We start from the raw sequence: 55,790 nt of genomic DNA on the forward strand, positions 1-55,790 counted from the left end.
GCTCCTCAGTTGGAACATAGAGCTGCAAGTAACGATGTTTTTTGGAATGGTAACAGATATCACCGTATTCCTGAAGTTTTTTTGCATCCCGATTATAGTAAAGATAGATGATTAATCCCGATCGATTGACCTTTTCAAACATGATGAACCCTCTTTCTAAGAAATCTGCTCCTATTATATCAAAAAAAGCAAACCCCGTCGAGTTTGCTTTTTAGGTTGGTTAGCTCAAAGAGTTGTTGGCCATGATTTCATCAATAAAACCATACTCAAGTGTTTCTTGGGCACTCATCCAGTAATCACGTTCTGCGTCTACATGAATTTGCTCAACTGTTTTACCAGAGTTATCTGCAAGAATCTGCTCCAAAGTCTTACGAGTTTTAAGTAAGTGCTCTGCAGCGATTGCCATATCTGTCTGTTGGGTACCACCACCTGTACCACCCATTGGTTGGTGAATCATGTACTCTGCATTTGGAAGCATGAAACGTTTGCCTTTTGCGCCACTTGATGCAATGACAGTTCCCATGGATGCAGCCATCCCCATAACGATTGTTTGGACATCTGCCTTGATAAAGTTCATGGTATCAACGATTGCCAAACCAGCTGATACAGAACCACCCGGAGTATTTACATAAAGGTAAATATCTTTTGTACTATCTTGAGCATCCAAGAAGAGCAATTGAGCAATAACGGAGTTGGCCATGTTGTCTTCAACTGGTCCAGTCAACATGATGATACGATCTTTTAGTAGACGTGAGTAAATATCATATGAACGTTCTCCACGACTTGTTTGTTCAATAACTACAGGAATCATTCATTTCTCCTTTTAAGGTTAAATTTTCTTAGTCATACGACTCGATACAGAACTATTATATCTTTTTGGTCAAAAAAGGTCAAATTTTTGCTCTATTCTCTAAACAGAAACAAAAACTCAACCTCCTTTCAAGTCAAAAACGAACTTCTAGTTTCAATATTTACTTTGGAATTTTATTTAGTACCAAACAAGCGGTCTCCAGCATCTCCAAGACCTGGAACGATATAACCGTGTTCGTTCAAGCGTTCATCCAAGGCCGCAGTAAAAATTTCTACATCAGGGTGAGCTTCTTGGAGGGCTTTCACTCCTTCTGGAGCAGATACTAGGCAGACAAACTTGATATTTGAAGCGCCACGTTTTTTAAGCGAATCTACAGCCAAGATTGCTGAGCCACCTGTTGCAAGCATTGGGTCAACGACAAAGATTTGACGTTGGTCAATATCTTCAGGCAATTTCACTAAGTATTCAACTGGTTGAAGGGTTTCTTCATCACGGTACATACCGATGTGTCCAACTTTTGCTGCTGGAACCAGATTCAAGAGACCATCTACCATCCCGATACCTGCACGCAAAATTGAGACAATCGCCAATTTTTTACCAGCCAATTGTTTTTGAACGGTCTTTGTGATAGGTGTTTCAATTTCCACGTCTTCAAGTGGAAGATCACGAAGTACTTCATACCCCATCAACATTGCAATCTCATCTACTAGCTCACGAAAAGCTTTTGTGGAAGTGTCTGTACGACGCAAGATTGACAATTTGTGTTGAATAAGTGGATGATTAATGACTTCAATTTTTCCCATTTTCTGAGTTCCTTCTTTCAATTTATTCTTCTTATTATATCAAAAAACGGTTTAAAAAGCTTTCTAAACCATTTGTTTTAATTAATTTTTAAATCAAATCTGCCTCTTGAAGAGCTGTCTGAACAGTCTCTAATGGTAAATGGGTCAACTCGGTGCCTTTTTCGTGATAAAGGTACTGGGCATAGTCGTCCATACGATACTGATTGATATAAACTACACGTTTGCAACCGACTTGTAAGAGTTGTTTTGTACAGTTCAGACAAGGGAAATGGGTCACATAAGCTGTAAATCCTTTAGGAACCCCACGTTCGGCTCCTTGTAAGATTGCATTGACCTCAGCGTGAAGGGTTCGGACACAGTGGCCTTCAATGACTAAACATTCGTGATCGATACAGTGCTCTGTTCCTGATACGGAACCATTGTAGCCTGTTGAAATGACTTTATTATCCTTAACTAGGACAGCTCCCACCTTGGCACGTTTACAGGTCGAACGATTGGCAATTAGTAAGGCCTGGGCTGCAAAATACTCATCCCAAGCCAGTCTTTTTTCTGTCATAAGTCTTCTCCTTTTCCTCTATTTTTTGAAAAATGGCAAGCGTAAATCTGCAATCTTTTCAGCTGGAACCTTCATGCCATCCTTGATCCATTTGAGCAAAACCGATACGATGGCAGAACTCCAAAAGGAATGAAGGTAGCTGCTAACGCCTTTTGATTTTCCGTGGTATTTTTCCAGAAATTCCTGCATGGCTTGGACGAAAATCTTTTCCAAATGGTAGTCCAGAGCAAGTTGGATAACCTTGGCTTCTTTCTTGGCTGCTCTGAAAAGGTGAACCCAGACTAGATAAAGGTCGGTTTTGACATCGTAGTGGCTCAACTGTTCCATAATGTTATGGACACTGCGTTTAAAGACGCTTTCCAAAATCTCTTCTTTGGAATCATAGTTACGATAGAAGGCGGCACGAGAGACGCCCGCCCGCTTGACTAATTCTGAAATACTGATCTTTGCCAAGTCCTTTTTCTCTAGAAGTTGCAAAAGAGCCGTCTCGATTGCTTCTCTGGTTAAAAAATTGGATTCTTGATTTGATTTTCTGAGATTTTCAAGAGATTTTTCAGATATTCTACGTTCAGACATAACAATTTCTTTCTACTTGTAACAACAGACGGATGGTGCTTTTGTTTCAAGGGCTTTCATGATATAATTGTAAAAAAAGACAGAACCTTTGTCAATGTATAAGTGACAAAGATGGAGAATTTCTATGACTTGGAAGATTGTAGCTGACTCTGGTTGTGATTATCGTCAATTGGCAACTCCTGCTATTGATACGGAATTTGTTAGTGTTCCTTTAACCATTCAAGTAGCTGATCAGGTCTTTATCGATGATGCCAATCTTGACATTGACCACATGATGGAAACCATGTATGCGACTTCTGAGGCTTCAAAATCAGCTTGTCCTAGCCCTGATGATTACTTGCGAGCATTTGAAGGTGCTAAGCATATCTTTGTCGTTACCATTACTGGTACTCTTTCAGGTAGCCATAATAGTGCACAACTCGCTAAGAATATCTATCTTGAAGAACATCCTGACACTCAGATTCATGTGATCGATACATTGTCTGCAGGTGGTGAGGTTGACTTGATTGTTGAAAAAATCAATGAATTGATTGATCAAGGACTTTCTTTTGAAGAAATTGTTGAAGCTATTACGGCCTACCAAGAAAAAACAAAGTTGCTCTTTGTCCTCGCTAAGGTCGATAACTTGGTAAAAAATGGCCGTTTGAGTAAGCTGATTGGTACAGTCGTTGACCTTCTCAACATTCGTATGGTCGGGGAAGCAAGTGAAACTGGAACCTTAGAACTGCTCCAGAAAGCGCGTGGACCAAAAAAATCCCTTCAAGCAGCCTATGAAGAGCTCATCAAGGCTGGCTATGCTGGTGGTCGAATTGTCATGGCTCATCGCAGCAATGAAAAATTCTGTCAGCAATTGTCGGAACGCTTGCTGGAAACCTTCCCTCAAGCTGAAATTAAGATTCTTCCAACATCTGGTCTCTGCAGTTTCTATGCAGAAGATGGCGGTTTGTTGATGGGATATGAAATTAACTAAGATCATGAGCAACAAGAGATGCCAAGCATCTCTTGTTTTTTGTGGTACAATAGATTTATGAAACATTTTGATACTATTGTCATTGGTGGAGGGCCTGCTGGTATGATGGCTGCAATTTCCAGTAGCTTTTATGGTCAGAAACCCCTTCTCATCGAGAAAAATCGCAAACTTGGGAAAAAATTAGCTGGAACGGGCGGTGGTCGCTGCAATGTGACCAATAACGGAAGTTTAGATGACCTACTAGCTGGTATCCCTGGAAATGGACGCTTTCTATACAGTGTCTTTTCCCAGTTTGATAACCATGATATCATCAACTTTTTCACGGAAAACGGTGTTAAACTCAAGGTTGAAGACCACGGCCGCGTCTTTCCTGCCAGCGACAAGTCTCGGACCATTATCGAAGCCTTGGAAAAGAAAATCACTGAACTCGGCGGACAAGTTGCTACTCAAACGGAGATTGTTTCGGTTAAAAAGATAGACGACCAGTTTGTCCTCAAGTCCGCAGACCAAATCTTCACTTGCGATAAACTCATTGTCACAACTGGTGGAAAATCCTACCCTTCCACTGGTTCAACTGGTTTTGGTCACGAGATTGCCCGCCATTTTAAGCACACCATTACCGAGCTTGAAGCTGCTGAGAGTCCTTTGTTGACTGATTTTCCGCACAAAGCGCTTCAGGGGATTTCACTAGACGATGTGACCTTAAGCTATGGCAAGCATGTCATCACCCACGATCTACTCTTTACCCACTTTGGTCTATCTGGTCCAGCTGCTCTGCGTATATCTAGCTTTGTCAAGGGTGGGGAGGTTCTCTCTCTCGATGTCTTGCCTCAACTTTCTGAGAGTGACTTGGTTGCATTTCTAGAAGAAAATCGGGAAAAATCCTTGAAGAATGCTTTGAAAACTTTGCTTCCGGAACGCTTGGCTGAGTTTTTTGTACAAGGATTTCCTGAAAAAGTCAAACAGCTAACTGAAAAAGAACGCGAACAACTTCTCCAGTCCATCAAAACCCTCAAAATCCCTGTGACTGGCAAAATGTCTCTTGCCAAGTCCTTTGTCACCAAAGGCGGTGTCAGCCTTAAGGAAATCAATCCTAAAACCCTGGAAAGTAAGCTAGTTCCCGGCCTCCACTTTGCTGGCGAAGTCATGGATATCAATGCCCACACGGGTGGCTTTAACATCACTTCTGCCCTCTGCACCGGCTGGGTGGCAGGAAGTCTGCATTATGATTAAAGATTAAAGGTTGTGAAGAATGAACAGAAAAGAGGCAGTCGAATTTGTTAACATGTATATGATTCAAAACGGAGATAAGGTCCTGGTCCAAGACCGAGTTAGTCCCGACTGGCCTGGCATTACTTTTCCTGGTGGTCATGTTGAATGTGGCGAATCCTTTGTCGATGCTGTCATTCGTGAAGTGAAAGAAGAAACTGGTCTGACCATTTCCAAACCCCAACTCTGTGGTATCAAAAACTGGTACGATGACAAGGATTATCGTTATGTAGTCCTCTTTTACAAAACAGAACACTTTTCTGGTGAACTCCAGTCTTCAGACGAAGGGAAAGTTTGGTGGGAAGATTTTGACAATCTATCTCATCTAAAACTTGCAACCGATGATATGTCTGATATGCTTCGTGTTTTTTTAGAAGAAGATCTCAGTAAATTCTTTTACTACAAAGACGGTGACGACTGGCTTTATGATTTAAAGTAAAAAATAGGCTAGGAAATTCCTAGCCTATTTATTCTGCATTTGTCTGAACATAAGTCGCAATGACATCTGATGTGTACTGGGCTGTTCCAGCTCCAAATTTGTCAATGTTTTCCTTAAACTCTGGGTTATAGACGTAGCCTTTTCCGATATGGCCGAAGACCTCAATAGAGCAGTCAAATCCATAAGTACGAATAGCTTGCAAGAGTTTGGCTGCTTCTTCTTGGTTTTCGGCCGCTGTTGCAGGTAAACCAGCTTGAAGATTTTGTGCCAAAGTTTGAAAGACTTGGTTAAAGGCGGCCGTAGACTCATCTTCACGACCTTTTTGTCGCTCGAGGGCTTGATCCATGACTTCTTGCCCATATTTCTCTACCGCTTCTTGGTGGTATTTTTGGTTGTCTTGATAGCTAAATCCCGTGAATTTTTCCTCAATGGTCATTTTTCTTTCTCCTTTTTGTTCTTGAATGGTTTTTTGCAAGGTGGAAATCAAGGTATCCAGATGTTCCCTTTCTCGAGTCAAATAGTCCAACTGCCTGGTCAAATGAGGCAATAAATCTTTCCTTTCTTCCTTTAATAGCTCCGCTATTTTCTCTAAAGAAAAGCCTAGATATTTGTAGTAAAGAATGACCTGAAGGCGTTCCAAATCCTCTTGACTATAGGTTCGATAGCCGTTTTCCGACTTTAAAGGAACCAAAATTCCTATCTTATCGTAGTGATGCAGGGTCTTGACAGAGACGCCCGAAAGCTGCGCAGCTTCTTTTATATGGTACATGATTTCCTCCTTACATTGATAGTATAACCCCTCCCCTTAGGTCAGAGTCAAGCGTTTTTGAGAAAATTTTTTAACTTTTTTGAGAAAGGTGTGAAAACTTGAAAATGGTTTTCTTGACAGACCTTAGAAAACATGATAGGATAGTCCAGTCTATCAATCAAACAGTAGGCTCATAGAGAGCCATTGAGAGAAGGCTATTTGATAACTCAAGTAGCCTTTTCTTATTTAAAAAACGAGATTGGAATTTCAACTATGTCAGAAAAATCACAATGGGGTTCAAAACTAGGCTTTATTCTAGCATCTGCTGGTTCAGCCATCGGACTTGGAGCCGTTTGGAAGTTTCCCTACATGACTGCTGCTAATGGCGGTGGAGGCTTTTTACTGGTCTTTCTCATTTCCACTATTTTAATTGGTTTCCCGCTCCTGCTGGCTGAATTTGCCCTTGGCCGTAGTGCTGGCGTTTCCGCTATTAAAACCTTTGGAAAACTTGGCAAGAATAACAAGTACAACTTTATCGGTTGGATTGGTGCCTTTGCCCTCTTTATCCTTCTCTCCTTTTACAGTGTTATTGGAGGATGGATTCTAGTCTATCTGGGTATTGAGTTTGGGAAATTGTTCCAACTTGGTGGAACGGGTGATTATGCTCAGTTATTTACTTCAATCATTTCAAATCCAGCCATTGCTCTAGGAGCTCAAGCTGCCTTTATCTTATTGAATATCTTTATTGTATCACGTGGGGTTCAAAAAGGGATCGAAAGAGCTTCGAAAGTCATGATGCCCCTGCTCTTTATCATCTTTGTCGTGATCATCGGGCGCTCTCTCAGCTTGCCAAATGCTATGGAAGGGGTTCTTTACTTCCTAAAACCAGACTTTTCAAAACTAACCAGTGCTGGTCTCCTCTATGCTCTGGGACAATCTTTCTCTGCTCTCTCACTAGGGGTTACAGCCATGCTGACCTATGCTTCCTACTTAGACAAGAAAACCAATCTGGTCCAGTCAGGGATTTCCATCGTATCTATGAACATCTCGGTATCCATCATGGCAGGTCTAGCCATTTTCCCAGCCATGTCAGCCTTCAATATCCAGTCTGAAGGGGGACCAAGCCTGCTCTTTATCGTCTTGCCTCAACTCTTTGACAAGATGCCCTTTGGAACCATTTTCTACATCCTCTTCCTCTTGCTCTTCCTTTTTGCGACAGTCACTTCATCTGTCGTGATGCTGGAAATCAATGTGGGAAATATCACCAATCAGGACAACAGCAAGCGGGCTAAATGGAGTGCTATTTTAGGAATCTTGACCTTTGTCTTTGGGATACCTTCAGCCCTATCTTACGGAGTTATGGCGGATGTTCACATTTTTGGTAAAACCTTCTTTGACGCCATGGACTTCTTGGTTTCCAATCTTCTCATGCCATTTGGAGCTCTCTGCCTTTCACTTTTTACAGGCTATATCTTTAAAAAGGCTCTTGCTATGGAGGAACTCCATCTCGATGAAAGAGCCTGGAAACAAGGACTTTTCCAAGTCTGGCTCTTCCTCCTTCGTTTCGTCATTCCAATTATCATCATTGTGGTCTTTATCGCCCAATTTATGTAATCAAAAAGGACTTGAGTAGTGATACTCTTCGAAAATCAAATTCAAACCACGTCAACGCCGCCTTGCCGTACTCAAGTACAGCCTGCGGCTAGTTTCCTAGTTTGCTCTTTGATTTTCATTGAGTATGAACTCAGGCCCTTTCTTTTTTATGGATGACTAACAATCAATTCCAAATCTTGCCCTTCTAAAGTCCAAGCTTCGACATCACTAGGTAAGATAAAGTGGCTGCCTTTTTGGATTGGATAGTTTTTTCCGTCAACAGTAAGTTGACCTTGACCAGCCAAGACACTAAACAAGCTATAGTCAGCTGTCTTTTCAAAGTCAACTTTTCCAGTGATTTCCCATTTGTAAACTGCGAAGAAATCATTGGATACAAGGAGAGTGGAACGTAGATCATCTGCTTTGACAGTGGCAGGTCGGCTATTGGCAGGTTCTCCAATGTTTAAAACATCGATGGATTTTTCAAGGTGAAGTTCACGCAAGTTGCCATTGTCATCCTTACGGTCAAAGTCATAGACACGGTAGGTAGTGTCACTAGACTGCTGGGTTTCAAGAATCAAAATACCTGCACCGATAGCGTGCATGGTACCACTTGGCACATAGAAGAAATCTCCAGCCTTAACTGGCACTTTTGTCAGTAAGGCATCCCAGTTCTTGTCTTCGATTTGCTGGCGGAGTTCTTCTTTTGACTTGGCATTGTGACCATAGATAATCTCTGAACCTTCGTCTGCTGCGATGATATACCAGCATTCTGTTTTTCCAAGTTCGCCTTCATGCTCTAGTCCATAGGCATCGTCTGGGTGAACTTGGACGCTGAGCCAGTCATTGGCATCGAGAATTTTGGTCAACAGTGGAAATACAGGCTCTGGACGATTGCCAAACAATTCACGGTGTTCCGCATACAATGTGGCTAGGTCTGTTCCCTTAAAGCGCCCATTAGCCACCTTTGAAACCCCATTTGGGTGGGCTGAAATAGCCCAGTATTCGCCAATTTTTTCACTTGGAATGTCGTAGCCAAACTCATCACGTAGCTTGGTTCCTCCCCAGATTTTTTCTTGCATAACTGATTGTAAAAATAATGGTTCTGACATGTCGATCTCCTGTCTGATTTTTCTTCCCTCATTATAGCAAAAAAAGAGTTCGAATTGAACTCTTTTTCAGTTCTTATAAAGTAGGGAGAAGATTTTATAAAAATAGTAACGAAATAATCTTTTACTTGATGGAGGAACCCCTAAAGCAGCACTCAGAAAGCTCGCTGTCAACGGCTGTTTTCCTCAACTCTCATTAGACTTTCTTTACTTGAGAATCTATTTTTATGTACAAAAAAAGACTGAAACCAGTCTTATTTTTAAATCAAAGCTGTGATAGCCGTTACTAGACCAAAAACGATACCCGGTGCATTGGCAGCTGCGAGGGGAATATCTCTTTCCTTTTTGAAAAGACCGTAGTAAACCCAAAGACTACAGTTAATGGCTGCGACCAAGGGTTGGATGAAGTTTCCTTTTTGACCAGCCAGGTTGTTCATGATTTGTGGGAAGTAAGAGACATACATCATAACGGACATAAAGGTCGCTACCCAACCCAAAATTTTCATTTGTTTTTCAGACATTTTCAAAACTTCTTTCATTTTTATGAATCATATTTTATAATCTTTTTTCAAAACAATCAAGACTTTGAAGCTTTTGTTATGAAGATGTAAACTATCACAATCTTGTGATAAAGTCCTCTTCAGATTGAAGAAAAAGTCCATTTTGGTCAATTTTCTTCAATCAAAAGAACAATCTTTTTAATAGCTGACAAGGTTGAGCTACGTTCTGTTCATTTATATCCCCAAGTTCTACTTTACACCTAGTTAAAGATTGCACTCTCATAATTTATTAGAGTGGACCTATATTTATTTTAATTTCCCAGAAAATTTCACTTCATCAGGTGCCATGATATAACGATTAACAGCAACTTCTTCGCCACTTAAAATATAATAAAATCTTGGGCTATTCACTCCATGAGTTATAGCAATCTTATACAAAGATTTATTTAACGCCCTAATAACCGTTCTAAGTTCTTTTTCTGAATAAGAGTCATTGTTTTCAGTAAGAATAATTCTTATACCCGGAGTTACTGAAGTTTTTTCCATCTCAAGTAAACTATAGCCTGCCTCTGTATTCACAGTCTCAACTGAATCCTTTATAGCATCATAGTATTTTTCTAAGTCTATCTTTTTAGTTACAGATTGCTCAGATTTTGTTGACAAATCAGATGATGATTCTGGCGGAACTGATTGATTTGAGCTTAAAGAATCTTTGTCTTCCAGCTTAGCTTCAAGAGCCTTTAAGTATCTTTCACTATTCTTCTCTACAACCTCTACAAGAAATTTAGTTGTTTTTTCCCCCTCCAGTTGATTAGCAAGACTATTTGATACTTGTACTCTTATAAAAGAAAATTCTTTTATTTCAATTTCAGTAAAACCATCAATATACGGAGAAGTTCGCCATTCAGATCTTTTAGGAAGTTTTAAGGAAAACCGGTATTTTTGCCCTATTTTAGTTCTATCTTTAAGAAGATAATAATCTAGATTTTCCAATTCTTTATTTGTAGCATCAATTATGGCGTAATTGCTTGAGGCACTTGATGTAGAACTTTCCACAATAGTATTAGAAGAGACGACATCATCATTTGATACATGATTATCTTTTATTTTTGATAAAATGATAGCGGTAAGAATAATCATAATCAAAAAAAGGAGGGCTGTAATTATAAACAGTTTCTCTTTAGACACTAAATACTTATTTAACTTTCTATTATTAACAATTTTAGAATGTTCTTCATTGTTACGGGACATTTTCCCAATCTCCTTCAAAATTTTTTATATTTAAAATAAATCTCATTTACATTATATCATACAAATAGTTTAAATTTATGGGGACTTGAAAATATTATTAGTTAGATAAAAATAATATTTAAGACTGTTTAAATATCAGTAACACGTGGTTCTTTCTTTATAATTGTATTTTAAATCTTTGTTTGGTCATGAAAATTTGTTCTATTCTTTAGAAAATCTTGAAATATAAATAACAACTGAAAAATTTCTTCAATATGAAATTCCTTCATAAAAAGACCGGATTGCTCCGATCTTTCAATAGTTCATATTCTCACATACTGTATCAAGAATAATCAAGGTTAGCTTTAAATGATTAAGCGCCCTATTTCATACGATAAAAATCAATCACTAGACCAGCAGGGCCTTTAACTAGTAGCGATTCCGTTCCCCAATCAGTTACAGCCGGACCGTGTAAAATGTCAGCACCAAGCTCTTTCAACCGTTGATAGTTCTGGTCTACATCCTCAACCTCAATATGAAGAATAATTCCTGACTGAAAATCTTCCAAAGGAATCAAATGATTTTGGGACAACATAAGACAATGACTGCCAATCGTAAACTGAGCAAAACTGTCATCAACATAATCGGACTTTTTATCCAAAATACGCTCCAAGTCAACACAGACTTGAGGAACATCTGAAACGATGAGATCTAATTGATTTAAATTCATTTACTATCCTCCATAAAAAGACCGGATTACTCCGATCTTTTCAAGTTCCGCTCTAAGAAAATCAAAGAATAAAATATACAATGTTTACATTTGATTTTCGATGAGAGGAATTATTTGATTGCGCGTGATTGCAATCCTTCTTCTTCCAAGAAGAGGCGGAATGGTACGAGTTCTTCTGCTTCGTATTTTTCCTTGAAGGCTTTGATAGCTTCTTCTGAGTGAAGTTTCGGATCGAGTTCAAGGACTTCTACTGGAAGCGGACGGTGTTGCGTGATGCGAGCATCAATGACAACTGTCTTACCTTCTTTGTTGAGTTTTACAGCTTCTGCAACAACTGCGTCGATATCTTCAATACGGTCTACTGTAAATCCAACAGCACCTTGTGCTTCAGCGATTTTCGCATAGTCAGCGTTAGGGAAGTCAACACCAAACAAGTGTTTGTTTGTGTCTTCGTATTTGTTCTTGATGAAGGCATACTCAGCGTTTGAGAAGACAACGTTGATAACTGGAAGGTTGTATTGAACGTTTGTGATGACGTCTGGGTAGCACATGTTGAACGCACCGTCACCCATGATGTTCCATACTTGGCGATCTGGGTTGTCTTTCTTAGCAGCAATACCACCAGGAAGGGCGATACCCATTGTCGCAAAGAGTGGAGATGTACGCCACATGTTCTTAGGTGTCATGTGAAGGTGACGAGTTGATGTTTGTGTAGAGTTACCTACGTCGATTGAATAGATAGCGTCTTGGTCAGCATGTTTATTGATAGCATTGTAAACTTGGTACAATTGCAATTCACCCTCAGTTTTACCTTCGAGTTTGTCCATGTAATCACGCCAGTTTTGGTTGTTCTTCACGTTTGCACGCCACCATGGAGTAGATTCTACTGGGTTTACTTTGTCAAGGATTGCTTTAGCTGCTTGACCTGCATCACCAAGGATAGAAGCGTCAAGGGCATGACGTTTACCAAGTTTGTAAGGGTCAATATCAACTTGGATGAATTTTTCAGTGTTCTTGAAGGCTTCGTAAACTTCAGCAAATGGGAAGTTTGAACCAAGGAAAAGAACGGTGTCTGCTTCAAAGACCACTTCGTTGGCTGGCTTCCAACCAACACGGTAAGCAGAACCTGTCAACCCTTCGTAGTTCCATTCAAAGGCTTCAAAGTTTTTACCAGTTGTGATGATTGGTGCTTTGATTTTACGTGACAATTCAGTAATCACTTCACCTGCTTTCACACCACCGTAACCAGCATAGATAACTGGACGTTCAGCATTGTTCAAGATTTCAACTGCTTTGTCAATTTCAACTTCGTTCAAGGCAGGAGCGATGAATGAACGTTCGTATGAACCTGAACCGTAGTATGAGTTTTCGTCGATTTCTTGGAAACCGAAGTTTACTGGAATTTCAACAACAGCTGGACCTTTTTTAGAAACTGCAGCGCGGCAAGCTTCGTCGATTACTTTTGGCAATTGCTCAGCGTAAGCTACACGTTTGTTGTAGACAGCGATACCGTTGTACATTGGATTTTGGTTCAATTCTTGGAAGGCATCCATGTTGAGTTCGTTAACTGGACGTGATCCAAGGATCGCTAGGAATGGAGTGTTATCCATAGCTGCATCGTAAACACCGTTAATCAAGTGAGTCGCACCTGGACCACCTGAACCAACTGCAACCCCGATTGAGCCACCAAATTTAGCTTGCATAACCGCTGCAAGAGCACCTGTTTCTTCGTGGCGAACTTGCAAGAAGCGGATATCTTTGTCTTCAGCCAAAGCGTCCATCAATGAGCTGAGTGTTCCTGATGGGATACCGTAGATTGTGTCTACGCCCCATGTTTTCAATACATTAAGCATTGCTGCAGATGCAGTAATTTTTCCTTGAGTCATAATGATAACTCTCCTTCAAATATTTTTAAAACTTGATTCATCCGTTTTCATATATTATTTGGAAACGTTTCAGCAAATTTTTACTCTACTACTTTACCACATTTGTTTTGGGTCTCCTAAGAATGTGCTCAGAAATTTTTATTCTCTATTACAGTACAGTTTGAAAACGTTTTTCAGAACTGTTTTATAATACTCAATGAAAATTAAAGGCCAAATTAGGAAACTAGCCGCAGGTTGCTCAAAACACTGTTTTGAGGTTGTGGATAGAACTGACGGAGTCAATGTCATATAGCTACGGTAAGGCGACGCTGACGTGGTTTGAATTTGATTTTCGAAGAGTATAAAAAGCGAGCAAGCTCGCTTTTAGTCTATTTTACTAAAGTTTAGTAAGAGTGAACTGGTCAGAACAGATACAGAACTAAAGGCCATGGCTAGACCTGCCAGTTCTGGATTTAGGGCCAGTCCAACACCTGAAAAGACTCCTGCCGCTATCGGAATTCCGACGACATTGTAGATAAAGGCCCAGAAAAGATTGAGCAGAATACGATTAAAGGTTTTCTTACTCATGTCAAAGGCACGAACCACTCCTAGGAGGTTATTGGTTGTTAACACCAAATCTGCTGACTCGATGGCGATATCGGTTCCAGCACCCATGGCAATTCCCACATCTGCTACACTGAGGGCTGGCGCATCATTAATACCATCCCCAACAAAGGCTACTTTGCCAGCCTCTTGTAGTTTATGGATTTCATGGGCTTTTTCTTCTGGCAAGACACCAGCAATGACCTCTTCAATGCCGATCTGATCGGCAATGGCACGCGCCACACCTGCATTGTCTCCTGTCAGCATGACTGTTTTAAGACCACGTTTTTTCAACTGACTGATGGCCAGCTTGGCATTTCCCTTGGGAATGTCTTGCAAAGCAAGCAAACCTTTGATTTCATTGTCCACAGCCAAGAAAACAACTGTCTTAGCTTCTTTTTCTAGTTCTTCTAGTTTTTCTTGATAAGCGCTAGAAATATCCATACTATCCAGCATTTTAGCATTTCCAAGCAGAACTTGTTTTCCAGCTATTTGCCCTGAAACACCTTTTCCATGCAAGGCTTGGAAATTTTCAACAGTTTGAAACTCAAGTCCAGCTTCACTCGCTCGCTTGACAATAGCCTCAGCCAGTGGATGTTGGGAAGCTTCTTCTAAAGAGGCAGCTAAGCCGAGCACTTCTGTCTCATCGCCAATGATATCAGTGACCACTGGTTTTCCTTCCGTCAAAGTCCCTGTCTTGTCAAACACAATAGTTTGGACTTTCTGAATTTCCTGTAAGACTGTTCCATTTTTGAGAAGAACCCCCATTTTGGCACTGCGTCCTGTCCCTACCATAAGAGCTGTCGGTGTTGCAAGACCCAAGGCACAAGGGCAGGCAATAATCAAAACCGCAACTCCATAGAGAAGAGAAGACACAAAGCTAGCTCCAAGCACGACTACACTATCCCTGAGCAAGACGAACCAAACCCAAAAGGTCACGATTCCTAAAATGACAACTGCTGGGACAAAAATCCCTGAAATCTTATCTGTCAAGTCCTGAATCGGCGCACGACTAGTTTGAGCTTTCTTCACAAAGTCTACAATCTGAGCCAAAACAGTCTCTGAGCCAACCTTTTCTGCCCTAAAAACAAGGGTTCCACTATTATTGATGGTTGAGCCAATGACGGTATCTCCAACTGTTTTGTCTACCGGCAAGCTCTCACCTGTCACCATGGATTCATCTATGCTGGACACACCTTCCACTACGACACCATCAACTGCAATCTTTTCACCTGGACGCACTCGAACCAGGTCGCCTACCTTGACTTGGTCCAAGGGAACTTGAACATAGCTATCATCACGCAAGACTTCTGCTGTTTTAGCCTGCAAGTCTAGTAGTTTCTCCACAGCTTGTGAAGTATTTTTCCGCATTTTCTCTTCAAAAACTGCTCCCAAAAGAACGAAGAAGAGGATAAATCCAGCACTTTCAAAGTAGACAGGGAGCCCAGCGAAGAGGGCAACTAGACTATAGAGATAAGCCACTAGAGTTCCCAAAGCAACCAAGGTATCCATATTGGCATTGTGTTTTTTAAAGCTGGCCCAAGCGCTTTGGATATAAGGACCACCTGCTACTAACATAATAGGCGTTGTGGCTAGAAAGGTTCCCCAATGCATGACTTGGTGACTAATGCTGCCTGTCAACATCCCAATCATGAGAATCACAAGAGGCACAGTAAAGATACTGGTAATCCAAAAACGTTGCAAAAGTGACAAAGATTTTCGAGTCTTCTCAACGACGGTATAGCTTCCCTTTTGCATCTTCATTCCACATGAGAATTCATGCTCACCCAACTCTTGAGGTGTGAAACGAATTATCTTCTCTTCATCTACGCCGATTGGTTCTAAGATGCCTTCTTCTTCAAAAAGAATTTCCTTATAACAGTTTGAAGGAGTTGCTCGATGAAAGGTAATCTCAGCCGGAGTCCCTTTCTGAAGCTGGATATGGGCTGGGTGATAGCCTTTTTCAGCTGTGATACGGATTTTTTGAATGCCATTTTCTAGGCTGGCTTTCACAATTTCTGTCATAGTTTCCTCCTACTCTATAATCATCTTGCCGTGCATCATGTTCATACCACAAGCAAATCCAAACTCTCCAGCCTGCTCAGGCGTGATTTCCACTACATACTCTTCCCCCATAGGCAGGTCCGCATGTACTCCAAAATCTGGAAAAACAATTTGATCCAGACAGGGTGAAGGATCCTTACGATCAAAGATAATACGAGCTGGCACTGATTTCTTGAGGATAATCAAGTCAGGCGTATAACCTCCCTTGACTTCCACTCGAATCTCTTGGTAGCCCTTTTTTTGCTGGGCCTTTTGTCCAGATTTTTCAGGCTTTTTGAAAAACCAAAACAAGATAAACGCGATAAGGGCAATACAAACAATGGTTACAATACTATTTAACATGACGTCTCCTTTACATACAATTACATTTTACTTCAGCAACTGCGCTAGCTTTTTTCTCAGAAATCACAGTTTCCAAGTCTGCCAAATCAGCCTTAGTGAAATCACATTCCATAATCAAATCAGCCACTAACTGTTTCATCCTACGAGAACAAACCTTGTCTTTGATATCTTGAACAAGCAAGTCTCGACTTTGATCCAAAGTTAAAAGAGCTGAATATACAAAGGACTTGCCCTCTTTTTTCCTAGTCAGGCACTCTTTCTCTACTAAGCGAGCCAAAAGAGTTTGAACAGTGGACTTGGACCAGTTAAACCGCTCTGCCAGAACCCTGATCAAATCGCTACTGGTCTGCTCCCCCTGCATCCAAACAATCTTCATGACCTGCCATTCTGCATCTGAAATCTGCATAATCACACCTCCTAAATCTACATTTGTCGATTACAGTTATTAGTATACTCCGAAAATCTACATTTGTCAACTATAATTTTTATTATTTTTTCGAAAAATAGAATTTTAATCCTGTAACGAGAGATTTGCAATCAAATTTCACTATATAAACTATAAAAATATGCTATACTGAAGAAAAAAGAAAACAACCACTAGGGGTGCGTAAAGCTGAGATTAACGACTGTTAGATCCCTTTGACTCAATCTAGGTAATGCTAGCTGATGGAAGTGGAAATGATAATGAGGACTACCTGGTCTTCTATTGCTTTCCTGAAGCAGACTAGCTTGTTCTTAAGAATACAAACTTCAGTTGGTTGGGAGGTTTTAGATGACTTATTTACCCGTTGCTCTAACCATTGCAGGGACTGACCCTAGTGGCGGTGCTGGCATTATGGCTGATTTAAAGTCATTCCAAGCTAGAGATGTCTATGGAATGGCCGTTGTGACCAGTCTTGTCGCTCAAAATACCAGAGGCGTTCAATTAATCGAACACGTCTCCAACCAAATGCTGGAAGCTCAATTGGATAGTGTCTTTTCGGATATCAAGCCTCAGGCTGTAAAAACAGGGATGTTGGCAACTACTGAGATCATGGAGATCATCCAACCCTATCTTAAAAGGCTGGACTGTCCCTATGTGCTTGACCCTGTTATGGTCGCTACAAGTGGGGACACCCTGATTGATTCTAGTGCCAGAGACTACCTAAAAGCAAATCTGCTTCCCCTTGCAACCATTATCACTCCGAATCTTCCTGAGGCAGAAGAGATTGTTGGTTTTTCGATTCATGATCCAGAAGACATGCAGCGTGCTGGTCGCCTGATTATAAAAGAATTTGGTCCTCAGTCGGTGGTCATCAAAGGTGGTCATCTTGAAGGTGGTGCCAAGGATTTTCTTTTTACCAAGGAGGAACAATTTGACTGGGAAAGTCCAAGAATTCAAACCTGTCACACCCATGGTACTGGATGTACCTTTGCTGCTGTGATTACGGCTGAACTAGCCAAGGGCAGAAGCCTTTATCAGGCAGTCGATAAGGCCAAGGCCTTTATCACGAAAGCCATCCAAGACGCTCCTCAACTCGGACATGGTTCTGGCCCAGTCAACCATACAACTTTTAAAGATTAAGAAAAAACTCTCTAGTTCCCGCAATAAGGAAATTAGAGAGTTTTTGATTAGGAAACAATGTCATCTAGCTTTGTTAAAAAGGCTTGCGTTTTTGCCTCAATATCTTCTGCCTGCATCAGATTACGTACGACAGCTACTCCAGCTATACCCGTGCCGATAAGTTGGTCAATATTCTCTGACGTCAAGCCTCCAATAGCAACTACTGGAATGGCGACCGTTTGGCAAATTGTTTTCAAGGTTGAAATCAGAGTGATGGGGGCATTTTCTTTGGTCGTAGTCGGGAAAATGGCTCCTGTTCCCAAGTAATTTGCCCCTCCTTCTTCTGCCTCGAGGGCTCTTTTAACTGTTTTAGCAGTGACACCGAGGATTTTTTCAGGACCCAAGACTTTGCGGGCAACCGAAACTGGTAGTTCATCGTCGCCGATATGCAAACCTGCAGCATCAACTGCGAGACAGACATCCAAACGATCATCGATTATCAAGGGTACCTGATAGGCATCGGTTATTTCCTTGACTTGTTTTGCCAAGTGATAGTATTGATTGGTTGTGAGATTTTTTTCTCGTAATTGGACAATGGTAACACCTGAACGGCAGGCTGTCTCAACTTTTTCAAGAAAGTTTTCCAAGGAATCTTGGTAGCGATTGGTTACTAGATACAGTTTAAGTACTTCTCTATTCATAAAAATCTCCTTTGATGGCTTCTAGCCAGTTTTCATCTCTTTTTAGGAGAGAGAGTTGATTGAGAACTTGGTAACGAAAATCTTCCAATCCCATTCCTTGAACAAGAATTCTCTCAGCAGCGATATTGAGATAAGAGACCGCTAGACAAGAAGCTTCAAAGGCAGTCATTCCTTGGCTAAGAAAAACGGCTGTCAAGGCTCCAACTAAGTCTCCTGTCCCTGTTATCCAGTCTAATTCTGCACAGCCATTTCCCAATACAGCAACTTGATTTTCTGAAACGATGAGGTCCTTGGGGCCAGTGACTAAGAATGACATACCAGAATAGGTCTGACACCAGTCTTTCAAGACTTGAAGCAAATCCTCCGTTTCTTGATCTTTATGGCTAGCGTCAACTCCAACTCCGTGGTGCTTTAATCCAACAAGACTTCGGATTTCTGACATATTTCCTTTAAGGACCGTGGGCTTGTATTCTAAAAGATCTCTGACTAGATCCTTACGAATGGGGGAAGCCGCAACGCCAACTGCATCTACTACCATTGGGAGACAAGCTTGAGCTGCATAAGTAGCTGCCATGCGGATTGCTTTCTCCTTCTCAGCTGACAAATGCCCCAAATTGATGAAGAGAGCTTGGCTTTGTTTAGTAAAATCAAGAACCTCACGGGGATCATCTGCCATGACAGGTTTAGATCCCAGAGCCAAAATCCCATTGGCCAGCATCTCACAGGAAATCTCATTGGTGATGCAGTGAATTAAGGAGCTAGAGCTCAGAGGAAAGGGATTTGTCAATGCTTGCATCAGTCTATCCTTTCTCCAAAGAAATATCCTTGTACTTTTTTAAAGAATTCCTGCTTGATTAAAAATCGAAAGGCAAGAAAAGCTATGGCTGTACCGATCAAGGTCGCTCCGAAAAATCGCGGAGTATAGATAAACCAGCTGAGCTTGGCCGCAGATCCCGTAAAGAGAACCATGACAGGATAGGAAACAATGGAACCGATAATCCCTGTTCCCAAAATCTCTCCTAGGGCAGAATAATGAAATTTTCGACCGTACTTATAAAAGAGACCTGCAAGGAGGGCTCCAAAAGTAGCTCCTGTGAGGGCCAAGGGCGGAATGCCTTGAGTAGACATACGGATAAAGGCTGTGACTGTAGCCATGACCAAGGCATAAACAGGCCCCATCAAGATTCCTGCAAGAATGTTGACTACACTGGACATTGGTGCCATCCCTTCAATTCGAAAGATGGGTGTAAGAACTACGTCAAGGGCAATCATCATGGATAAAATGGTTAATTTGTGAACTTGAAGTCGGTGGTTTCTCATTTTCTATTTCTTCTCTTTTTCTAAGGACTGCAAATCACTCGTCCATGTTTGGTGTTGGTAAGCCATCTCCCAAAACTTGGCTTCCATGTGGACACTGCGGTGGAAGGCCTCTAGCATTTTTTGTTTGTCCGTCTTGTTGCTTTCTCGATAGAGTTGATTGACCAGCGCTTCTTCCTCTTTAATCTGCTGTTCTAATTCATCGGTGATATAGGTTTCAATCCACTGTTGATAAAGAGGATTCGGGGATGGTTTGTGGTTAAGCGCCTTTCCCAAATCATGGTATAACCAAGGACATGGGAGCAAACTAGCAAAAGCAATGCCCAAGTTTGGCTCTGCAAATTGCCGATAAATATGAGAAATGTAATGATAACAGGTTGGAGCAATCGGTTGCTCATCCATTTCCTGGTCGCTGATTCCTAATTCCTTGAAAAATTGTTGGCGGATAAATAATTCACCCTCCACTAGACTCTTAGCATTTTGTTTCAAGAGTCTTTTCATCTCCTCGTTTGAAGTCTTATCAGCCAAGAGGTGATAGGCTTCTGAAAAAGACTTCAGGTAATAAGCATCCTGAATTAAATAATAGCGGAAAATATCAGGTTCTAAATTTCCCTCTTGTAATTGTAAAATAAAGGGATGATGAAAAGAAGCCTGCCAAGCTTCCTTGGATAATTCCATCGCAATATCTGTAAATTCCATAATAACTCCTTTATAAGAATAGACTGGTTTGAAGCAATAAAAAGAAAAGCAGGTAGATTAATTTTGTTTTTTTAGGAATATAAAAAGTCCTATAGCTATTCTCCACCTGTGCATGTTCGTCATATCCATGCGCCGACAGAGCTCTCAGATAAAGATGGCGCCACCTAAAGACTGTCATCAGAACCTTGCTGTAAATCAAGGGAGACCAAACATGCAGTTCTTGACCACGTAATAGGCAAGCTTCTTTGAGGGACTTGATTTCTTTCTGAATAAGGGGAAAGGAATTAAATACCACAATCAAGGCATAAGCCCAAGACCGTGATAACCCCTTTTGAGCCAAGTACAAAAGAAGCTCTTTTAGGGAAATAGAGGAAACAAAGACAAGACCAATACAAACGGTCACAAAGGCCCTCGTTCCAAGCATCACTGCCTGCGAAGCATCTCCGTGTAACTGAACCGCCCAGTAGTTGGCGAAAGAAGGTAAAATGGCGAGCAGAATCATCCAAGCCAACATCTTAAATCGACGGTAATAGAGCATAAAGAGAATACAAAATGCGACTACCGAAAGATTCAGAGCAATCGAAGGAATGAAAGATGTTTCCAAGGATAAAATCAGCAAGAAGAGACTGATAATCGGTGTCTGGGTCGCTACTTTGATCATACTATCTTACCTCCCCTTGAATATTGCTACTCTGAGATATGAGTGGTTTGGTAATTGTCACTTCTTTCACATGACTGAGACCCTGACTAGTCATCTCAATCCAATAATCAACCACAGAGATCAAGGGATCTAAACGATGGCTAATGATCAGAAAACTTCTTCCTTGATTTCTCTCCTCCACAATCCACTGACAAAAATAATGGCAAGCTCTATCATCCAAACCTGCAAAAGGTTCATCTAGCAAGATCACAGAGGCCTTACTAGTCAAGATGGTCAAGAGCTGAAGAATCTTTTGCTGGCCACCACTTAATTGATAGGGACTCTTATCAAGAGCCTGCTCCAGATCAAAATATTGTAAAGCTTGGAAAATTCGCTGATTTCTTTCAGAATCAGGTCCATCTAATTGAAGCTCTTCTCGCAGACTGGCTCTGATAAATTGCTTCTCAGCTTCCTGAACAACACCCATCAGGTCACGATACAAACTCTTTTTCTTTTTCAGGACTTTCCCCTTCCAAGTAATGCACCCCTTATACTTTTGAAATTGAAGAATAGAGCGAAAGAGGGTTGATTTCCCGACACCATTATCACCCAAGATACAGGAAATTCCTTGGTAGAATGTAAAATCCGCAATGGAAAAGAGGGGGCGATGATCCAGCTCACAAATCACACGATCCATATGGTATAGTTCTGGATTAGAAGCAACTTCCTTTGAAGAAACCTGTATCATCTCAGAGCAAGGGATTTGAAACACCTCCCTTAGCTGACCGTCTCTTAGCTCCACCATATGGTCGATATAGGCTTCATAATCCGTTAAATCATGGTCACACAGGATGACTGTCTTCCCATCAAGAGCCAACTCTTTTAGAATCTCCAATATCTCGATTCTGCTCTTGCGGTCAATAGAAGCAAAGGGTTCATCCAAGAGATAGACCCTAGGATTCATAGCAAAGAGAACAGCCAAAGCAGCCTTTTGCTTTTCCCCACCTGATAAGTGATGAATTGGACGGTGCAAAATCGCCTTACAGCGACATTGCTGGGCAACCTCTGCTATTTTAGAATCAATTTTTTGAAGTGGACAGCCGATATTTTCCAAGGTAAAAATCAGCTCCTCAAACAAGTTCTCCATGGTAAATTGATGATTAGGATTTTGAAAGAGAATACCAATCGTCTGGACACGTTCGATGATAGAAAGCTGACTGACCTGGCTCCCATCTATCAGTACTTGACCACTATAAGGTAAGGAAGTGACCTGGGCAATGATTTGAAAGAGACTGGATTTTCCTGAACCACTGCTCCCAACTAACAAGGTAAAGGCTTGCTCATGAAAAGTAAAATCAATCGGTTCCGAAAAGATTGGTGACTGAATCCCCCGTAGTTCCAGCCCCATCTATGCCTTGCCTCCAGCTGCAAACTGATGATAGAGTTTGACAATGGCACGAACCAAGATAGTACAGAAGAAAAAGACGGAAATAAAACGTACCACTAGCAAGGAAAGGACAAAAGGAAGGGAGAAGGCATAGTAACCTAACTTAATGTATTCATAGACAAAGCTAACAAGCGTAATCCCAATACTATTGGCAGTTAGAGAGAGCCAACTTTCATAGCGATTCTTGGTTACGATAAAACCAAGTTCACTTCCCAAACCTTGAACCAAGCCAGACAAAAGGGCACCTAGACCAAATTGGCTACCATAAAGAACTTCAGCAAGCGCAGCTAGCCCTTCTCCAATCGTTGCGCTTCCCACTCTTGGAACAAAGATGGCAGCAATGGGTGCAGCCATACACCAGAGACCAAAGAGGATTTCATTGGCAAAGGCCTGTAAACCAAGAGGTGCTAAAATCAGGGTGAGGATATCAAACAGATAGCCTGAACCCACAAAAACGCCACCAAAAAAGATAGACAAGAAAGCAAGTAAAATAACATCTTTTAACTGCCATTTTTTCAACATAAAAAACTCCTTTTTTAAAGAAAAGTGGGGTATTCAAGGTGAGCTACCGAAAGGCTTAACGTCCAGCCTATCCTCTTTTGATAAACAAAAAAACTCCAATTACAAACGAGAATTAGAGTTTACCTTACAAGATTAGACAGTTCTTTTCGACATACGAAAAAAACCTTTTCACATTTCCCTTCGACAGTACTAACTGTATCAGGTTCAATGGGTATCATCTCAGCCTAAAGCACCCCAAATGTCTTTATTATTTAATTATATAATTATTTTAACAGACGATTTATTCTAGTTCAAGGAATTGAACTGGAAATACAGCCTTGTACTCAAAAAGACAGCAGATCTTTCTTTTGCAAAAAATAAATGACTTATTTGATGGATTAGCTATTTGAACTGAATCTGGACATATCTTTTTAGAAAAAAGAAAATCCTACTCCCTCAGAATCCAAGGAAAAATTGATGCCTATTGTTCACTCATTTCCCGAACAGTTTTTTCTATATTTTTTGCATACGATATTGCTGAAATGATTGAAACGCCGTCAACATTGGTCTTCATAATATCTTTAATATGTTGCGTCTGTATCCCACCAATTGCAACTAAGGGAATTTGTGGCAATAGTTTTCTCATCAATTTAAGACCTTCATAACCTATAGCACCACCAGCATCATCTTTTGACTGGGTATCAAATACAGGACCAACACCAACATAATCTACATATTCAACTTTTGATTGTTGAAATTCTTCCTCGTTTTTTATAGAAAGACCAATTATTTTATCTGGCATCAATTTTCTAATTTCATCAACACCAAGATCATCCTGTCCTACATGTACACCATCAGCATCAATTTCCATTGCCAAATCAATATCATCATTAACAATAAACGGAACATTGTATTTTTTACAAAGATCCTGTAGTTTAATTGCTAATTCGACTTTTTCTTTACCTTCTAAGGCTCCCTCACCTTTTTCACGGAATTGAAATAAGGTTATACCACCTTTTAAGGCTTCCTCAACGACTCTATATATATCTTTTCCTTGGCAAGTAGTCGTTCCACAAATAAAATATAGTTTTAGTAATTCTTTATGAAACATCTTACTTCACTCTTTTGAATTCCTTTACATCTTCGTCTGTAATCTCGTATAAGGCATTTATAAATTCAACTTTAAATGTTCCAGGAAGATGCCCATTTGGACGTTTTTCTGCCATTTCTCCAGCGATATTGTAAACCAACATTGCTGTTTCTAATGATTTCAATTCTTGACCTTTTTCAAGTCCGATAAAGCTTGCTACTACAGCACCTAATAAGCATCCTGTCCCAATAACTTTTGGCATCATGGCACTACCATTATGAATCGTTACAACTTCTCCATTAACCGCAATGGCATCCACTTCACCTGTTACTACTATTGGAATATTGAACTTTTTATTTGCTGCTAGAGCAATTTCATCAATATTATCTACGCCTGCACTATCTACTCCTTTAGATGCCACATTTATTCCTACTAAAGAGGCAATCTCGCCAGCATTTCCCCTAATCGCTGCCAGTTTGTAATTATTGATTAGATCATCTGCTACTTTTTTTCTATATTCTCCTGCTCCACAGGCTACAGGATCTAAAACTGCAGGAACATTATATTTTTCAGCAATTTTTAGTGCCTCTTGGTACAGCTTCCAATTATTATCCGTTAAAGTCCCAATGTTAATCAATAATCCTCCAGCATATTTTAATAGATCTTCTAAGTCTGCTGGGTACTCGCTCATAGCTGGTGAGGCACCCAGTGCTACTAATCCATTTGCTGTAAAGTTTTTTACAACATCATTGGTGATACAGATTACTAATGGTGCTTTTTCTTTTAATAATTTTAAACTTGTCATATTGAAATCCTTCCTTTTCACTTTATACGATCTACTGATTTCGATTTATCTCTATCTTTCGTTAAGAAATTTTTCAGTTACATTGAATGATTTACCTCATCAAATTTGTCAGTATCCTGAACTTTCCCTAAGCATCATAACCAATATCAAAAAAGGCTAATTCTAAAGCGACTGCTTGGTTCCAGCGTTGCTTAAGTTCTGTCAAATCTTCTCGACCTTTTCCGACACGATTGAGTTCGTCAACCAGAAATTGAACCCACTCTGCAAAGAAAGGACCTCTGTGGAGATTAATCCATTCCGAATGAATATAGGCTTCAGGTAGAGCCAAATCTTTAGAACCCCAGTCTAAATAGAGACCTTCTCCAATGACCAGCATGACTAAAAGATGGGCATAGTCTGATGATGATACAGCAGAATACATAAGCTCCTGAAAGGCTTTTGTTACAGGATGCAAGGTCACTTCCAGATAGTCATTCTCAGATACTTTTAAATCTTTGAAAGCTTTTTGGAAATAACCGTCTTCATCTGCTTCAAGAAAGCCTAGTTGCTTGGCAAAACGAAGCTTGGATTCAAGCTGGTCTGCGTGGGCTACGCAAGCACCCAGCATGGATAAGAAGGCATCAAAGAAGTGATAATCTTGAATTAGGTAGTCTTTTAAGACCTTATTCTCAATTGTCCCCGCAAAAAGTTCCTTAACAAAACGATGATTGATTGCAGCCTGCCAATCCTTCTGACTGCTTTTTAATAATTCTCCAACAGTCAAACCTGGCTGAAATGCATAGTCTTGTCTTTCCATATTTACTTTTCCTCTCTTTACTCGTTCGTAATCAACAAAACATCAAGAAAATCCTAGTTTTACTTGACCTTTTTAAAGAAAATCAAGGGCGTTCAAGAAAAGCTACCTAAATGCTTTGTATCACCTTCATCCAGTTTATATAAACAAAAAAACTCCAATTACAATCAAGAATTAGAGTTTAGCTTACAAGATTAGATCGTTCATTTCGCCATACGAAAAAACGTTTCACATTTCCCTTCGCCAGTCTTAACTGTATCAGGTTCAATGGGTATCATCTCAGCCTAAAGCACCCCAAATGTCTTTATTATTTAATTACTGCACCAGTATAGCAAAAAATGAAAGCCCTAGCAAGATATTTGACTGAAAAATATATTTATATAGATTTCAATGGTGATTTATTCTTCCTATAGACGAAGAAAAACCTCCACATCAAGTGGAGGCAAGCTATTTTATCAATACAATTTTAAGTCACGAGGGTCAACTGGGAAGGTTGGATTGTATGGGTTGTGACGGAGTTTGAAGTGTTTGACATCTTCAATAGTCTGAGTTCCAGATAACTGCATAACTGTCTTCAATTCTGCATTCAAGTGTTCAAAGACTTGACGCACACCAACACTACCGCCGAGAGCCAAGCCATAGATAACCGGGCGGCCAATAGCTACCAAGTCTGCTCCTGAAGCCAAGGCTTTAAAGACGTGTTGGCCACGACGAATACCAGAGTCAAAGACAATTGGTACGCGTTTGTCAACTGCTTCTGCTACTTCTTGAAGTGAGTCAAAGGCAGCTGGCCCACCGTCGATTTGACGGCCACCATGGTTGGTTACCCAGATACCAGAAGCTCCAGCAGCAAGCGAACGTTCAACGTCCTCACGGCATTGTGGCCCCTTGACATAAACAGGAAGTCCTGAGTATTCAGCGATAAATTCTACATCTCGTGGAGATAGGCGCTGTTTAGCTGATTTGTAAACAAAGTCCATTGATTTACCAGCACCTTCTGGCAGGTATTCTTCAACAATCGGCATGCCAACTGGGAAGACAAAACCATTACGCTTATCGACCTCACGATTGCCCCCTACCGTAGCATCAGCCGTCAAGACAATCGCTTTATAACCTTCAGCCTTCACACGGTCCATGATGTGGCGATTGATACCATCATCTTTGCTAAAGTAAAACTGGAACCAATGAGGTGTCCCTTGAAGGGCTTCCGTAATTTCTGGAAGGTCGACAGTAGAGTAAGAGCTGGTTGTATAGAGAGAACCAAACTCATGCACACCACGCGCAGTCGCCACTTCACCCTGTTCATTTGCCAATTTATGAGCCGCAACAGGCGCCATAATGATTGGTGAAGACAATTTTTCGCCTGCAAATTCAATCTCTGTACTTGGATTTTCTACATTGCAAAGTGTATGAGGAACGATGAGTTTGTGGTTAAAGGCACGAATATTCTCACGCAAAGTGAAAGTATCCTCCGCCCCACTAGCGATATAGCCAAATGCTGCTTTAGGAATAACTTGTTGCGCCATTGGCTCCAAATCATAGGTATTGATGAAATCTACATGACCTTCTGCATTGCTTGTTTTGTATGACATAAAATGTCCTCCTTGATAAGTAAGCGTTTACTTTGTATATTACAAAAAATATTCTAACTCTTTTTTCAAAATTTTTCAAATATTTTGTTTGGAAATTTCATGCTTTCAATCATTTTACAGAGATAATTAAAAATGATGAACTTTCTTAAGTTATGGAAATTCAAATAATCTTTTCATTTTCTAATACTTTATCATCAAATTGTTCAGCTAGTATAGTTGCTGAGTGATAAAGTTCCTTTGCTTTATTTTTATCATTTTCAAAATAAAGATAGCACTTAGCTTCAAATACTGAAATTCCAGATTTATAGACTTGCAACATTGTTACTGATAAAATTTCATTCATCTTTTTTACTAGAGATATCATATGCTTATAGTCACTATGAACAACATAAACACCCGCTATGGCACAAAGAACTGATAGTAGCTCTACATTATACATTTCATCACTAACTAATTGCTGTTTCAACAACTTAATCCGAAAATCATCTAATGCTCTCTTCTATAAATCAAGTCTTGACATTGCATAGCAAAATAATCAATTAATAGTAAATCATTGAATGTGTAAACTTGCTTTAGTGTTACTTGCTTAAAATAATCATCAAAAATATCTTCAGCGAAACTACCTGTCCCTGTCCTTATCAAGTCTAATATTCTTTCAATCAAGTCTAGACTCAGCAACTCTTCCTCAGGAAGAGCTAGTTCTTTATTTTCAAGAAAAGTATCTATCGGAACTTCTAATCGCTTAGATAAATATTGTAACTTAGTAATTGTTGGCAAGGATTGCCCAAGCTCAGTACGCATCAGCTGTTTGATTATTAAGTCAGCTTCTGTCCACAGACCTCTTCTCTCGTCAATTTGTGACGTTCATGTTCCTGTCTTACTCTATGACCAATTTCAGTTTTAATATCTGTTGTCATTCTTACCTCTTAACCACAATCCATAAATTAACATACTTTTAATTCTTCGGCTAAAAATTAACAATAATTCTTTTTCAAATCCGTCATATTATTTTCCAAAACTTGGATGTCTTGGCTGACTTTGAGAATGACAATGCTTCCTTGAATACTGGAGATGACTTGACGGGCCTGCAACTGCGCCCGCTCTTCTGACCAGTCAGCATGCAGGTCTTGCAAGAGGCTGGCTAACTTCTCTGTCCACTGGGTCATAAAATCATTGAGAGGAAAGCGGAAGTTCTCATCTTCTGTGGACAATTCCACAATCAGATTACCAATTGGGCAACCATAAAAGACCGTCTGACTTTCATGAAATTGACAAACCCAGTCAATCATATCCGAAAACTTGTCACTGTCAGACTTGTCTGCTTCAAAAATATCTTCAAAAAGCTCTTTTCGCCAATTTGCTAAAATATCTTGAATGACCGTCAAACCAATTTCCTTCTTAGATTTGAAATAATAATAAAGCTGCCCCTTGCCAACATCAGCTGCCTCCATGATGTCACTGATGGAGGTGGCCACATAACCCTTCTGATAAATCAATTTCTCAGCACTTTGTAAAATACGCTCTTTAACACTCATCTGCTCACCTCTCTTTTTCCTATTATATCAGATTCAGAGCCTGAAACCAAACAATTGAAACCACCTCCTTTTGCCACTGTTTTATCATTAAAATTTTTGTTCTGAGCAAATTAATTTACAAATTCAATTTTAGATGTTATTATAATTGTACCGAATGGTCAGTATATAACTAAAACTACCATTTGGAAAATCATCAAACTAACAGTCTAAATTCCTATTGGCTGTTAATCAAATCATATTAGGAGGAACCTCATGTTCAATCAGAAAAATGTCGCATTTGTTATCACAGACCCACAAGTTGAATTCCTAAAACATACTGGTAAAGGATTCGGAGCAACTAAAGACGTTCTTGAAAAAGTTAATACTATTGAAAATCTGACAAAGCTTTTCGCTCTTGCTCAAGAGCGTGGCTACAAGCGTTTTATCTCACCGCACTACTTCTATCCACACGATCACAAGTGGCAATTTAAAGCTGCTGGTGAAACGATGATGATTGAAAACGAAATGTTTTGGCGTGATAGCCAGTATTCAGCAATTCCAGAAGGCTCTGGAGCAGATATGATTGAAGAGATTAAACCATTTTTGGATGAAGATACTATTGTTGTCAACGGACATAAAATCTTTGGCCCAGAAAGCAACGACCTTAACCTTCAACTCCGCAAAAATGGTATCGACACCGTCATCTTGGCTGGTATGAATGCTAATCTCTGCGTGGATTCACATATGCGTGAACTCATAGAATTAGGCTACAATGTCATTGTTGTTAACGATGCTGTCGGTGCTCCAGGTGAAGAAGCCTACCAAGCTGCCCTGACAAACTATGGCTACATTGCCAACCAAGTTTTGACAACTGAGGAAGTTATCGCTCAACTTTAGTATTAAAAACAAAATCAGGTAATCCTAGCGACTACCTGATTTTCTATGTTTTAAGCGTTTTGCCAATTTTCTTGGTCTTCTTTAAAGCGTTTTAGAAGGTCGAGTCCTTCTGGTGTGATATATCCTTCTTCTTGGGCTAGGTGAATGAGTTCACTGTAGTTCGAAAGCGTCACAAGTTTGACACCTGCATCTGAGAAGTTCTTATCTGCTTTTGGCAATTGATAACTGAAAATCGCTACAACTCCAAGCACATCTGCTCCTTCTCGTTTAGCGGCCGCTACTGCTTCAAGAACAGAACCACCTGTTGAAATAAGGTCTTCAACCACTACCATTTTTTGCCCTTGAGCTACACGGCCTTCAATTTGATTACCAGCTCCGTGGTCTTTTGGTTTGCTACGGATGTAGGCAAAAGGCAAGTTCATCTTATCAGCAATGATAGCTCCGTGTGGAATCCCTGCTGTCGCAGTTCCTGCAATCACTTCTACCTCAGGAAAAGTTTCTTTGATAGCTTCCACAAAGCCATTTTCAATTAGGGTACGAGTTTCTGGATAGGCTAATGTCACACGATTATCAGTGTAAATCGGTGACTTGATACCAGATGCCCAAGTGAAAGGCTCCTCTGGTTTGAGGTAAACGGCTTGGATTTTCAAGAGGTGGCTAGCGATATCTTTAGCAAGTGTCATGGTATTCTCCTTTTATTTTTATAATCTATTTCTTTAATTTCTGTCTTGGTTCCATTCATCCTTGATAGCATGATAAGCTACAACAGGATCCTCAGCTTGGGTAATAGGACGTCCCACTACGATATAGTCACTACCGATTTGATAGGCGTCAGCAGGTGTCATGACACGTTTTTGGTCTCCTACCGCAGCTCCCGCTGGACGAATACCAGGTGTCAGACAGATAAAATCTGGATTGGTGGCCTGCTTGATGACTTGCACTTCCTGAGCCGAGCAAACGACACCGTCCAAGCCCGCTTCAGCTGTCTTCTTAGCATAGTGAATCACAGACTCTTGCAGACTGGTTTGGATATTTTGAAAATCCTGCATCTGACTTTCCGACGTTGATGTAAGCTGGGTCACAGCGATCAATTTAGCTTGTGTCCCAAGACCTTCACGCGCAGCCTTCATCATCTCCACCCCACCAGCAGCATGAACATTTGTCATGTCCACACCAAGCTGAGACAAGACCCTCATAGCAGATTTGACTGTATTTGGAATGTCATGTAGCTTGAGGTCCAAAAAGACACTATGTCCCAGTGACTTCAAATAACGGACAACTTCCGGACCCTCCGCATAATAAAGCTCCATCCCTACTTTTAGATAAAGACTTTCTTCTGCCGGGAAAAGAGATAAAAATTCCTTGACCGCCTCAAAACTAGGAAAATCAAGAGCTATAACTGGACGATATTCACGCATACCTTTCTCCTTTTACCTTAGCTAGCAAGAGAGTATGGTCAAAAACAAACCACGAAAAAAGGAACCTGCCAACAGCAAGGTTCCACGAAAAATGGGTAGAGTCCACCCTTTCACCGTCTAACCTTAGCTGCCTCTCTGGACTGCTTTAAAGGTTTTTTTCTATTCTATTATTTATAGTAGGACTTGTCAAGCAAAAACTCGAAACTGGACTTTTATACCATTCAAAATAAAGAGGAAAAGTTGGTCTAACGACTCTGTGATTGCTGGCTCGTTTGGCTTTGATTTCCCTGTTCTTCTTGTTTTTTCTTTTCTTCTTCCTGTTTTTTCTTCTCAGCTTCCTTGGCCTCTTGCTTGGCTTTTTCCTCAGCCTCTTCTATCAATTTATCCGCTATCGTATAGCTGTATACTCCAGCTTCCATATCGACTACACTTGGTTCAGACAATTGTGGCTTGATTTTGCTGTAATAAGGTAATTTCTTGCTCAATTCTGACAAGGGAACCAAAATCTCATCTGTGTCCAGCATAGTAATTTTTAAAAGATCTGCTGTTGCCTTGCTTGGCGCTAATTCGATTTTCTGGATTTGACTCTTGATATCCTCACTGATGGTAGATAATCCTGTGATCAGTTCTTTCACCTGCTGCTCGTCATTAAAGGTAACTGTCAGATAAGTCTCAGGCAAGTTTAAGCGATTTACAGGAGTTGACTCAACCCTACCACTAGAAAGAATTGGATAATACTCTTCACCAGACACATAATAACCGACAATATCAAACTCCTTAACCTCAATCGTAAAGTTAGTCGGAAATTGATAGTCAATCTTCGCTGATTCTATCCAATGGTTGGACTTGATTCGCTCAGCGTATGTTTCCTTATCCAACAATAGAGCTAAAGTATAGTCACTATCTTGAATTCCAGAAGCCTGTTTGATGTCATCCGCCTGCGTGTTACTATTTCCCTTAACCTCGATATTTTTGATGGTCGAAAGTGGAGTCAACAGATAGACTGAAAAAAGGAGGACTAGGACACTGGGTACCAAGATACTCACAGCTCGCCAAATATGAACAGGCGCAATTTTAAGCTTGGCTGGTTTGGCTGGTTTCTCTGGTTTTTCTTTTTTCTTCTCTTTTTCTTCTTTGACTTTAGGATCACCCTTTTTAGATTTTTCTTCTTTTTCGGATGATTCTTCGTCTGGAACAGTTTCGTTCTGGTCGGAATCACTTGATAACTTCTTACTTTCCTCTAACGACTTAGAGTTTTTCCCCATTCGAGCCTGTTTTTCCTTTTCCTTCTCCTCAGCTAGGGCAGCTTCTTCCTCAGCTTTTTTTTTCAGGTATTCCTGGTTTCGTTTCTGCCATTCAGACAATTCTTGCTTCTGGTTTGATTCTTTGTTCTTATCCTTTGACATTGATATTCCTTATGCTAGGTCTTTTCTTAGTAGATCGTAAAAATCTGCAAGAGATTTCAATTCAGTCGAAGCTTTCATGCTAGCTTGGTACTGATCCTTGTGAATAAGCAAGTGACTGAGTTTTTCCTCCAAGCTTTCCAAGGTCAAGTCACTTTCTTGAAGTTCTGCTGCATAGCCTTTCTTAACAAAGTAGGCTGCATTTTCAATCTGGTCTCCTCGACTTGCTTCACGACCCAATGGTACGATGAGATGGAGTTTCGCCATGGCCAAGAGCTCAAAAATCGTATTGGCACCGCCACGCGTTACCACCACATCTGCCATCTCCATCAAGGGTTGATAGAGATCTGTCACATAATCAACACGAAAGAGATTTTGACTCAACTCGTTCAGGCTAGAATCTCCAGTGAGATTGATAATATTGTAGCGCTCTGTCAGTTCTTGCTTATGATCAGTCACCAATTGGTTAAATACACGAGCTCCTGCAGAACCACCGACAAATAATACCGTTGGCAATTTAGGATCAAAGTGGGTTTGGATATCCACCAATTCATCTGGTTCTGAAGTTTTTTGCTCTGAAACCTTTGTTACTGCTCCCACATGCTCGACTTTTGCGAGACCAGCAGCCTGCTCAAATGTTGAATACATCTTGGTTGCGAATTTATAGGCAATTTTATTGGCCAAGCCCATAGATAGGTCCGATTCGTGAATAAAGACAGGTACTCCTGACACACGCGCTGCGATAACCGGCGGTACTGAGACAAATCCTCCTTTAGAAAAAAGAGCCTGTGGACGCAGTCGTAACATGATAAAGAGGGATTGGACAATTCCCCAACCAACTTTGAAGACATCCAGCATATTTTGCCAAGAAAAATAGCGACGCAACTTCCCAGTCGCAATAGAATGGAAAGTAACATCCAAACCTGACTTGAGGATTTCTTGGTGTTCGATTCCGTGTTTATCACCAATATAGTGAACTTCCCAGCCGTCTTCGATGAACTTAGGCATTAACAAAAGGTTGAGGGTGACATGTCCAACCGTCCCCCCGCCTGTAAAGACAATTTTTTTCATATTATTCCTTTAACTCCGCTACTGTGTCGATAAAGAGGTCTCCACGTACTTCAAAGTTAGCATACATATCCCAGCTAGCATTTGCAGGACTGAGAAGGACTACATCTCCTTGAGTCGCAAGCTCATAGGCCTTGCAGGTCGCATCAGCAATATCTGTCGCATCTACATAAGTCACACCAGCCTTCTCTGCCGCCCGTTTGACACGTTCTGCAGACTGACCGAGGATGACCATCTTCTTGAGCCCAGTAATATCTGGAACCAATTCGTCAAACTCATTCCCACGGTCCAAACCACCTGCAATTAAGATGACCTTACTATTGTCAAATCCTGACAAGGCTTTTTGAGTCGCTAAGATATTGGTTGACTTGCTATCGTTATAGAATTTTACACCCTTTATTTCATCCACAAATTGGAGACGGTGCTTGACACCACCAAAGGCTGAAAGAGTTTCCTTGATGATTTGGTTATCTACACCACGTAGCTTGGCTACTGCAATGGTCGCAAGGGCATTTTCCACATTGTGGCTACCTGGAACACCGATTTCACTAGCTGTCATGACCACTTCCCCACGGAAGTAGAGTTGACCATTTTCCAAATAGGCACCATCAACCTTTTCCTTTGTTGAAAATGGTACAACAGTAGCCTGTGTTTTGCTAGCCAATTCTTTTGCCAAGTCTTGGTTAAAGTTCAAGACAAGGAAATCAGCTGCTGTCATATTATTTTGGATATTCCACTTAGCTGCCACATAGGCCTCAAAAGAACCATGGTAGTCGATATGAGTGGGCATGAGGTTGGTAATAACCGCAATCTCAGGATGAAATTCTTGAACACCCATCAGTTGGAAAGAAGAAAGTTCCATGACAAGTGTGTCCTTGGCTGTTGCAGTTTGAGCCACTTGACTGGCAGGATAGCCGATGTTCCCTGACAAGAGACCATGTTGACCGGCAGCAGTTAAAACTTCCCCAATCATCGTCGTTGTGGTTGTTTTCCCATTTGAACCTGTGATACCGATAATTGGCGCTTCCGAGATCAAGTAAGCCAACTCCACCTCAGTCAAGACTGGAATTCCCTTTGCCAATGCCTTTTCAATCATGGGATTGCTATACGGGATACCTGGATTTTTCACCATCAGAGCGAAATCTTCATCCAACAATTCCAAAGGATGCCCACCAGTGACAACCTTGATTCCCTCTTCTAGCAAACTTTGCGCAGCAGGATTTTCCTCAAAAGGCTTGCCGTCATTTACTGTCACAATGGCACCTAGCTTGTCCAACAAACGGGCTGCAGACTCACCAGACTTAGCCAAACCTAAAACAAGTACTTTCTTATTTTTAAATTGATCGATTACTTTCATGTCTCAAACTCCATTTCTACTCCTACTATTTTACCATTTTTATGGAAATAAAAAAGCCACAAAGTGTATTTGTGACTCTTTCTTCTAACTTAATGTTCTCTTATCATCGATGAGATAAATCGGTAACTCGAATAACTTGGTCCACTTGTTCCCAAATCAGAGGATTGTGGGTCGCAATAATAATGGTCCGATTCGGATTTTTTAGAGATTCTAATATAGAAAGTAATTCCTCAGAGTTTTTGGGGTCTAAGGAAGCGGTTGGTTCATCTGCGAGAATCAAAGGTGGATCCTTTAAAATTATCTTCGCTAGTGCAACACGTTGTGCTTCTCCTCCTGATAATTCAAAGATAGGTTGCTTCAAATCCAAATAAGAGAGGTTAACACGGTTTAGAGCTTGTTTCATCAAAGAGATTTTCTCTTTTTCTTTCAACTTTTTACCAACTAAACCCAGATTGAGATTCTCTTTGACAGTTTGACTTTCAATTAAGCCAAAATCTTGAAATAAGTATCCTAAGTAATCTCTAAAGAAAACAGAAGGCTTGATGTCCTTAAGAGAAGTACCATCATAGATGATTTGTCCTTTGTCATATGGCTCTAATCGTCCAATCATATTCAAGAGTGTTGTCTTACCACAGCCACTTGTACCGATTAAGGCATAAATTTTCCCACCTTCAAAATGAAGATTAGTATCTGAAAATAGCTGACGGCTTCCAAATTTTTTAGATATATTCTTTAGTTCAATCATCCTATTTTCCTTTCATAATGGTCATAGAAACACGAGATTCTTTCTGTGCTTGACGGTAGAGAGTCAGTATAGCACTAACGAGGAAGATCGATAAAGTTACCAATCCAATCACCACATCCCGACTAAGCCAAATAAAGAGACTCGCACCGAATACAAAACTAGCAAATTGACTAATCATATACTGAGCGTGCGTTTCAAAAAATCGTAAACCTGAAATTCGTTTAATCAAGATATCTCGACGGAATTGCTCGAAATATAGAAGATTGACAGAATAAAAGAGTAACAAGGAACTAGCTATCCCAACAATAGCTCCTAAGATTAAAGTTGCTGTTTCAGTTTGAACTTCATTATAACGAGTTAGATAAACACTTCTTCCTTCTTTAAGATAGGATACTTGCTCATAAATTCCAGCTTCCTTCAAGAGAGCTAGTCCACTCTCATATCCTTTGATAAAGAGTCGATTTCCAGCATTAATAGACCAAACAGATTTTGAAATGAAACTATCACCTGTAGATGTAGGAGTGAACACAACTAAAATCGGATCGGTTAAGTACTGGACGGATACTGGACTTTCACCGTTATTATAAACAAACCGCTTTTCTCCTGTTGGAAGATAGCTAACAATCGCTCTCATTTCATACTCTAAAGGAGCGTCTTGGTCCTCGCTTGATTTTCCGTAGTAGTTCAAACTTTCTTCAAAAACTTTCTTAAGTTCTGCTTCCTGTGAACGAAGAGATTCTGGTAATAAGAGTCCAAATTCCCCTTTTTGAAGATGAGCTAGTTTCTGTCTAGTCTCATTATTGACAGACACATTTTCCTTGTCCAAATAACTTGGACTGACATAGAGAACATTAGCATCTGGACTATAGGTATCCAGTGTTTCCCCTTTTTCATTTTTTCCTTGTGGATTGGCAAAATGGATCAGATTATCCTTTACATAAAGGGCTTGTTCTTCTTCGATTGCTTCCTTGGCAAAGGCATACCACTTATTCTGATTTTCTGTATCTTTTACTCTATCACCTAAGCCAAAAGAAATTTGATAATAGTCTGCTCTGTCCTGCCATGCTTGTTTTGAAATTTCAAGTTCTTTCAATCGTTGGTAAGACGTTAAGCCTGTCTTAACAGCGTAGCCTACTGTAAAAACAGCTACTAACTGACACAATAGGGTTAAAGTCATCAAGCGTTTAAGGGGTAATCTCCCTTTAATAACAGGAACTAATGCTTTGTAACTCAAACTCATTAAATAAAGGAGCATTAGAAAAATTGAAATACCCAATAAAAACAACAGATAGAAACTAATCCCAAAACCATAGGTGGCTAACAAGATAGGATAAAACAAACCTTGACTAAAAAGAACGACTCCCCCACCTAGGAAGGAAAGGAGGGCTGATAGAAGGAGCCACTTGATATCAGTCGATAAAGAATGCCCCATGATGGATAAGAGAGTCTGACCAGAAAAGAGTTTTATACCTGCAGCTCTCATTTCCTTAATCCGAGTGATAATCACTAGAGCAAAGAAAGATAAGCCAAATATTGCTAAACTAATTAAAATAAGGGGAATTAGTAACATTCTAAAAGCAAGAGAATAGGGCGGTGTCTTTCGGTCAGGAATTGCTTTATAACCCAAATCTCCTAATTTATCGGCTAGCTTTTCTTTCGTCAAGGAGCCTGACAAAAGGAGATAACTACTTAGCGGATCACTACGTTCACGACTTTCTTGGCTAGCTTCTTGGAATTCTTTTGGTAAAGTTCCTTTACCATAAGTTGCATAAGTAAAGTGAGTCGTCCCATCCTTACTCGGCTCTACAATTCTTCTAGCTATTAAACTCTGTTCTGAGTTTGCAAAATTCTCCAATTCCTGTTCAAATACCTCACGCGTCGGCTCTTGAGTATCTTTTTTGACACGAAGTAAGGAGACGGAATCATAGCTTGCATATAAATATTGTGGCGCACGTAAGACAATAATCCAAGCAAGGAAGAAGCTGAGAAAAAAAGTTGATAATAATATGAATAGTTTCTTCATAGTAGACTCCTTGTGGTGAAAATTGATTTCAGGAGGTAAGATTTCAGAGTATGGAATCGGTTTCTATTTATCGCAAATATATCACCATTATGATAAATTGTCAATAGATTTTAGCAAAATATAATTATATTTTTTTGGACTAACTTTTTAAACTTCTATAACAATATAGAGCTCTTAAAATGTGGAAAAAAACTCACTTGAACAAAATATTTTTAGGTTTATTCCTTTTTGCAAGAAACGGAATCTTAGACTTTCCGTTGTGATAAAAATGCCTGAAAACAATAGATTTCAGGCATTCGGAAACTTTGAGACTATAGGCTCAAAGTTTAGGTATGGAATTTCGAAGAAAGTCGCTACCGTCCGTAATCACCTAAGGAAAGTCTTAAAAATCTTATTTTAAATCGAAAAAGAGAGCCATAGCTCTCTTTCTCTTTATCTTCTTCTGCTCTTTTTTTCAGACATGAGCGTAATGTCTCTCAAGCTAAAGTAGGCTAGGACCAGCATGGCGATTGTGACAAAGAATTCTGTCGGTAATTGGAAGATTTGCAAGATGGACAACATCAGCAAAATCAAGAGTGCAACAACTACAAAAACCAAGATAACGATGTTGACTGTTCCTTTGATACTTTGGGGTGTCGCAAATACATAGAGTAGTAATAAGAGTATCCCTATGATTAAATAGACCATCTTTATCTCTTTCTAGCTCTTATTCAGCTGATTTTTTCTTTTTGTTGGCTTTCTCGCGCTCTGCCTTGTTGAGGATTTGCTTACGCAAACGGATAGACTCAGGCGTTACTTCCATGTACTCATCGTCATTCAAGAACTCAAGAGACTCTTCAAGGGTCAAGATACGAGGTGTCTTGATAACCGCTGTTTGGTCCTTAGTAGCTGAACGAACGTTGGTCATTTGTTTGGCCTTAGTGATGTTAACTGTCAAGTCGTTTTCACGAGAGTTTTCACCAATGATCATTCCTTCGTAAACCTCAGTACCTGGGTTAACAAAGATGGTACCACGTTCTTCGATAGACATGATTGAGTAAGTTGTAGCCTTACCAGCATCGATGGAAACAAGGGCACCACGGTGACGTCCACCAATTTCTCCTGGAATCAATGGCAAGTATTGGTCAAAGGTATGGTTCATGATACCGTAACCACGAGTCATTGACAAGAACTCAGTTGAGTATCCGATCAAACCACGCGCTGGAACAAGGAAGACCAAACGAGTTTGACCATTACCAGTTGAGATCATATCCAACATTTCACCCTTACGTTCAGAAAGGCTTTGGATAACAGATCCTTGGTATTCTTCTGGAGTATCGATTTGAACACGTTCAAATGGCTCACATTTAACACCATCAATCTCTTTTACGATAACTTCTGGACGAGATACTTGAAGTTCATAGCCCTCACGACGCATGGTTTCGATTAGGATTGACAAGTGCAATTCTCCACGACCTGAAACAGTCCATTTATCTGGTGAATCCGTTGGGTCAACACGAAGGGAAACGTCTGTTTGCAATTCTGCCTGCAAGCGTTCTTCCACCTTACGAGAAGTCACCCATTTTCCTTCACGACCTGCAAATGGTGAGTTGTTGACCAAGAAGGTCATTTGAAGGGTTGGCTCATCGATGTGTAGGATTGGAAGAGGTTCAATGGCGTCTGTCGGAGTAATAGTTTCACCAACAAAGATATCTTCCATACCGGATACGGCAATCAAGTCACCTGCTTTGGCTTCTTGGATTTCACGACGTTCCAAACCAAAGAAACCGAAGAGTTTTGTTACACGGAAGTTCTTCGTTGTGCCATCTAGTTTAGAAAGAGTAACTTGGTCTCCAACTTTCACACTACCACGGAAAACACGACCGATACCGATACGACCTACGAAGTCATTGTAGTCCAAAAGTGATACTTGGAACTGCAAAGGCTCATCTGAGTTGTCTACTGGAGCTGGGATATGGTCGATGATGGTGTCAAAGATTGGCGCCATTGTTTTTTCTTGGTCAGCCGGATCATCTGACAAGGAAGATGTTCCGTTAATCGCTGAAGCATAAACAACCGGGAAATCAAGCTGGTCATCATCTGCACCAAGCTCGATGAAGAGTTCCAAGACTTCATCCACTACTTCTGCTGGACGAGCTGATGGTTTGTCGATTTTGTTGACAACCACGATTGGGACAAGGTCTTGTTCCAAGGCTTTTTTCAATACGAAACGAGTCTGTGGCATGGTTCCTTCGTAGGCATCTACGACCAAGACAACACCGTCAACCATTTTCATAATACGCTCAACTTCTCCACCGAAGTCCGCGTGTCCTGGTGTGTCCATGATATTGATACGAGTTCCGTTGTAAGCAACAGCTGTATTTTTAGCAAGGATGGTAATTCCACGCTCTTTTTCGATATCGTTTGAGTCCATAGCGCGCTCTGCTAACTCTGTACGTGCATCAAGAGTTTCAGATTGTTTCAATAATTCGTCAACGAGGGTTGTTTTACCGTGGTCAACGTGGGCGATAATCGCAATGTTACGGATATCTTCTCTTAATTTTGTCATGATTTCCTCTAATATTTAAATTTTTATTTCTAACTGAACAATTATACCACAGTCTCATTCAAAAATCACAGTTTAGCTAAGTGTAAATGTTTTCACTCTACTTTTCTGGCCATGTCATCTCTTTTCAAAGTCAGAGACTTATGATAAGATAGGCTGGTATGCGTTTAGATAGATTATTAGCCCAAGAAAAGGTCAGTCGCAAGACTATGAAACAGGCTCTATTAAAAAAAGAAATCCTAGTGGATGATTGTCCAGCTCGCTCCCTAGCTCAAAATATCGATACAGGATTGCAAAAACTAGTCTTTCAAGAAAGGCAAATCCAAGTATATGAGCACAACTACCTCATGCTTCATAAGCCAAATGGTGTCGTTACGGCTAGTAAGGATAAGAAACTCCCAACCGTCATGGACCTAGTCCCAAAAAATATCCAGTCAGACCAACTCTACGCGATAGGCAGGCTAGACCGCGATACGACAGGACTGCTCCTTTTGACAGACAATGGACCTCTTGGCTTTCAACTCCTCCATCCTCAATATCATGTTGATAAAACTTACCAAGTTAAGGTTAATGGACTGCTCACACCAAACCATATTCAAAAGTTCAAAGATGGTATCGTTTTTTTAGATGGAACAGTCTGCAAACCTGCCAAACTTGAGATTTTAGATTCCAACCCATCAGAGAGCCATGCCTCCATCACCATCTCTGAAGGGAAGTTTCATCAGGTAAAAAAAATGTTCCTCTCAGTCGGTGTCAAGGTGACCTCTCTCAAACGAGTTCAGTTCGGTGATTTTACTTTAGACCCAGAACTAGCAGAAGGGCAATACCGTCCCTTGAATCCAGAGGAATTGGAAATCATAAAAAACTACTTAGAGATGAGTCGATAAAATAAAAAAGCTTTAAATTTAAAGCTTTTTTGTTTATTGCTTATCTAAAAAATACTGCGACAGCTACAATTCTAAAAAATACTGCGACAGTTACAATCCAGTTAAGTACAGAAACCACAAGTCCTACGATGTTGAGAATTTTTTCTGTTTTATAGGCTAATTGAGATTCTTTTTGATATGAAATAGCCAAGACCAATCCTATGATACCCAAAATCAGGCCTACAATTGGAAATAGCAAACCGAGCACAATAGATAGGATACCTAAAACAAGTGGGGCTTTTTTCTTTTGTTGTGAATTCATATTATAAAACCTCCTTAAAATTAATATAAATGATGATACCATAAAATGCTAGCTTTATCTATCATTCGACAGATTTTTACAGAATGTTAGCTAGTCTTGACTTTCCCGTTCCAAGAATCCAATCCATAAGAAAGGATATAAATCTCAGAAAAACCTTGCTTTTTCAGATAGAGGGCTGCATTGGTCACTCCTTGTCCACGTTGGTTTTCGTAGAGAAGGACAGGTTTATCCTTACGAAGGGCTGCAAGGCTTGACTTCAATTGATTTGAAGGAATATTGCGCGCACCAAGAATGTGTTTTCTGTGAAATTCTGCTGGTTCACGGACATCGATCAACTGTCCTTTCCGAATCAAGGCTTCAAACTCTGCATTGTCTACAATCTTAGCCGCACGACGAATACGAAGGTAGTTATAGCCCATCCATGCTGCCATCGCTAGTACGATTCCCCACAAAATCCAAATTGTCATAAGTTCTTCTCTCCATTTTTCTCTATGTAGTCTAATTCTATCTTGTGCTCTCTACGAAGAACAGCTTCCGCCTCTAGATAGTCTAGCTTGTCCATCAGACCTGCATCATAGATCCGAGAAAGTTCGAGCTTCATCAGTTCAATATCATACAAGCGCTTCCCCACATAGACAATAATGCCAAATTGTTTGAGAAATTGCTGCACATCATAGAATGTTTTCATAGCTTTCATTCTAACAGATTTTAGACTTTTTTTCAATACCAGTTTGGGTCTTTCCTCTCTTCCCTTCATCTTCTTTGCTCATTCTTCACCAAGTGTGGTACAATAAAAGCATGAGAATTCAACAATTACACTATATTATCAAAATCGTCGAAACTGGCTCTATGAATGAAGCAGCCAAGCAACTCTTTATCACCCAACCCAGTCTCTCCAATGCCGTTCGAGACTTGGAAAATGAAATGGGTATTGAAATTTTTATTCGTAATCCCAAGGGCATTACCTTGACCCGTGATGGGATGGAGTTTCTTTCCTATGCCCGTCAAGTTGTCGAGCAAACCCAGCTTCTGGAGGAACGCTATAAAAACCCTGTCGCCCACCGCGAGCTCTTTAGCGTTTCCTCTCAACACTATGCTTTTGTAGTCAATGCCTTTGTCTCTCTGCTCAAGAAAAGTGATATGGAAAAATACGAACTTTTCCTTCGTGAAACTCGGACTTGGGAGATTATCGACGATGTCAAGAACTTCCGTAGTGAAGTCGGTGTCCTCTTTTTGAATAGTTATAACCGTGATGTTTTAACAAAAATGCTGGATGACAACCACCTCTTGGCCCACCATCTCTTTACAGCCCAGCCCCATATCTTTGTCAGCAAGACCAACCCTCTAGCAAAGAAAGATAAGGTTAAACTAGAAGACTTGGAGAACTTCCCTTACCTCAGCTATGACCAAGGGACGCACAACTCCTTCTACTTCTCTGAAGAGATTCTCTCGCAGGAATACCACAAAAAATCTATCGTGGTCAGCGACCGTGCCACTCTCTTTAATCTCTTGATTGGTTTGGACGGATACACGATTGCAACAGGGATTTTAAACAGCAACCTCAACGGAGACAATATCGTTTCCATTCCACTGGACATAAACGATCCCATTGAGCTGGTCTATATCCAGCATGAAAAAACCAGCCTGTCTAAGATGGGCGAACGCTTTATCGAGTATCTACTAGAAGAAGTTCAGTTTGATAGTTGATAAACCATCAGACATATTTTATAATATTTCTTAGAAAATAATGATTGGAGAATATCGTTGAAAAAGTTTATATTGGCAAGTGCTGTTGTCCTTTCAATGGCAGGATTGACCCAAGCACCTATCTACGCAGAGGAAAGCAACGCTAATCCTCCTGCTACCACCGAACAAAGCAACTCTAAGGAAGATAAGAAAGATCTTTCAACTAAAACTGAAGAGGAGGTTGCATCACTTCCAAAAGACAAGACAAAAGAAGAAGCCCCTAAAAAAGAAGGATGGCAGGAAGAAAACAAGCAGTGGCGTTTCTATGAAAATAATCAGCCTGTCCTAAGATGGAAAAAAATTCAAGATAAGTGGTTCTATTTTGACCAAGAGGGAAATCGACTCAGCGATACTATCTTTGACGGCTATGTTCTCAATAAAGACGGGGTCATGGTAGAAAATAGTTGGGTGGCTCTTGAAGGGAAATGGTACTACACCAGTGAGTCTGGAAAAATCATCCAGCAAAAATGGGAAAAAATCGGAGGAGTTTGGTACTACTTCGACAAAGATGGCGTCATGCTCAGTCAGACAATCGTTGATGGTTATCTCCTTACTAAAAGTGGGGCTATGGCTAACAATGGCTGGGTGAAGGTTGACCAAAATTGGTACTATGTCACACCATCTAGCAGAATCTCGCAAGACAAGTGGGAGAAAATCAACGGTTCTTGGTACTACTTTGATAAAAACGGCGTGATGCTCAGCCAGACAACCATTGGTGCCTACCTGCTTGACAGTAGCGGGGCCATGGCAGAAAACTCTTGGGTGAAAATCAATGAAAATTGGTATTACGCTAATGAATATGGGAAATATAGCCAAGACAAATGGGAGAAAATCAATGGTTCTTGGTATGCTTTTGAACAAAATGGAGTCATGCTTTCCAATAAATGGAAAGAAAGCTACTACCTCAAGGCCAGCGGGGCCATGGCGGAAAAAGAGTGGATTTTTGATAAATCCTACAATAGCTGGTTCTATCTAAAAGCGGATGGCCGTTATGCAAATCAAGAGTGGATTGGGGCATACTACCTCAAGTCTGGCGGTTATATGGCCAAGAATGAGTGGATTTACGACGACTATTACAAGGCTCGTTACTATCTGGACGATAGTGGACATTATGTTTCAGGAACTTACAAGATAGACGGCAAGGAGCACTTGTTCCAAAAATACGGCCAATGGATTTCTGAAGTTTCAACTGAAGGCGGATTTACAAAAGGCCAATATAGCAATACCATCTTCCTAGATCCTGGGCATGGTGGTCGAGATTCCGGTGCTTTTTACTACAATGTCGCTGAAAAAGATCTCAATATGCAGATTTACCGTAAACTTCGTGCTAAGTTAGAAGAACTGGGCTACAAGGTCCTCACCTCTCGTGATAGTGATATTGACGTTGATTTTGTTACCGAACGTTCTCGTATGGTTAATAAGACCAACTCTGATATTTTTATCAGTATTCACTTCAACGCTACTGGTAATACCTACTCAAAAGCGAGCGGTATTCAAACCTACTCCTATAGAGATGAACCTGATTATCCAAGTAAGATTAATCAATACTGGCACAATCACCCTGATCGTATGAGTGAAAGCAAACGCCTCGCCGCTGCCATCCACTCCTCTCTTCTAGCAGAAACAGGAGCTAAGGATGCTGGTCTGTTGGAGAGCAGCTTTGCTGTCCTACGCGAAACAGCCAAACCAGCTGTCCTCCTAGAGCTTGGTTATATGGATAATTTCACCGAAAACCAACAAATCAGAGATAGCCACTACCAAGATAAACTGGTCGCAGGTATTGTGAAAGGGATCCAAAAATATTACGCTGGTAAATAATAAAAAGTCTCGAGAAATCTCGAGACTTTTTATTTGTCTTCTTGTTTATCCTTATCAGGAAAGAGGTAGCCAAGTCCTACACATGCTAGCACACCGGCAGCAATTACCAAACCACTTGAAATTGGTAAGAGATCAAAAATAGCATTTACAATGACAAAGGCAATGATCAAGCACATCAGACTAGACTTGTAGTCTTTTTTCAAAAAGTTTTCTAGCGTAAAATAGAGGAACAATCCTACCGGAATGAGTGACCAGAGGTTGACATCCAAACTTGGCCATCCAACATAACCGAAATACAATACAACCGCTGCAGCTACTAAGAATACAAGTCCCAATAATTTTTTCATTTTTTGTCTCCATTTTCTTTTTTTATTGACTTGAGTTGTCTGATACTGACCCCTTACGTCCCTTACATGAATCATTATAGCAGAGGATTTTTTCAAGAACAAGCCCTTTTGCCTATCTGGTCAATATCTCTGTCTAAGTGGTTGAATAGTAGTGATAAAAGAAAAAGAAGCCCTAATGTGCTTCTTGATTCTGCCGATTGTAACAGTATTTTTGAACAAATACCATCTAGTTTTTCTTTTCCTTTGACTCTAGAGAAGATTTGATTGCTTCTCGATCTGCTTGTAGTTGGGCTAAGTTCTTTTCTGCTTCCTCAAGTTTACTGGTATCTGGTTTCACACGATAGTAAACATCTTCTGGTTTCATTAACATCGATCCATACTCTTGCCCAGAAAGTAGTCTTTCTTCAGCATGATTGCTTTTATCCGTAATCTTTCCATCATCAGCAGGTTGCATAACAACTCCACTTGGCACAGCCACTACTACAAATCCTCCAGCAACAGAATCTTTTACCCACGCACTGATAGAAGCTGTCTCAGGATTACGACTATCTTGACCTTTTGATACCTTTAATCCAACTACAGATTCGTACTTTTGATCATTTGTAAACCAAGTCGCATCTACTTCTCCAGAATCATTAATAATGTATTCATTACCAGATTGACTACGCCAAGTGCCTTCTAAACTAGACAAATCATTGTTCTTGATTGCTTCAATATCTAGTTTTGGAACGGCAGCTTCATTCTTTAGCTTGCTAACAAGTGCTTCTGCTTCCGTAATTTTGGTATCTAAAGCAGTCAGTTGATCCTTGAGTTTTTGGATTTCCTCTTGTTTATCCTTATCAGTCTCATCTGTTTTCCCTTGGCTTGTAGACGATTGACTTGTTGACTCTGTAGTTGAAACGGCAGACGATGCTTGATTTGACTCTTTCTTTCCAATCAAAGAATGCGAGAAAATACTTACCAAGATGAGAGTGACTGAAGCAGCGAGTGCTAGGCCAATATAGATTTTTATATTTTTATTCGGAGCCGACTTTGATTCAGACCGCTTACGTCCATTGACCTCTTCAAATTGTTTTTCTCGTTCTTTCTTATTCATAATTTTCTCCTTTTTGATTTATATTCAGCCAAGCTTGCGAGACTTCATTCGTTATTATCCACGGATTTTTATAATTTTTAGAAAACCTATGCAAAAAATTCTAGAATGATTAACAGCCTATAGTCCTCTAAAACGGAACGAAAACAAGTGCTTATTAAAATATATTATACCACAAAATATAAATTTTAGTTTTTATTTATAAGCAGGAGTTTCAGACGTTAAATAGAACCTATCTCAAACGTTCCACCTTTCCTATATTTACAAAAAAAGAAGCCCGTTTGGACTTCTTGATTCTGCCGATTGCAGGGCTTGAACCTGTGACCTACGCGTTACGAGTGCGTTGCTCTACCAACTGAGCTAAATCGGCAACTACCTTCATAGTATAGCACTCTGAGAACGATTGTCAAGAGAAAATTTCACAATTTCTTAACCCAAATCAAGCAAGGATTGCTTTTATCCCAAAGTTCAGGAAAGATTTCTAACTTACGAACCCGCACTTTCATAGGCGTCCAAACCCCTGTCCCATAGTTTCAAGGAAATGATAAAGAAGACAAGGGAAATCAGAATCAAACCACCGATATTAAAGAAGACATCCTTATCCTGCAAGAAATAGCTGGCAGGATAGTAGGCTGTAAAGGCAAAGGGGATGATAAAGCTAATCAACCAACGAAGAAGCGAATTGTAAATAGAAATCGGATACTTAGCAAAATCATTAAACATATAGAAAATGTAAATCATGGCGCCTGACTGCTTGGTCCAAAAAGCGATACTGGCAGTCGCGATTTTCAAGGAAGTATAAATCAATGTCGCAAAAGGAATACAAACTAGGAAAAGCAGGAATTTGGGAAGAGTCCAAGCAATGCTAGATACCGTAGTCGCTAGCAAGATTCCACCGACCAATAGTTCGCCCAAGGCATCAATCTGAAAGGTCTCGACGAGGATGTGAAAGAGAGGATTGATAGGACGAGTCAGGTATTTGTCAAACTCCCCTTTTCGGACTAGGCGTTGCCCTAGTGCCCAGAGATTGTCAAAAAAGAGATGGTCCAATCCCTTGGGAATTAAGGAAAAACCGTAGATAAAGGCAATCTCTTGAAAGGACCAGCCTTCTAGCGATGGGATGTGTTGAAAGAGTACATTGAGAAACAAGAGACTCAAGCCTTGAGTCAGAAAGACTCCCAAGACACCAACCACAAAATCCACCTTGTATTCCATGATTTGTTTGATGTATTGTCTGATAAAAATCAGATGCATGCGTTGATATTTTTTCATACTAACCTCCCTGAATAGTGATGAATGACTGGACTCGTTTCCAGATCAACTGAGATAAGCCAAGCATCACCAAGAGCCAGAAGAACTGTAGCAAAAGCGCCTGAAGAATCTGACTGGCATCGTATTTGCCAACAATAATCATGACTGGAGTATAAATCAAGGATGAAAACGGCAAGAAGGACAGAATATCTGAAACGATCTTTGGAAAGAAAGCTAAAGGAATCAAACTCCCAGACATAAAGTCAATCAGAGAATTCTTAAGCAGATTAGAGCCCCATAAATTTTTAAAAACAAAAGCTGAAAACCCAAAGCAGATATTAAAGAAAAAGTTAATCAGATAAGCCAGAGTTAAGCTAAAAAGATAAAGGACAGTTAATCCCAGCACTTCTACCATCCCTTGCCCAGATAAGATTTTCATCAAGACAATCACACTCAATAAAGGAAGTCCAACACTGACAAAAATCAACCACTTAGAACCAAGCTCCGTAAAGAGGTAAGAGGCCGCAAAATGCACTGGTCTCAACAAGCGCATGATAATGGAACCATCCTTGACCTCCTCCCCAATCATAAAGGACGAATCTGACCTGGTCAGAAGATTGGTCACAAAACTCATAATGATGTAGAGGGTGATATCTGCCATACTAAAGCCTTGAATCAAAGACTCCTGCGAAGAATCAAAGACAGCCTTCCAGAGATAAAAAGCTACAAAAGCCCCCATGACATCGCCAATCCGATAGAGAATACAGTTGACTCGATAGGTAATCAACTCCTGAACCCCCGCATTGATAAAGGGTTTATAACGTCTCCACAATTTGAGCATCTTAGAGCTCCTTTCGGTAGAAGCGACGGATAATATCCTCGATATCCGTATCCACCATCTTCAAATCGCGGATTTCAAAATCAGACAGGGTTTGCTTGATAATATCAGCTGACTGGTAGCAGGAACTATCAAATTCAATATTAAGGCTATTCCCTTGTCTATCAATAGTCATATCAGGAAAGCCTTCATAGTGAGAAAGGAGATGACTTTGCCCTGGCACCAATTCAAAGGAAAGAGTCTTCATCTTGCCAAAGGTTTCCTTGAGTTGACTCACCGTTCCATCAAAAATCTCCTGCCCCTTGTCAATCATGAAAATCCGATCACAAAGTTGCTCAATATCACTCAAGTCATGAGTGGTCAAGAGGATGGTTGTTTCTTCCTCCTGATTAATCTGGGTAATGGCTCGACGAATGTTATCCTTGACAGAAACATCCAGACCAATAGTCGGCTCATCTAAAAAGAGAACCTTGGGATTGTGAAGCAAGGAAGCCGCAATGTCCGCCCGCATCCGTTGTCCCAGTGAAAGAGTTCGCACGGGGTCCTTGATAAATTCCTTCAAGTCCAAGACTTCATTCAAAAAATCCATGCGCTTCTGAAAAAGCGAATCTGGCACATCGTAAATCTCTTTCAAGACCGTATAGGTCTCTTGCAGAGCCAAATCCCACCATAGCTGGGTACGTTGTCCAAAGACAACCCCGATATCCTTAACATAATCTTGGCGATTATCTTGCGGAATCTTGCCGTTAATCCGACAAAAACCAGATGTCGGTTTTAAAATCCCTGTCAGCATCTTAATAGTTGTCGACTTCCCAGCACCATTAGCTCCAATAAAGCCTAAAATTTGGCCCTTTGGTACTTCGAAAGTCAAATCCTTGACCGCTTCAAAGGTCTGCTTTTCAGGATGAATAAAGGAGCGCAAAGCCCCCTTCAATCCCGGTTCTTTAACAGTCTTCACAAAATTTTTCTGGAGATGTTCCACTTCTATCATTGCCATATTTCTCTCCCTATCGTAAGGAATAGAAACATCGTATTTTTGACTACAAATATTCTAAATCCTTACCTTCTAAATCTTCTACATTTTATTATTACAAAAGACTTTATACCAACCTATTATAGTTCAATAAAAAACGGAATGCAAGCGTTTGCCTGTAGATTGTGAAATTAGATACTTCTCTCTTAATGTAATACTTTTGAATCAAAAATTCTTGTTTGATAATTTCTTTAAAACACAAAAAACCTGCCCTTAGGGGCAGGTTCTTTCTGTATTGTTCAGCTAGATTATGCTTTACCTTCTGAACCGAATACGTCGATACGTTCTTCAACAGCTTCTGTAATTGCTTCGAAACCTGGTTTCAAGAATTTACGTGGGTCAAAGAGTTTCTTCTTATCGTATTCTGCTTCGTTTGCTTCGTATTCAGCAACAAATTTACGAGTTGCGTTAGCAAATGCGATTTGGCATTCAGTGTTAACGTTAACTTTCGCAACACCAAGTTTGATAGCTGCTTGGATTTGGTCATCAGGAATACCTGAACCACCATGCAACACGATTGGGAAGCCTGGAACTGCTTCTGTCAATTTTTGCAAGTGATCAAGGTGAAGACCTTTCCAGTTTGCTGGGTAAGGACCGTGGATGTTACCGATACCAGCTGCCAAGAAGTCAATGCCAGTTGCAACCATTGCTTTAGCATCTTCAATTGGAGCCAATTCGCCATCACCAATGATTCCGTCTTCTTCACCACCGATAGTACCAACTTCAGCTTCTACTGATACGCCGTTTGCATGAGCAAATTCTACAACTTTACGAGCTTTTTCAAGGTTTTCTTCAACTGGAAGGTGTGAACCGTCAAACATAACTGAAGTATAACCAACTCGGATACATTCAAGTGCATCTTCATAATGACCATGGTCAAGGTGAATAGCAACTGGTACAGTAATTCCCATTGATTCTACAAGGTTTTCGATGAGAAGTTTACATACTTTGTAACCACCCATGTATTTCGCAGCACCCATAGAAGTTTGGATCAAAACTGGAGCTTTTTTAGCTTCTGCTGCGCGCAAGATAGCTTGAGTCCACTCAAGGTTGTTTGTGTTAAATCCACCAACTGCATAACCGTTGTCACGAGCTGCTTGGACAAATTTTTCTGCTGAAACGATTGCCATTTGTCAGGCCTCCTATATATTTTTTGGGATATCCCATTTACATTGTTCATTTTATCACTTTTTAGCAAAAAAAGCTAGTTTTTCCCATAGTTTCAGTTGAATTTCTTCTAGCCCAATCAATGTACCCTTTCTTCTCCTTAGTCCTGAGCGACTTTGGGATAACGTATGAAGAAAGTCAAGCGATCATCCTGCCTTTCAAAACGATAAGGCAATTTCTCATGTTCTAATAAACTTTTGACCACAAAGAGTCCCATTCCTGACCCCTTTGCCTTGCGACTAGCATTGCCAGAAAAAGATTGGGCCAATTTTTCTTGTTCTTCAGGACTACAGCTATTCTCAATAAAGAGTTCCCCTTCTCTCTCGCCGATACGGACCAGGCCGCCTAAAGTGGAGTGCTTGATAGCATTGCTGATGAGATTCGATAATATCAGTTTCATCACAGATGGATTTATGTAAGCCTGCTGATGGGTCAGGCTAATGTCTACCTGAATTTCTCTCTCCTTGGCTAGCAAAACATAATCCTTGACCAGACTTTGCGTCATCTGAAGGAGCTCAATCTCTTCTTTCTCGTCTCGCAATTCCTGCACAGAAGAAAGAGACAATATCTGGAGAACGTGGTGACTGAGGTCGTCCACGATCCCCAAGGCTACTCCCAGATAGAGGTCCCTATCCTTGTAACGACCGATATTTTCTTTCATATTTTCGATTAGGATCTTCAAACTAGCCAGAGGTGTTTTCAATTCATGAGAGGCCCCTCGTAGGAATTCGACCTTCATCTTCTCAAGTTGGAGAATAGCTTCATTTTTCTCATGCAAGTCCGCAATAACTGTCAAAAGGTGCTGGTAAAGGCTATTGATTTGTTCCTTGAGATCACCAATCTCATCCTTAGAATCCACGCGCAATCGCACTTGAGCATCTAGTTCCATCATCCGACGGGTCACCCGCTTGATTTCCAAAATCGGGGCAACAATGGTCCTAGCATAGATATAGGCTACCAAGAGGGAAATCAGAAAGGATGCCAACAAGGTATAGGGGAGAAACTGAAGACTAATCTGCTCTGCTTCTTTTTGCAAATCCATAGAAGCTAGAAACTGAAGAGTCATAGTTCCACCATCCTGCGTTTTTACCTCGCGTTCTTCAATAAAGAGGGAAGTTGTCTGGCGAGCTGTATCTAGTGGAAAATTATCCTTAACCTCTAACTTGTCCTCAGTCATCTCACCCTTAACGGACCCTTTGATATCACTTGTCTGGGAATACAAGTCTAACACTTGCTCGATACTCTGCCTATCCTTTCCGTCAAGGGACTGGGCAATGGCTGTCGCTTTCTGGCCAATGGTTTCCTGACGATGACTTAGATAAGTTGATGGAAAGAGAAAATAAATGGCTAAATGAAGACAAATAACCAGAACACTAAAAATCGAGAAGGTATAGATAAATATTTTAGTAAATAGACCTGTTCGTTTCATTTTCGCTCCAATTTATAACCAACATTGCGTACAGTGAGGATACAATCCAAGTCTAGCTTTTTCCGCAGTTCTTTGATATAGACATCAATAACACGGTCAAAGGGAACCTCATCTGTCACCTTCCAGACGGCATCAATTATCTGAGAACGAGTCAAGGCCCGTCCTTCATTTTTCACCAGATAGTCCAGAATTTCCAACTCTTTGGCATTGATAGCCACTTCTTGACCTGCTAGGCTTGCACTGTAGCTCTCAAAATCCACCTTGGTATCCTTATAGGAAAAGGTTCGTCCCGTATCATAGTAGCGCTTGAAAATCGCGTCTACCCTCACTTTTAAAAGGGAGAGGGAAAAGGGTTTTTCCAGATAGCCATCTGCTAGCGAAGCAAAGGCACTCATCTTGTATTCTTCATCCTGAAAAGCGGTTAGCATCAAGACAGGAACCTGACTGCTTTTACGAATCTCAGCTAGGACTTCGAGGCCATTAAGCTTGGGCATCTGGATATCCAGCAGTACTAGAGCAACCTCATAGCTGGAAAATTTTTCCAGAGCTTCCTGACCATCTGCTGCTTCAATGGTTTCATAACCACAATCCGTCAAATAGTCACTGATCCCCTCACGGATCATCTCCTCATCTTCTACAATTAAAATTTTCATAGAAAAAACGTTTCACATTCCTTTAAATTTCTTGTTAATCTTTCTATTTTACCTTGATAAGACCTCTTCCTATCAAGGCAAAATAGATAAAAATGCTACCTATATTATACCCCATTTAGGGGAGAATAGGTAGCAAGTTTTTTATTCGCTATCGAGCAAGAGTTCTTTTGGTTGTTTTCTAAGGAGATTGCTTGAAGCAAGTGTCATAACAAGAACGACTAGAACTAAAGCAAGGACAAAGACGATGATAAAGTCTGATGTCTGAATGGAAATGTCTAGGCTCGACAAGGTCTTGCTAAAGCCATCTACTTCAGCACCTCCACCAAGGTTAGAGGCTTGAGCAGCCTTGCTGGCTTGCTTGGCAATACCTGAAGTAACATTGGCAAGGACGGTGTTTCCGATTGCACGAGCTGTATAGTTGGCTAGGAAGTAAGCAGAAACGAGAGCAGGGATGGCAATCAGGATAGATTCGGTGATGAATTGCCCCAAGATACTTGCCTGCTTGAGACCGATAGAGAGGAGAATTCCCACTTCCTTGCGACGGGCGTTGATCCAAAGACTAAGCAAGAGTGCAAGGAGAAGGACTGAGAAGCTCAAGCTACCCCAGAAGAGGAGATTGGCCATCTTGTACATACCAGAGATGGATTGCTCTAGAGCTGGGTAGTTAGAGGAGCTCTTCACAAGTGTGTAGCTCTTCCAGTTGATACCACTGATGCCATTCAACTCTTTCATGACGTCATCCAAGTTCTTGTCTGCTGTTACAAAGAAGGTTGCGTCCCCATAAATAGCTGTATCTTCTGTGTATCCATAAAGTTTTGCAGCAGTGTGAATGTCTGTGATAGCTGTATTTTCATAGAGTTCTTGTGAGTAGGTTACTGCTGACTTATTGTGACCATCAAAGAGTCCCTTAATTGTCACTTCGACTGTTTCCTTGGCACCTTTTTCATTGTCTGCGTCGTAGACATTGGAGTCCAGTTTAACCTTGTCCCCTACTTTCCAGCCGTGTTTGGCTGCCAAGTCCTTGTGCATGAGGATCTTGTCCTTGTCGTCGTTGGTTAAGTGCTCTCCTTCGACCAGTTTATAAGAACCAGAGACAAACTTGTCTTCTTTTGAGGAGTCATTGACACCTGTAATCATCAAACTGCTTCCAAAACGCTTGGCACGGTCAGCAGTGAGATTTTTCTTAGTTTCTGGCGTTTCGATGAGGTCATATCCAGTCAAATCTCCGATAGCATTGATGCGTTTAACATAAGACTCGATGGCCTTATTTTCAGTGATTTTTTTGATATCCTCACCCTTGATATTCCCAGCACCACGTGGCGTTCCTTGATTGACGCGACGATTGATTTGCATGGAGAAGCTATTGGTGATATTTTTAAAGGTCTCCTGAGAAGCCTTGGCAGTAGCTCCCTTGATCGACAAGCCGACCAAACTCAAGCTCGCCATGAGGAGAATAATCAGGAAGATAACAATCGATTTGAAAAACTTCCTTGTAACATAGGCAAATGCGTTGTGTAACATAGGTTCCCTTTCTAGATTTGATTTAATAATTCTATCAAAACAAGCTCATCTTATTTTGTTGTATTGCGAGTTTCAGTCAGTTTCTTGTCCTTCAATTCAAGTGTAATATCTGACGCTTGTGCCACTTCTTTACTGTGGGTGACAACGATTACACATTTACCTGTTTTCTCAGCAAGTGACTTGAGCAGTTCGATAATATCTCCGGCAGTTTTAGGGTCCAGATTTCCTGTTGGCTCATCAGCAAGAATAACTGGAGCTTCTGATACCAGACTACGAGCGATGGCAACACGTTGCTGTTGACCACCTGATAACTGGAGAACATTCCGCTTGATCTGACTTTCATCCAAACCAAGCTCAAGAAGTGTATCCTTGCTGGCCTTTTTGTTGACCAAGCGGATATTTTCCAGCGGAGAAAAATAATCTATCAAGTTATAATTTTGAAAGACCAGGGAAATATGGTGCATGCGATGGTAAGAATATCCCTTATTCCGAATGTCCTCTCCTTGGAAAAGGATAGAACCTTCAACAGGGCTATCTAGACCAGCCAGTAGGGACAAGAGAGTGGATTTCCCTGCTCCTGACTCACCAATGATACTATAAAATTTTCCGGGTTCAAAATTATACTTGATCTGATATAAAACTGCTTCAGCAGTGTTCTTATAACGGTAGGTAACATCTTGCAATTGTAATAAAGTCATGATTTCTCCTTCTTAACTAATAGATGATAAAATTTCTTTCGGCGATTTTCTAAATAAGAATAGGAAACAAAGGGCTACAGACAAGCAACCAATCAGTAGCAGAAAGACATAGGATTCTGCAAAGGATAGGAGACTGGTTGATAGACTGCTTGCTTTAGCTAGTGTGTCTTGTAAGGTTGCTTGATCTCCACTGGCTAGTACAGTTTGGAGTAGATAGGATGTGATGGCCTTTCCAGCGATAAAGGATGGAAGCAAAGCTCCAAGAGATACCAACACCACCTCTAAACAGAACTGTAGGAAGATTGAGCTCTTGCCTTTTCCAAGTGCCAGTAAAATCCCCACTTCGTAGACCCTTTCTCTCAACCAGAGAGATAAGACCAAAATTAAGGCTCCAGCTCCTGCTATCAACATCCCATAAAGGAAGATAGTGAGGAAGGTTTGGAAGGTTGCTACTGAGTCCTTGATTTTTTCAAAGGCCTTGTTTTCCTTCTCTACTTGGTAGCCGTTATTTTCCAAGGCCAAGTTTTCCACCTGCTTCATGAGACCGTCCATTTCCTTAGGATTTTCTACATAGAAGCGCGCTGCACTAACTTGAGGTTCACTATTCCCCAAAAGGGTTTGGCTACTTTCATAGTCTGTAAAGACCTGGTTTTCACTGAAGTCAGAAGATAAGCCTGTAAATTTCTCTTGTTTTTTACCAGA

General features: G+C 40.6%; 60 protein-coding genes, 1 tRNA gene, 1 pseudogene and 3 riboswitches (2 of these 65 cut by a window edge). Of the genes and pseudogenes, 9 read left to right on the forward strand and 53 right to left on the reverse strand.

The genetic code is table 11. From position 1 onward, the window contains the following. From ACXYSL_RS02000 to ACXYSL_RS02020, 5 genes are all read right to left on the reverse strand, one after another. A protein-coding gene (locus ACXYSL_RS02000; protein WP_061597844.1) for a YlbG family protein crosses the window boundary here: on the reverse strand, window positions 1-142 show its 5' portion. 128 nt of this gene lie to the left of the window's left edge; 142 of the gene's 270 nt are visible here — the first part of the coding sequence; it begins with the start codon at window positions 140-142; its stop codon lies off the left edge, out of view. Between the two features lie 78 nt (window positions 143-220). Then, the gene (gene clpP / locus ACXYSL_RS02005; RefSeq protein WP_000613469.1) at window positions 221-811 is read right to left on the reverse strand and encodes an ATP-dependent Clp protease proteolytic subunit ClpP; all 591 of its coding nucleotides are present in this window, start codon (window positions 809-811) and stop codon (window positions 221-223) included. Window positions 812-984: 173 nt separating this feature from the next. Beyond that, window positions 985-1,614: a uracil phosphoribosyltransferase gene (upp, locus tag ACXYSL_RS02010; protein WP_458623820.1), complete on the reverse strand. Its 630-nt coding sequence runs from the start codon at window positions 1,612-1,614 to the stop codon at window positions 985-987. Between the two features lie 88 nt (window positions 1,615-1,702). Continuing rightward, window positions 1,703-2,170 (reverse strand): deoxycytidylate deaminase, encoded by a 468-nt coding sequence (locus ACXYSL_RS02015; protein WP_000136986.1) that lies wholly within the window; start codon window positions 2,168-2,170, stop codon window positions 1,703-1,705. An 18-nt stretch (window positions 2,171-2,188) separates the two neighbouring features. After that, entirely contained in the window at window positions 2,189-2,746 is a 558-nt protein-coding gene (locus tag ACXYSL_RS02020) for a TetR/AcrR family transcriptional regulator (protein WP_033584950.1), read from the reverse strand. Between the two features lie 124 nt (window positions 2,747-2,870). On the opposite strand from ACXYSL_RS02020, the gene ACXYSL_RS02025 reads away from it, so the two are divergent. From ACXYSL_RS02025 to ACXYSL_RS02035, 3 genes are read left to right on the forward strand one after another with little or no spacing between them, the layout of a single operon-like run. Beyond that, entirely contained in the window at window positions 2,871-3,716 is an 846-nt protein-coding gene (locus ACXYSL_RS02025) for a DegV family protein (RefSeq protein ID WP_458623821.1), read from the forward strand. A 57-nt stretch (window positions 3,717-3,773) separates the two neighbouring features. Beyond that, window positions 3,774-4,949 (forward strand): BaiN/RdsA family NAD(P)/FAD-dependent oxidoreductase, encoded by a 1,176-nt coding sequence (locus tag ACXYSL_RS02030; RefSeq protein WP_458623822.1) that lies wholly within the window; start codon window positions 3,774-3,776, stop codon window positions 4,947-4,949. Between the two features lie 19 nt (window positions 4,950-4,968). Beyond that, entirely contained in the window at window positions 4,969-5,424 is a 456-nt protein-coding gene (locus tag ACXYSL_RS02035) for an NUDIX domain-containing protein (RefSeq protein ID WP_458623823.1), read from the forward strand. 28 nt (window positions 5,425-5,452) lie between these two features. Here ACXYSL_RS02035 and ACXYSL_RS02040 read toward each other — a convergent pair whose 3' ends face one another. Beyond that, window positions 5,453-6,193 carry a MerR family transcriptional regulator gene (locus ACXYSL_RS02040; RefSeq protein ID WP_458623824.1) on the reverse strand — a complete coding sequence of 247 codons (741 nt, stop codon included), beginning with the start codon at window positions 6,191-6,193 and terminating at the stop codon, window positions 5,453-5,455. A 252-nt stretch (window positions 6,194-6,445) separates the two neighbouring features. On the opposite strand from ACXYSL_RS02040, the gene ACXYSL_RS02045 reads away from it, so the two are divergent. Then, the gene (locus tag ACXYSL_RS02045; protein ID WP_458623825.1) at window positions 6,446-7,786 is read left to right on the forward strand and encodes a sodium-dependent transporter; all 1,341 of its coding nucleotides are present in this window, start codon (window positions 6,446-6,448) and stop codon (window positions 7,784-7,786) included. A gap of 146 nt (window positions 7,787-7,932) precedes the next feature. On the opposite strand, the gene manA is transcribed toward ACXYSL_RS02045, so the two are convergent. The 8 genes from manA to ACXYSL_RS02085 form a co-directional block, all read right to left on the reverse strand. Next, the gene (manA, locus tag ACXYSL_RS02050) at window positions 7,933-8,877 is read right to left on the reverse strand and encodes a mannose-6-phosphate isomerase, class I (protein ID WP_458623826.1); all 945 of its coding nucleotides are present in this window, start codon (window positions 8,875-8,877) and stop codon (window positions 7,933-7,935) included. A gap of 257 nt (window positions 8,878-9,134) precedes the next feature. Beyond that, window positions 9,135-9,395 (reverse strand): SemiSWEET family transporter, encoded by a 261-nt coding sequence (locus ACXYSL_RS02055; protein WP_001291473.1) that lies wholly within the window; start codon window positions 9,393-9,395, stop codon window positions 9,135-9,137. Window positions 9,396-9,680: 285 nt separating this feature from the next. Continuing rightward, a complete protein-coding gene (locus tag ACXYSL_RS02060; protein ID WP_231069203.1) occupies window positions 9,681-10,625 on the reverse strand; it encodes a hypothetical protein in 945 nt (314 codons plus the stop codon). Between the two features lie 361 nt (window positions 10,626-10,986). Next, the gene (locus ACXYSL_RS02065) at window positions 10,987-11,334 is read right to left on the reverse strand and encodes a VOC family protein (protein WP_061597852.1); all 348 of its coding nucleotides are present in this window, start codon (window positions 11,332-11,334) and stop codon (window positions 10,987-10,989) included. A 110-nt stretch (window positions 11,335-11,444) separates the two neighbouring features. Beyond that, entirely contained in the window at window positions 11,445-13,220 is a 1,776-nt protein-coding gene (gene spxB, locus ACXYSL_RS02070; RefSeq protein ID WP_061597853.1) for a pyruvate oxidase, read from the reverse strand. A gap of 363 nt (window positions 13,221-13,583) precedes the next feature. After that, entirely contained in the window at window positions 13,584-15,827 is a 2,244-nt protein-coding gene (locus ACXYSL_RS02075) for a heavy metal translocating P-type ATPase (RefSeq protein WP_458623827.1), read from the reverse strand. 9 nt (window positions 15,828-15,836) lie between these two features. Further along, entirely contained in the window at window positions 15,837-16,208 is a 372-nt protein-coding gene (locus ACXYSL_RS02080) for a cupredoxin domain-containing protein (protein ID WP_000935074.1), read from the reverse strand. Window positions 16,209-16,218: 10 nt separating this feature from the next. Further along, window positions 16,219-16,614 (reverse strand): CopY/TcrY family copper transport repressor, encoded by a 396-nt coding sequence (locus tag ACXYSL_RS02085; RefSeq protein ID WP_458623828.1) that lies wholly within the window; start codon window positions 16,612-16,614, stop codon window positions 16,219-16,221. 183 nt (window positions 16,615-16,797) lie between these two features. Beyond that, a riboswitch (TPP riboswitch) is annotated at window positions 16,798-16,896 on the forward strand. Between the two features lie 84 nt (window positions 16,897-16,980). Here ACXYSL_RS02085 and thiD point away from each other — a divergent pair. Then, window positions 16,981-17,772, forward strand: a complete 792-nt coding sequence (thiD, locus tag ACXYSL_RS02090; protein ID WP_084947115.1) for a bifunctional hydroxymethylpyrimidine kinase/phosphomethylpyrimidine kinase — start codon at window positions 16,981-16,983, stop codon at window positions 17,770-17,772. Window positions 17,773-17,819: 47 nt separating this feature from the next. Here thiD and thiE (ACXYSL_RS02095) read toward each other — a convergent pair whose 3' ends face one another. The 14 genes from thiE (ACXYSL_RS02095) to ACXYSL_RS02160 form a co-directional block, all read right to left on the reverse strand. Then, window positions 17,820-18,452 (reverse strand): thiamine phosphate synthase, encoded by a 633-nt coding sequence (gene thiE, locus ACXYSL_RS02095; protein ID WP_070799968.1) that lies wholly within the window; start codon window positions 18,450-18,452, stop codon window positions 17,820-17,822. Then, complete coding sequence (thiM, locus tag ACXYSL_RS02100) at window positions 18,445-19,248, reverse strand: hydroxyethylthiazole kinase (protein ID WP_049537428.1); 804 nt, start codon at window positions 19,246-19,248, stop codon at window positions 18,445-18,447. The genes thiE (ACXYSL_RS02095) and thiM (ACXYSL_RS02100) overlap by 8 nt, the downstream gene beginning before the upstream one ends. Then, window positions 19,248-19,772 (reverse strand): energy coupling factor transporter S component ThiW, encoded by a 525-nt coding sequence (gene thiW, locus ACXYSL_RS02105; RefSeq protein ID WP_001244067.1) that lies wholly within the window; start codon window positions 19,770-19,772, stop codon window positions 19,248-19,250. The genes thiM (ACXYSL_RS02100) and thiW overlap by 1 nt, the downstream gene beginning before the upstream one ends. Before the next feature lie 3 nt (window positions 19,773-19,775). Then, entirely contained in the window at window positions 19,776-20,468 is a 693-nt protein-coding gene (tenA, locus tag ACXYSL_RS02110) for a thiaminase II (RefSeq protein WP_084853814.1), read from the reverse strand. Window positions 20,469-20,478: 10 nt separating this feature from the next. After that, window positions 20,479-21,129, reverse strand: a complete 651-nt coding sequence (locus tag ACXYSL_RS02115) for an energy-coupling factor transporter transmembrane component T (protein WP_458623829.1) — start codon at window positions 21,127-21,129, stop codon at window positions 20,479-20,481. Between the two features lies 1 nt (window position 21,130). Further along, window positions 21,131-22,516, reverse strand: a complete 1,386-nt coding sequence (locus ACXYSL_RS02120) for an ATP-binding cassette domain-containing protein (protein ID WP_458623830.1) — start codon at window positions 22,514-22,516, stop codon at window positions 21,131-21,133. Further along, window positions 22,517-23,077, reverse strand: coding sequence for an ECF transporter S component (locus ACXYSL_RS02125; RefSeq protein ID WP_458623831.1), 561 nt, complete (start codon window positions 23,075-23,077; stop codon window positions 22,517-22,519). A 158-nt stretch (window positions 23,078-23,235) separates the two neighbouring features. Next, a riboswitch (TPP riboswitch) is annotated at window positions 23,236-23,324 on the reverse strand. A gap of 213 nt (window positions 23,325-23,537) precedes the next feature. After that, entirely contained in the window at window positions 23,538-24,167 is a 630-nt protein-coding gene (thiE, locus tag ACXYSL_RS02130; RefSeq protein WP_033605926.1) for a thiamine phosphate synthase, read from the reverse strand. A gap of 1 nt (window position 24,168) precedes the next feature. Then, window positions 24,169-24,951 (reverse strand): hydroxyethylthiazole kinase, encoded by a 783-nt coding sequence (gene thiM, locus ACXYSL_RS02135; RefSeq protein ID WP_033605927.1) that lies wholly within the window; start codon window positions 24,949-24,951, stop codon window positions 24,169-24,171. A gap of 127 nt (window positions 24,952-25,078) precedes the next feature. Continuing rightward, the gene (locus ACXYSL_RS02140) at window positions 25,079-25,747 is read right to left on the reverse strand and encodes a TenA family protein (protein WP_125450578.1); all 669 of its coding nucleotides are present in this window, start codon (window positions 25,745-25,747) and stop codon (window positions 25,079-25,081) included. Between the two features lie 215 nt (window positions 25,748-25,962). Next, a riboswitch (TPP riboswitch) is annotated at window positions 25,963-26,051 on the reverse strand. A gap of 148 nt (window positions 26,052-26,199) precedes the next feature. Next, complete coding sequence (gene lctO, locus ACXYSL_RS02145) at window positions 26,200-27,336, reverse strand: L-lactate oxidase (protein WP_000120723.1); 1,137 nt, start codon at window positions 27,334-27,336, stop codon at window positions 26,200-26,202. Window positions 27,337-27,496: 160 nt separating this feature from the next. Continuing rightward, on the reverse strand, window positions 27,497-27,802 hold the full coding sequence (locus ACXYSL_RS02150; RefSeq protein WP_162838149.1) for a hypothetical protein: 306 nt from the start codon (window positions 27,800-27,802) through the stop codon (window positions 27,497-27,499). A 20-nt stretch (window positions 27,803-27,822) separates the two neighbouring features. Continuing rightward, window positions 27,823-28,137, reverse strand: coding sequence for a hypothetical protein (locus tag ACXYSL_RS02155; RefSeq protein ID WP_002880183.1), 315 nt, complete (start codon window positions 28,135-28,137; stop codon window positions 27,823-27,825). A 173-nt stretch (window positions 28,138-28,310) separates the two neighbouring features. Beyond that, window positions 28,311-28,871 carry a TetR/AcrR family transcriptional regulator gene (locus tag ACXYSL_RS02160; RefSeq protein WP_033605930.1) on the reverse strand — a complete coding sequence of 187 codons (561 nt, stop codon included), beginning with the start codon at window positions 28,869-28,871 and terminating at the stop codon, window positions 28,311-28,313. 252 nt (window positions 28,872-29,123) lie between these two features. On the opposite strand from ACXYSL_RS02160, the gene ACXYSL_RS02165 reads away from it, so the two are divergent. Then, window positions 29,124-29,747 carry a cysteine hydrolase family protein gene (locus ACXYSL_RS02165; RefSeq protein WP_033605931.1) on the forward strand — a complete coding sequence of 208 codons (624 nt, stop codon included), beginning with the start codon at window positions 29,124-29,126 and terminating at the stop codon, window positions 29,745-29,747. Window positions 29,748-29,797: 50 nt separating this feature from the next. Here ACXYSL_RS02165 and pyrE read toward each other — a convergent pair whose 3' ends face one another. The 9 genes from pyrE to typA all read right to left on the reverse strand — a co-directional run bounded on the left by pyrE (window position 29,798) and on the right by typA (window position 40,309). Next, entirely contained in the window at window positions 29,798-30,430 is a 633-nt protein-coding gene (gene pyrE / locus ACXYSL_RS02170; RefSeq protein WP_061588325.1) for an orotate phosphoribosyltransferase, read from the reverse strand. Between the two features lie 33 nt (window positions 30,431-30,463). Continuing rightward, the gene (gene pyrF / locus ACXYSL_RS02175; RefSeq protein WP_458623832.1) at window positions 30,464-31,165 is read right to left on the reverse strand and encodes an orotidine-5'-phosphate decarboxylase; all 702 of its coding nucleotides are present in this window, start codon (window positions 31,163-31,165) and stop codon (window positions 30,464-30,466) included. Window positions 31,166-31,410: 245 nt separating this feature from the next. Continuing rightward, window positions 31,411-32,571 (reverse strand): cell division protein FtsQ/DivIB, encoded by a 1,161-nt coding sequence (locus tag ACXYSL_RS02180; protein ID WP_458623833.1) that lies wholly within the window; start codon window positions 32,569-32,571, stop codon window positions 31,411-31,413. A 9-nt stretch (window positions 32,572-32,580) separates the two neighbouring features. Next, window positions 32,581-33,639, reverse strand: coding sequence for a UDP-N-acetylglucosamine--N-acetylmuramyl-(pentapeptide) pyrophosphoryl-undecaprenol N-acetylglucosamine transferase (locus ACXYSL_RS02185; protein ID WP_458623834.1), 1,059 nt, complete (start codon window positions 33,637-33,639; stop codon window positions 32,581-32,583). A 1-nt stretch (window position 33,640) separates the two neighbouring features. Continuing rightward, window positions 33,641-34,993 carry a UDP-N-acetylmuramoyl-L-alanine--D-glutamate ligase gene (gene murD, locus ACXYSL_RS02190; RefSeq protein ID WP_458623835.1) on the reverse strand — a complete coding sequence of 451 codons (1,353 nt, stop codon included), beginning with the start codon at window positions 34,991-34,993 and terminating at the stop codon, window positions 33,641-33,643. Between the two features lie 103 nt (window positions 34,994-35,096). Next, window positions 35,097-35,738 (reverse strand): ABC transporter ATP-binding protein, encoded by a 642-nt coding sequence (locus ACXYSL_RS02195; RefSeq protein WP_000571283.1) that lies wholly within the window; start codon window positions 35,736-35,738, stop codon window positions 35,097-35,099. Between the two features lies 1 nt (window position 35,739). Continuing rightward, window positions 35,740-37,761 carry a bacteriocin-associated integral membrane family protein gene (locus tag ACXYSL_RS02200; protein WP_458623836.1) on the reverse strand — a complete coding sequence of 674 codons (2,022 nt, stop codon included), beginning with the start codon at window positions 37,759-37,761 and terminating at the stop codon, window positions 35,740-35,742. Window positions 37,762-38,193: 432 nt separating this feature from the next. Then, a complete protein-coding gene (locus ACXYSL_RS02205; protein ID WP_033605937.1) occupies window positions 38,194-38,448 on the reverse strand; it encodes a DUF3165 family protein in 255 nt (84 codons plus the stop codon). Window positions 38,449-38,467: 19 nt separating this feature from the next. Then, window positions 38,468-40,309: a translational GTPase TypA gene (gene typA, locus ACXYSL_RS02210; RefSeq protein ID WP_000164116.1), complete on the reverse strand. Its 1,842-nt coding sequence runs from the start codon at window positions 40,307-40,309 to the stop codon at window positions 38,468-38,470. A gap of 158 nt (window positions 40,310-40,467) precedes the next feature. On the opposite strand from typA, the gene ACXYSL_RS02215 reads away from it, so the two are divergent. Beyond that, complete coding sequence (locus ACXYSL_RS02215) at window positions 40,468-41,193, forward strand: 16S rRNA pseudouridine(516) synthase (RefSeq protein ID WP_458623837.1); 726 nt, start codon at window positions 40,468-40,470, stop codon at window positions 41,191-41,193. A gap of 40 nt (window positions 41,194-41,233) precedes the next feature. Here ACXYSL_RS02215 and ACXYSL_RS02220 read toward each other — a convergent pair whose 3' ends face one another. The 3 genes from ACXYSL_RS02220 to ACXYSL_RS02230 form a co-directional block, all read right to left on the reverse strand. Next, window positions 41,234-41,494, reverse strand: a complete 261-nt coding sequence (locus ACXYSL_RS02220) for a DUF4190 domain-containing protein (RefSeq protein WP_458623838.1) — start codon at window positions 41,492-41,494, stop codon at window positions 41,234-41,236. Between the two features lie 86 nt (window positions 41,495-41,580). Beyond that, window positions 41,581-41,961 (reverse strand): rhodanese-like domain-containing protein, encoded by a 381-nt coding sequence (locus tag ACXYSL_RS02225; protein WP_049536909.1) that lies wholly within the window; start codon window positions 41,959-41,961, stop codon window positions 41,581-41,583. Further along, window positions 41,958-42,251, reverse strand: a complete 294-nt coding sequence (locus ACXYSL_RS02230) for a YqgQ family protein (protein ID WP_049536911.1) — start codon at window positions 42,249-42,251, stop codon at window positions 41,958-41,960. The genes ACXYSL_RS02225 and ACXYSL_RS02230 overlap by 4 nt, the downstream gene beginning before the upstream one ends. Window positions 42,252-42,292: 41 nt before the next feature. Between ACXYSL_RS02230 and ACXYSL_RS02235 the strand changes: the two genes are divergently transcribed. Both ACXYSL_RS02235 and ACXYSL_RS02240 read left to right on the forward strand, forming a co-directional pair. Beyond that, entirely contained in the window at window positions 42,293-43,201 is a 909-nt protein-coding gene (locus ACXYSL_RS02235) for a LysR family transcriptional regulator (protein ID WP_049536913.1), read from the forward strand. A gap of 57 nt (window positions 43,202-43,258) precedes the next feature. Continuing rightward, window positions 43,259-45,058, forward strand: a complete 1,800-nt coding sequence (locus tag ACXYSL_RS02240) for an N-acetylmuramoyl-L-alanine amidase (protein ID WP_336315105.1) — start codon at window positions 43,259-43,261, stop codon at window positions 45,056-45,058. Window positions 45,059-45,087: 29 nt separating this feature from the next. On the opposite strand, the gene ACXYSL_RS02245 is transcribed toward ACXYSL_RS02240, so the two are convergent. From ACXYSL_RS02245 to ACXYSL_RS02305, 13 genes and pseudogenes are all read right to left on the reverse strand, one after another. After that, complete coding sequence (locus ACXYSL_RS02245; RefSeq protein ID WP_458623839.1) at window positions 45,088-45,405, reverse strand: hypothetical protein; 318 nt, start codon at window positions 45,403-45,405, stop codon at window positions 45,088-45,090. Between the two features lie 226 nt (window positions 45,406-45,631). Beyond that, on the reverse strand, window positions 45,632-46,501 hold the full coding sequence (locus tag ACXYSL_RS02250) for a DUF6287 domain-containing protein (protein ID WP_049536916.1): 870 nt from the start codon (window positions 46,499-46,501) through the stop codon (window positions 45,632-45,634). A gap of 294 nt (window positions 46,502-46,795) precedes the next feature. Beyond that, a tRNA-Thr gene (locus tag ACXYSL_RS02255) sits at window positions 46,796-46,868 on the reverse strand. A 49-nt stretch (window positions 46,869-46,917) separates the two neighbouring features. Then, window positions 46,918-46,989 (reverse strand): annotated as a pseudogene (locus tag ACXYSL_RS02260) (GNAT family N-acetyltransferase); the annotation flags it as partial. Then, complete coding sequence (locus ACXYSL_RS02265) at window positions 46,985-47,770, reverse strand: ABC transporter permease (protein ID WP_458623840.1); 786 nt, start codon at window positions 47,768-47,770, stop codon at window positions 46,985-46,987. The gene ACXYSL_RS02265 and the pseudogene ACXYSL_RS02260, both read right to left, overlap by 5 nt. Before the next feature lies 1 nt (window position 47,771). Then, on the reverse strand, window positions 47,772-48,590 hold the full coding sequence (locus ACXYSL_RS02270) for an ABC transporter permease (RefSeq protein ID WP_458623841.1): 819 nt from the start codon (window positions 48,588-48,590) through the stop codon (window positions 47,772-47,774). A gap of 1 nt (window position 48,591) precedes the next feature. Then, window positions 48,592-49,584 carry an ABC transporter ATP-binding protein gene (locus tag ACXYSL_RS02275; protein ID WP_007520420.1) on the reverse strand — a complete coding sequence of 331 codons (993 nt, stop codon included), beginning with the start codon at window positions 49,582-49,584 and terminating at the stop codon, window positions 48,592-48,594. Window positions 49,585-49,868: 284 nt separating this feature from the next. After that, complete coding sequence (locus tag ACXYSL_RS02280) at window positions 49,869-50,750, reverse strand: class II fructose-bisphosphate aldolase (protein ID WP_001019007.1); 882 nt, start codon at window positions 50,748-50,750, stop codon at window positions 49,869-49,871. A 137-nt stretch (window positions 50,751-50,887) separates the two neighbouring features. Beyond that, the gene (gene vncS / locus ACXYSL_RS02285; protein ID WP_458623842.1) at window positions 50,888-52,216 is read right to left on the reverse strand and encodes a sensor histidine kinase VncS; all 1,329 of its coding nucleotides are present in this window, start codon (window positions 52,214-52,216) and stop codon (window positions 50,888-50,890) included. After that, window positions 52,213-52,869, reverse strand: a complete 657-nt coding sequence (vncR, locus tag ACXYSL_RS02290; protein WP_458623843.1) for a response regulator transcription factor VncR — start codon at window positions 52,867-52,869, stop codon at window positions 52,213-52,215. Before vncR ends, vncS begins: the two co-directional genes overlap by 4 nt. A gap of 141 nt (window positions 52,870-53,010) precedes the next feature. Continuing rightward, on the reverse strand, window positions 53,011-54,390 hold the full coding sequence (gene vex3 / locus ACXYSL_RS02295) for an ABC transporter permease subunit Vex3 (protein WP_458623844.1): 1,380 nt from the start codon (window positions 54,388-54,390) through the stop codon (window positions 53,011-53,013). A gap of 50 nt (window positions 54,391-54,440) precedes the next feature. Continuing rightward, window positions 54,441-55,088: an ABC transporter ATP-binding subunit Vex2 gene (gene vex2 / locus ACXYSL_RS02300; protein ID WP_458623845.1), complete on the reverse strand. Its 648-nt coding sequence runs from the start codon at window positions 55,086-55,088 to the stop codon at window positions 54,441-54,443. A 12-nt stretch (window positions 55,089-55,100) separates the two neighbouring features. Continuing rightward, window positions 55,101-55,790, reverse strand: partial view of an ABC transporter permease gene (locus ACXYSL_RS02305; protein ID WP_458623846.1) — the 3' portion only. It continues 588 nt past the right edge of the window; only the last 690 of its 1,278 coding nucleotides appear in the window; the start codon falls outside the window, past its right edge — the gene reads right to left on this strand; the stop codon is at window positions 55,101-55,103.

This window comes from Streptococcus sp. V913, assembly GCF_054353455.1.

What these genes read in the sequence shown, in the direction of transcription:
- clpP (WP_000613469.1), bottom strand. Translation starts at nt 811, where the DNA reads ATGATTCCTGTAGTTATTGAACAAACAAGTCGTGGAGAACGTTCATAT.
- upp (WP_458623820.1), bottom strand. Translation starts at nt 1,614, where the DNA reads ATGGGAAAAATTGAAGTCATTAATCATCCACTTATTCAACACAAATTG.
- ACXYSL_RS02015 (WP_000136986.1), bottom strand. Translation starts at nt 2,170, where the DNA reads ATGACAGAAAAAAGACTGGCTTGGGATGAGTATTTTGCAGCCCAGGCC.
- ACXYSL_RS02020 (WP_033584950.1), bottom strand. Translation starts at nt 2,746, where the DNA reads ATGTCTGAACGTAGAATATCTGAAAAATCTCTTGAAAATCTCAGAAAA.
- ACXYSL_RS02025 (WP_458623821.1), top strand. Translation starts at nt 2,871, where the DNA reads ATGACTTGGAAGATTGTAGCTGACTCTGGTTGTGATTATCGTCAATTG.
- ACXYSL_RS02030 (WP_458623822.1), top strand. Translation starts at nt 3,774, where the DNA reads ATGAAACATTTTGATACTATTGTCATTGGTGGAGGGCCTGCTGGTATG.
- ACXYSL_RS02035 (WP_458623823.1), top strand. Translation starts at nt 4,969, where the DNA reads ATGAACAGAAAAGAGGCAGTCGAATTTGTTAACATGTATATGATTCAA.
- ACXYSL_RS02040 (WP_458623824.1), bottom strand. Translation starts at nt 6,193, where the DNA reads ATGTACCATATAAAAGAAGCTGCGCAGCTTTCGGGCGTCTCTGTCAAG.
- ACXYSL_RS02045 (WP_458623825.1), top strand. Translation starts at nt 6,446, where the DNA reads ATGTCAGAAAAATCACAATGGGGTTCAAAACTAGGCTTTATTCTAGCA.
- manA (WP_458623826.1), bottom strand. Translation starts at nt 8,877, where the DNA reads ATGTCAGAACCATTATTTTTACAATCAGTTATGCAAGAAAAAATCTGG.
- ACXYSL_RS02055 (WP_001291473.1), bottom strand. Translation starts at nt 9,395, where the DNA reads ATGTCTGAAAAACAAATGAAAATTTTGGGTTGGGTAGCGACCTTTATG.
- ACXYSL_RS02060 (WP_231069203.1), bottom strand. Translation starts at nt 10,625, where the DNA reads ATGTCCCGTAACAATGAAGAACATTCTAAAATTGTTAATAATAGAAAG.
- ACXYSL_RS02065 (WP_061597852.1), bottom strand. Translation starts at nt 11,334, where the DNA reads ATGAATTTAAATCAATTAGATCTCATCGTTTCAGATGTTCCTCAAGTC.
- spxB (WP_061597853.1), bottom strand. Translation starts at nt 13,220, where the DNA reads ATGACTCAAGGAAAAATTACTGCATCTGCAGCAATGCTTAATGTATTG.
- ACXYSL_RS02075 (WP_458623827.1), bottom strand. Translation starts at nt 15,827, where the DNA reads ATGACAGAAATTGTGAAAGCCAGCCTAGAAAATGGCATTCAAAAAATC.
- ACXYSL_RS02080 (WP_000935074.1), bottom strand. Translation starts at nt 16,208, where the DNA reads ATGTTAAATAGTATTGTAACCATTGTTTGTATTGCCCTTATCGCGTTT.
- ACXYSL_RS02085 (WP_458623828.1), bottom strand. Translation starts at nt 16,614, where the DNA reads ATGCAGATTTCAGATGCAGAATGGCAGGTCATGAAGATTGTTTGGATG.
- thiD (WP_084947115.1), top strand. Translation starts at nt 16,981, where the DNA reads ATGACTTATTTACCCGTTGCTCTAACCATTGCAGGGACTGACCCTAGT.
- thiE (WP_070799968.1), bottom strand. Translation starts at nt 18,452, where the DNA reads ATGAATAGAGAAGTACTTAAACTGTATCTAGTAACCAATCGCTACCAA.
- thiM (WP_049537428.1), bottom strand. Translation starts at nt 19,248, where the DNA reads ATGCAAGCATTGACAAATCCCTTTCCTCTGAGCTCTAGCTCCTTAATT.
- thiW (WP_001244067.1), bottom strand. Translation starts at nt 19,772, where the DNA reads ATGAGAAACCACCGACTTCAAGTTCACAAATTAACCATTTTATCCATG.
- tenA (WP_084853814.1), bottom strand. Translation starts at nt 20,468, where the DNA reads ATGGAATTTACAGATATTGCGATGGAATTATCCAAGGAAGCTTGGCAG.
- ACXYSL_RS02115 (WP_458623829.1), bottom strand. Translation starts at nt 21,129, where the DNA reads ATGATCAAAGTAGCGACCCAGACACCGATTATCAGTCTCTTCTTGCTG.
- ACXYSL_RS02120 (WP_458623830.1), bottom strand. Translation starts at nt 22,516, where the DNA reads ATGGGGCTGGAACTACGGGGGATTCAGTCACCAATCTTTTCGGAACCG.
- ACXYSL_RS02125 (WP_458623831.1), bottom strand. Translation starts at nt 23,077, where the DNA reads ATGTTGAAAAAATGGCAGTTAAAAGATGTTATTTTACTTGCTTTCTTG.
- thiE (WP_033605926.1), bottom strand. Translation starts at nt 24,167, where the DNA reads ATGTTTCATAAAGAATTACTAAAACTATATTTTATTTGTGGAACGACT.
- thiM (WP_033605927.1), bottom strand. Translation starts at nt 24,951, where the DNA reads ATGACAAGTTTAAAATTATTAAAAGAAAAAGCACCATTAGTAATCTGT.
- ACXYSL_RS02140 (WP_125450578.1), bottom strand. Translation starts at nt 25,747, where the DNA reads ATGGAAAGACAAGACTATGCATTTCAGCCAGGTTTGACTGTTGGAGAA.
- lctO (WP_000120723.1), bottom strand. Translation starts at nt 27,336, where the DNA reads ATGTCATACAAAACAAGCAATGCAGAAGGTCATGTAGATTTCATCAAT.
- ACXYSL_RS02155 (WP_002880183.1), bottom strand. Translation starts at nt 28,137, where the DNA reads ATGCGTACTGAGCTTGGGCAATCCTTGCCAACAATTACTAAGTTACAA.
- ACXYSL_RS02160 (WP_033605930.1), bottom strand. Translation starts at nt 28,871, where the DNA reads ATGAGTGTTAAAGAGCGTATTTTACAAAGTGCTGAGAAATTGATTTAT.
- ACXYSL_RS02165 (WP_033605931.1), top strand. Translation starts at nt 29,124, where the DNA reads ATGTTCAATCAGAAAAATGTCGCATTTGTTATCACAGACCCACAAGTT.
- pyrE (WP_061588325.1), bottom strand. Translation starts at nt 30,430, where the DNA reads ATGACACTTGCTAAAGATATCGCTAGCCACCTCTTGAAAATCCAAGCC.
- pyrF (WP_458623832.1), bottom strand. Translation starts at nt 31,165, where the DNA reads ATGCGTGAATATCGTCCAGTTATAGCTCTTGATTTTCCTAGTTTTGAG.
- ACXYSL_RS02180 (WP_458623833.1), bottom strand. Translation starts at nt 32,571, where the DNA reads ATGTCAAAGGATAAGAACAAAGAATCAAACCAGAAGCAAGAATTGTCT.
- ACXYSL_RS02185 (WP_458623834.1), bottom strand. Translation starts at nt 33,639, where the DNA reads ATGAAAAAAATTGTCTTTACAGGCGGGGGGACGGTTGGACATGTCACC.
- murD (WP_458623835.1), bottom strand. Translation starts at nt 34,993, where the DNA reads ATGAAAGTAATCGATCAATTTAAAAATAAGAAAGTACTTGTTTTAGGT.
- ACXYSL_RS02195 (WP_000571283.1), bottom strand. Translation starts at nt 35,738, where the DNA reads ATGATTGAACTAAAGAATATATCTAAAAAATTTGGAAGCCGTCAGCTA.
- ACXYSL_RS02200 (WP_458623836.1), bottom strand. Translation starts at nt 37,761, where the DNA reads ATGAAGAAACTATTCATATTATTATCAACTTTTTTTCTCAGCTTCTTC.
- ACXYSL_RS02205 (WP_033605937.1), bottom strand. Translation starts at nt 38,448, where the DNA reads ATGGTCTATTTAATCATAGGGATACTCTTATTACTACTCTATGTATTT.
- typA (WP_000164116.1), bottom strand. Translation starts at nt 40,309, where the DNA reads ATGACAAAATTAAGAGAAGATATCCGTAACATTGCGATTATCGCCCAC.
- ACXYSL_RS02215 (WP_458623837.1), top strand. Translation starts at nt 40,468, where the DNA reads ATGCGTTTAGATAGATTATTAGCCCAAGAAAAGGTCAGTCGCAAGACT.
- ACXYSL_RS02220 (WP_458623838.1), bottom strand. Translation starts at nt 41,494, where the DNA reads ATGAATTCACAACAAAAGAAAAAAGCCCCACTTGTTTTAGGTATCCTA.
- ACXYSL_RS02225 (WP_049536909.1), bottom strand. Translation starts at nt 41,961, where the DNA reads ATGACAATTTGGATTTTGTGGGGAATCGTACTAGCGATGGCAGCATGG.
- ACXYSL_RS02230 (WP_049536911.1), bottom strand. Translation starts at nt 42,251, where the DNA reads ATGAAGGGAAGAGAGGAAAGACCCAAACTGGTATTGAAAAAAAGTCTA.
- ACXYSL_RS02235 (WP_049536913.1), top strand. Translation starts at nt 42,293, where the DNA reads ATGAGAATTCAACAATTACACTATATTATCAAAATCGTCGAAACTGGC.
- ACXYSL_RS02245 (WP_458623839.1), bottom strand. Translation starts at nt 45,405, where the DNA reads ATGAAAAAATTATTGGGACTTGTATTCTTAGTAGCTGCAGCGGTTGTA.
- ACXYSL_RS02250 (WP_049536916.1), bottom strand. Translation starts at nt 46,501, where the DNA reads ATGAATAAGAAAGAACGAGAAAAACAATTTGAAGAGGTCAATGGACGT.
- ACXYSL_RS02265 (WP_458623840.1), bottom strand. Translation starts at nt 47,770, where the DNA reads ATGAAAAAATATCAACGCATGCATCTGATTTTTATCAGACAATACATC.
- ACXYSL_RS02270 (WP_458623841.1), bottom strand. Translation starts at nt 48,590, where the DNA reads ATGCTCAAATTGTGGAGACGTTATAAACCCTTTATCAATGCGGGGGTT.
- ACXYSL_RS02275 (WP_007520420.1), bottom strand. Translation starts at nt 49,584, where the DNA reads ATGGCAATGATAGAAGTGGAACATCTCCAGAAAAATTTTGTGAAGACT.
- ACXYSL_RS02280 (WP_001019007.1), bottom strand. Translation starts at nt 50,750, where the DNA reads ATGGCAATCGTTTCAGCAGAAAAATTTGTCCAAGCAGCTCGTGACAAC.
- vncS (WP_458623842.1), bottom strand. Translation starts at nt 52,216, where the DNA reads ATGAAACGAACAGGTCTATTTACTAAAATATTTATCTATACCTTCTCG.
- vncR (WP_458623843.1), bottom strand. Translation starts at nt 52,869, where the DNA reads ATGAAAATTTTAATTGTAGAAGATGAGGAGATGATCCGTGAGGGGATC.
- vex3 (WP_458623844.1), bottom strand. Translation starts at nt 54,390, where the DNA reads ATGTTACACAACGCATTTGCCTATGTTACAAGGAAGTTTTTCAAATCG.
- vex2 (WP_458623845.1), bottom strand. Translation starts at nt 55,088, where the DNA reads ATGACTTTATTACAATTGCAAGATGTTACCTACCGTTATAAGAACACT.